The sequence below is a fragment of the Aeromonas lacus genome (assembly GCF_000764665.1).
Taxonomy (GTDB): Bacteria; Pseudomonadota; Gammaproteobacteria; order Enterobacterales; family Aeromonadaceae; genus Aeromonas; species Aeromonas lacus.
The window spans coordinates 1-57,100 of record NZ_JRGM01000154.1 but is presented as its reverse complement, the minus strand read 5'-3'; the positions used below and the strand labels follow the sequence as shown (position 1 = coordinate 57,100).

Genomic DNA, 57,100 nt, shown 5'->3' with positions numbered 1-57,100 from the left:
CTGTTCTGCGAGGCGCAGCGCAAAGAGGCGATCAAGCACTTCGCCGCCCGTCGCGCCATGGACGTGGATGGCCTTGGCGACAAGATTGTCGAACAGCTGGTGGACAAGGGGCTGGTGAAGACTCCCGCCGATCTCTTCAGCCTAAATGCCATTCAGCTGGCCGGTCTTGAGCGGATGGGGCAAAAATCTGCCCTCAATCTGGTGGCGGCCATCGATGCGGCGCGCAGCACCACCCTGCCGCGCTTCCTGTTTGCTCTGGGGATCCGCGAGGTGGGGGAGGCGACTGCGCTCAACCTTGCCAACCACTTCCTCACCCTAGATGCCCTGCGCGCCGCCTCGGTGGAGCAGCTGCTCGAAGTGGCCGACGTGGGCGATGTGGTGGCCAAGCATGTCTACTACTTTCTGCGTCAGCCGCACAACGTGGAGGTGCTGGAGGCCTTGCTGGCTGCCGGCATCAACTGGCCAGCCATCGAGAAGAAAGAGGCCGCGGAGCAACCCTTTGCCGGCAAAACCTTCGTGCTGACCGGTACCCTGACCACCTTGTCGCGCAACGATGCCAAGGTGGCGCTGCAGGCGCTGGGCGCCAAGGTGGCGGGCTCTGTGTCTGCCAAGACCGATGTGCTGGTCGCGGGGGAGGCGGCGGGTTCCAAGCTCGCCAAGGCGCAGGAGCTGGGGATCACCGTCTGGAGCGAAGAGGAGCTGCAACAGGCGTTGCAGGGCTGAGTGGCCCGCAGGTTGAGATACAAAGAGAACCCGGCATGGCCGGGTTCTCTTTTATTGGGGGTTATTCGCGCCAGAGGATCTTGTTGTGCCATTTCTCCGGCACCGTGAGGTGCCAGCGGGCGACTTCGCTCTTGCTGAAGACATACTCGCCACGCAGGGCCGCCCTAGGGGAGAGGGTTTTGGGCAATGCACCTGCCAGTATGCTGTTGATGAGCGCCGCCGCCTGCAGCCCCTGATCCTTGCCGTCAAGTACCAGACCACCGATGGCCATCCCCTTGCCCACGGTGAACTCCCAGAAGCAGAAAACCGGCACCGGGCTGTGCCGGCTGGTCCACTCCAGTACCGTTTTTTCATCCACATGCTTGCCATTTTCATCCAGCAGTGTGTGGTAGAGGCCGAGGAATATGGCGCCATAGCCGTTTTTCTTGCTGTTGAGCACCGCCTCTTGCCAGAGGCTGTAATCGCCCATCAGCTGGCTGTAGACCCGGGTCTGGCCAACCCGCAGCTCGGTCTGGGTTTTGAACTCATCCTCGATGGCGGTGAGGGCCACATTGCTGGAATCAAACAGCACCAGTACTTTGTTAAGACCTCCCATCATCTGACTCATCTCGCTGATATTGCGTTTGAGCAGGGGGCGCTCCAGCACGCCGGTGATCTTGGGGTGGCCGACAAAGCCCTTGAGCCGGGGATTTTCGTTCATGCCAAGAAAGACGACGGGGGTACCCAGGGACGAGATCTCGCTGGCGAGATAGTTGATGGCGTTGTCATCGCCGAGCACCACAATATCCGGTTTGCTCTTGAGGTAGAAAGCAATTGCCTGTTGGGCGACCGTATCGAACTCTTCCCGTGGCCGGCGCTTGGTATCCATGTAGAAGTGGCTGATCTGGTGCGTTTCCTCGAGACCATCCACCAGCCCCTGGTTGTAACTGATGTCCCACAGATAGTCGGGGTGGTAGCTGCTGATCACCAGTATGCGGGCTGCCCACAAAGGCAGGGATAAGGTAGTCAGCAGTAGCAACAAGAGGGATTTACGCATGGGGTGTCCTGTGTCGAACCGTCGTCTCTACCCGCTCAGTATGAGTGGTTTTGCTTGGCACTGTCACCCCGCTATCCAGAGTGTTTATTGCGAATTTTTTTCTTCTTTGGCAGATCGGACGCCAGCCCGCACCACCGCTGAAGATGGCCTTGTTTGAGGCTTTTGTTGGTTGGTCGTGAACTGTCCCACTCGCTGTAAAACCTGTCTTGGATCAATAAATGGCTACCTGCTTTGGTGCCTAATAGACACCACATATAGGGATGCATTCATTATTAACACCTATATGTTGTGTTATTAAGCTGTGTATAAGCTGTTCCCTTCCTATCTTCAGCCCGGGCTTGTCAAGCCTCGGCTGAATTTGTTTGCGTCCAGGACGAGACGTTGGAGGGGAACCAACAAGGGTAAGCCCAGAGCAGATTGCCTGGCCTTTTAACGGGGAAAATTCATGAAACCGGTTGTGATCAAACGTGATGGCTGTCGCGCACCATTCAATGCCCAGTTGATTAGCGAGGCGGTCAGTCGTGCTGCGGAAGCGGTCAATCAGGCCAATCCGGCACTGGCAAAGCGTATCTCAAGTGCGGTGAGTCAGGAGCTGGAGGGGCGTGGTGAGGTTGATATCCACGAGATCCAGCGTCTGGTTGAAAACCACCTGATGGCGTCCGATGACAAGGCCATCGCCCGTGCTTATATCGAATATCGCCACGATCGGGATCAGGCCCGTGAGGCGCGCGGTCGTCTGGCGCAGGAGATCCGTGGTCTGGTCGAGCAGACCAACGCGGCCCTGCTCAACGAGAACGCCAACAAAGACTCCAAGGTGATCCCGACCCAGCGCGACCTGCTGGCCGGTATCGTCGCCAAGCATTATGCCACCAGCCACATGCTGCCCCGTGATGTGGTTCAGGCCCACGAGAGCGGCGATCTGCACTTCCACGATCTCGACTACTCCCCCTTCTTCCCGATGTTCAACTGCATGTTGATCGACCTGCAGGGGATGCTGACTCACGGCTTCAAGATGGGCAATGCGGAGATCGATACCCCGAAATCGATCAGCACCGCCACCGCGGTCACGGCCCAGATCATCGCCCAGGTGGCCAGCCACATCTATGGTGGCACCACCATCAATCGCATCGACGAAGTGCTGGCTCCCTATGTGACCATCAGCTGGCAGAAGCATCGCGAAGTGGCCGAAGAGTGGGGCATTGCCGATGTGGAAGCCTACGCCATGGCTCGCACCGAGAAAGAGTGTTACGACGCCTTCCAGTCGCTGGAGTACGAAGTCAACACCCTGCACACCGCCAACGGTCAGACTCCGTTCGTTACCTTCGGCTTTGGCCTGGGGGACAGTTGGGAGTCGCGACTGATCCAGCGCGCCATCCTCAGCAACCGTATTGCTGGCCTTGGCAAGAACAAGAAGACCGCCGTGTTCCCGAAACTGGTGTTCGCCATCAGGGATGGTCTCAACCACAAGCAGGGCGATCCCAACTACGACATCAAGCAGCTGGCGCTGGAGTGTGCCTCCAAGCGGATGTATCCGGACATCCTCAACTACGACCAGGTAGTGAAGGTAACCGGCTCCTTCAAGACCCCCATGGGCTGCCGCTCCTTCCTCGGTGCGTATGAGGAGAATGGCGAGCTGATCCACGAAGGCCGTAACAATATTGGCGTGGTGAGCCTCAACTTGCCGCGTATCGCTTTGAAATCCCGTGATGAAGCGGACTTCTGGGATCGTCTGGATGCCGCCCTGCGGGTTGCCAAGAAGGCGCTGATGTATCGCATTGAACGTCTCGACGGGGTCAAGGCCCGGGTTGCGCCGATCCTCTATATGGAAGGGGCCTGTGGCGTGCGTCTGAAGGCAGACGACAACGTCAGCGAGATCTTCAAGAACGGCCGCGCCTCCATTTCGCTCGGTTATATCGGGGTTCACGAGACCATCAATGCTCTGTTTGGCGGTGAGACCCATCTGTTCGATAGCGAGATCCTGCGCCAAAAGGCGATCGCCATTATCGAACGTCTCAAGGCCGCTACCGATGAGTGGAAAGAGGAGACCGGCTACGGCTTCAGCCTCTACTCCACCCCGAGCGAGAACCTTTGCACCCGCTTCTGCCGCATCGATGCCAAGGAGTTTGGTGTGGTGGCGGGCGTGACCGACAAGGGTTACTACACCAACAGCTTCCACCTCGACGTGGAGAAGCAGGTCAACCCGTACGACAAGCTGGACTTCGAGGCGCCCTATCCGCCCATCGCCAGCGGTGGCTTCATCTGCTACGGCGAGTACCCCAACATCCAGCACAACCTGGAAGCGCTGGAAAACGTCTGGGATTACAGCTATGACAAGGTGCCTTACTACGGTACCAACACCCCCATCGACGAGTGCTACGACTGCGGCTTTACCGGCGAGTTCGAGTGTACTTCCAAGGGCTTTACCTGCCCGCGCTGCGGCAACCACGACCCGGCCAAGGTGTCGGTGACCCGCCGTGTCTGCGGTTACCTCGGCAGCCCGGATGCACGTCCCTTCAATGCAGGCAAGCAGGAAGAGGTGAAGCGCCGCGTCAAACATATGTAAGCCGAGCCCTCACCCTAGCCCTCTCCCAAGGGGAGAGGGAACCGGCCAATGTACTGTTTGCGCTGCTTTGCTCCCTTCTCCCCCTCGCGGGAGAAGGGTCGGGGATGAGGGGGCCGTAATAGAGAGAGATGATGCACTACCACCAATACTACCCGGTCGATGTGATCAACGGCCCCGGCACCCGTGCCACCCTGTTTGTCTCCGGTTGCGAGCACCAGTGCCCCGGCTGCTACAACCAGAGCACCTGGCGCCTTGACGGCGGCAAGCCGTTTGATGAGGCGATGAGCGATCGCGTCATTGCGGATCTCAATGACACGCGTATCAAACGGCGAGGTCTGTCGCTCTCCGGCGGTGATCCGCTTCACCCCGCCAACGTGCCCCACGTGCTGGCGCTGGTGAAACGGGTGCGTGCCGAGTGTCCGGGCAAGGATATCTGGTGCTGGACTGGTTACCTGCTCGGCGAGCTCTCCGCTGCCCAGCGCGAGCTGGTTGCCTTGCTGGATGTGCTGGTGGATGGCAAGTTCGAGAAGGAGTTGGCAGACCCTGGCCTGCTCTGGCGTGGCAGCAGCAACCAGCAGATCCACAATCTCAACGCCTGGCGTGAGAGTGGGGAGCGCATTCCCTGTCTGTTTGCCTCTTGAGTCCGGCATTCTGCCGGGTTAACTTTCGCCAACTTGATGTTTTCAGGGCCAATCTTCACAGATTGGCCCTTTGTTTATGTCCAGCTCGGGTCTTTTTCGCTAGGATGGGTCACTGACCAGTGGACGGCCAGTCTGCTGACCAAGAGCAGAACAAGAAATAACCAGCATAAGAGACGAAAAGGAGTTTGGCATGGGATGGAAAGCATTGTGGTTGGGGTGTGCCGTGTTGCTGCTGGCAGGATGCAGCTCCCGGCAGGAGGTCGCCGCTAACCGTACACCGATCGCGATTCCCCTCGAGCAGCTCTCCAGTTACTGGATCCAGGAAAACCGCCGTTCATTCTTTGGTGATGACGAGCCTGTCGTTGTGCCTGCCAAACCGGTCAGGGGATATGTGGATGTACGGTATCAGATCGATGCCGATGGTAACCCGATAAAACCACAGATCGTCGCCGCCGAGCCGCCCGGAGAGCTGGAGCAGAGCGCGTTGGCAACCCTCTCACGGCTGCGCTACAGTCCGGCGGACAGCAATCCGGATGCTATTCCCGTGGTGGTGACCAACCGCTTCGAAATAGAGCTCAACTGATGCCCGAACAACCAAAAGAGAGACCCCGGCCTGGCCGGGGTCTCTTCTATTACTGCTGTTTGCAGTTGTTGTAGACGATCTGCCAGTCGTCATCCTGACCGCGCATCTCGACAAATCCTTCATCCCCCTTGTTCCACCAGACGGCTTCACGCTCATCCGTATAGCGGGCGCCGGAGGCCGAGATGGCCTGCGGCAGGGTGTAATCCTTGCCGTCCGGTAGAGACAACTTGATAAAGCTGAGGCTCTCGTCGGAGAGGGAGAAGTAGCGCACCTGCACCTTCTTGCCCTGTTCGCACTGATAGCTGACGGGGTCACCGCCGGTAACGGTGAGGGTATTGCCCTGATTGCAGCCGGCAAGCAGCGAGAGAGCCAGTGCCCCCGCGCTCATCATATGAACCTTGTTCATGGTTACAGCTCCCCTGATGTTATACGGTGGTGTCATACGGGCGTGAGCCTAACAGCTCAATGCACAGCTGTAATCACTTTGTGCGAGGGTTGCGTCGATTGATGTCTGACGGGGTGCGGAATGTGGCTGGAGCGCCTTTCAGCGTGCTCCGAGCCGGGTTTCAAACTGCTGCATAAGGGCATCGTAGGTGCCGTTCATTTTGATCTTCTGCAGCCCCTTCTCGAACCGTTTGGCCATCTCTTCCCCCAGAGGGTGCTGGCGAGAGAAGGCGACCCAGAAGCCATCGGTAGAGAGCTTGCCGACCTTGACCACCTGACCTGTCAGCGCTTTCTCCCGGATCTTGAGATAGCCCGGCATGCCGTTCATCAGGATGTAGTCGACTCGGCCCCGTGCCAGCATATCGAGGATCTGGGCGTCGGATTTGGCCTGAAAGCGGGCGATCTGCGGATCTGCCATAAAGTTGGTGGGGTAGGTGTAACCCAGGGTGATGCCGACCCGTTTGCCCTTGAGAGAGGCGAGGTCGAGATCCCGGCGTGGCTCGCTGGCAAGGGCAAAGATGGCGAGATCTTCGCTGAACATGGGGGTCTCGTGCCAAAAGTACTGGTCGCGATTCTCATCCGTGATGGTGGCATCGAAGCAGCCTGCCAGCTGGTCGCTCTTGGCATCGTGCATGCAACGGGCAAAGGGGAGGGTTCGAAAGGCGACCTCGATGCCTTCGGCGGCTAATACCGCCCGAACCAGTTCGGGTGCCAGCCCTTGCGGCTGGCCCGTCTCCCTGTTCAGCACGCTGTAGGGGGCCCAGTCATCTTCGGCGCCAATCAGCAACGGCGCTGCGCCGGTATGGCTTGCTGCCAGCCAGAGCCCCCCTGCCAACCATTTTCCCCACCCAGCGACCATAGCGCGTCTCCTCACCCATGCATTGCAGCTCTACAAGCATAGCTAGTGTCCTTGCCCCGCCTGGTCAAGGTGCTTTGTTGCGTTCGAGTACGCCAGCCGTCAGCAGCCGAAGCGGGTTGCCTCGAAGCGGTTGAGCAATTGGTGCACCAGATAGCAGATCAGCAGGGTGGCCACGATGGCAAAGAGGATGCTGCTGACCCGGTAGAGCGCACTGAATACCAGATCGTTGCCCGGCGTCAGATATTGACCGAACAGGATGCCAAGGGTGGTCAGGGCACCAAAACCGACGCCGGAACCGCTCGCCTCCTTCACATGGGCATGGCTGAACAGCATGGCGCCGAGCCAGAGCAGCGGAGCCACCAGCAGCAGTTGACCCGACCAGTCATAGAGCAGCAGCTGGCCAAGCAGACCGAAGGTGACACCGAGCAAGGTGCCCATGGCCCGTTTGCGGGCGTAGTTCAGCGCCCCGTTCCAGTGCATGGGAAAGAGCACCAGCAGGGTGGTGGCTTGCGCCGACATGGAGTCACGCAGATCAAACACCTGAAACACCAGAAACGAGAGGGTGGCGACCGTTGCGCCCAGCAGAGCCTCATGGCGCATCCGGTGCGGTGCCTTGGGGGCAGGGGTTGGTTTGGGGCGCGCCTCCACATCCGGTATCAGGGCCGTCATCAGGTAGGCGATCAACACCGACAACACGCTGGCCAAGAGGTTATTGAAGATGAGGTCGTTGAGGTCGGTCTGCGGATAGCTGGCAAAGTGGAGCATGATGCTGAGGCTCAGCACTCCGTTGGCACCAAACAGGAACAGGCTGCCCCGCGACATGGCGGCAAAGCGGTATAGAAACAGCAGGAAGGCGATGGGGGTCATCAGCCCGGGATGGCTGCCGAACAGCCCACCCAGTAAACCCACCTCCACCCCGCAGATGGCAGCCGCGGCGATCAGCTGGCGCGCGGCATGACCATTCATCACCGGCACCATGCCAAGCAGCAACACGGGGGTAACCGTGTAGAAGACCCCGTAATTCCAGCCACACAGCTTGCAGAGCAGAAAGCCGGTGGTGCAGCCAAAGGCGATGCGCAGACACTGGCGCAGTTCGTTGCCGGTCAGGGGCCGATGCCACAGATGGGGTGTGGCTGGACTGGGAGACGCAGCTTGATTAGTAGACATAGTGCAGCAGGCTGAGCAGATGGATCTGGGCACGAGCCAGCATGGCGGTCAGCGGGTTGTCCGGCAGCAGTTGTACCGTGGCCCGGGCACCGGCGGGGAGGTGGGACGGGAGATCATCCAGTTCCAGATGCAGGCGCATCCGCTGGGCATCCCGTACCCAGCGATCCGATTCGACCGGGGCGGCCAGACGGCCGTTGGCATCAAACTGACCGGCGCTCACACCCGCATCGAGACTGCTGACGCGAGCAGGATAGAGCTGGCCCGGTTCGCTATCAAAGGCGACCAGCGCCCTGGTCTGGTTGCCAACGTGGCGCAGGCTCTTTTCACGAAAATCGGCGATCACGTCTACTTGTTCCGACACCAGCGCCAGCAGCGGATTGCCTGCACTGGCGATGCTGCCCGGCTTGAGTTGTAGGTTGGTGATGGTGCCGTCCTGATCCGCATGTACCTGGCTGTAAGCCAGTGCCAGCTCGGCTTGGGCCAGCTTGTTGCGCGCCTGGCGCAGCAGTAGGTTGTCATCCCCGGTCAAGCCACGGCTGGCCTCAAGCTGGGTCAGCTTCGCCTTGCTGGCGCGCAGACTGGCCTGGGCACTGCGCAGGGCACTGTCTGCCTCATCTTTTTGCTGCAGCGAGACCATACGACGCTGGAACAGAGCATTGATCCGCTCAGCCTCACGCCACTTCTGGCTGGCCAGCGTCTCCTTGGCATAGAGTTCGGCATCGGCGGCGGTGAGAGCTGCATCCAGCTCGCTGTTCTGTTGTTCTGCCTGCGCCAGGGCAAGACGTGCCTGCTCGACCGCCAGTTCGAAGGGAACCGGGTCCAGCCTGAAGAGCAGGTCGCCTTTTTTGACCTGCTGGTTGTTGTGTACCGCTACTTCGATCACCTTGCCGCTCACTTGCGGGGCCAGCTTGGTGACAACCCGGGTGGCCATGGCCTGCGGGGTGAGGGGCATCAGCAGGTCTGCCATCAGAAAGTAGGCAAAGAGGGCGGTAAAGCCGGCCATGGACCATTTGATCCAGCGGCTGAATTGTTGATCCGGGGTCATCTTATTCCTCTGCGGGTTGTGCATCGGGCGGGGTGCTCTGCCCACCGCTCTCGTTGTCGTGGTGTGTTTCAATCTTGCTCAGGGCATTGGCCGAGATGCGCTGCACCGTCGCCTCAAACAGACTCAGGGTCTCTTCGTCGATACCGGCCAGCAGCTCTCTGCGAATATTCATGATGCGGTTGGCAATCTGGTCGAGCAGGGTCTGGCCGGTGGGAGTGACCGAGACGATGCGGGCCCGTTTGTCCTGACTGCAGCAGTGGCGTTCTATCAGCCCCTGCTCCTCTAGCTGGCCGAGGGTGCGCATCAGGGAGGGGAGCTCGATTTCGAGGGCGTCGGCCAGGGTCTTCTGGCTGACATGGTTGCCCATGCGGGAGAGTTTCCACAGCGCCGTCCAGCGCGGGTGGGTCAGGCCAAGGGGGGCCAGCTCCAGATCGGCGGCGGTACGCCACAACCGGTGCATGCGTGCTATTTGCTCGGCGAGCGACAGCTCGCGCAACCTCTCCAGATCCTTCATCCCTTGCTCCTCACATAAATTTGTTAGCCTGCTAACCATTATTGTTTGTTTAGCATGCTAAGTAAATAGTGTGATGCAGATCTCTTTTTCAGCGGATGGCAGCAAATCGTGAATTGGTGGGCCTTAATCGGCTCTCTTTGGCTGTGGCGTGACCGGATCCGGGGGAAAAGGGGAGATGCGGGAATATGTGACGAAATAGCGTGATAATTTCGAGGCTATTTTCAGAAAATATCTGTAGCGCTCGCGCAGCTTATTTTTTATCCGCTAATATTGATGAGGTTATAAAACAGGGAGAGACGGGTTGTGGATGGCTATGACAGTGGATGTGTATATCTGGCAATAGAAGCTCTGCTGAGTGATGGAGAATATGGTGCAGAGTCCCATTATGGTGTGAGTCGGGAGGGGCCCCATAAGGGCGCCAGCAAGCATGCCGATATCTGCCATGATTTTGACCCTGCCAATATTCCATTGCTGCTGATGGAATAGATCTGACCACGTGTAGTCCTTGTGAGTTCAAGCCGGTGCCGATGTATGCACTGGCTTGGCTCATCGCTCTATATCGATATTCCCCTTTCCTGATGTTGGCCAAACCGCCAGTTTTTTGCGATGCCTTGCTCTTGCTGCATCTCTGCGGCCATAGCCATGCATGACCGCGCCGTGGCAGGTCGACAGGCTCAGGCTCCGACCATATGTTTCACTGCCTGCGTAGATTATTTGCCCACAGGGTTTGTCATCCGGTTCTGTTATTTTCACCGACTCCTCTGCTTATCCCGATCCACAATCCGGGATTGGCTGGAAAATAATTGTCCGGTTTGTTCGCTTGAGCTTCATATAACGCCCGCTTTCCAGACAGGATGTATGACATTTGTTCGAGGCGTGACGTTTAAGTTTTTAATGTTTTTATATGGCTTTGCAGTCTGGCTAACCGACAGGGGAGAGAGGGATCAATAAAGTAGCGGCCACAATCACACGCAGAGTCCATAACAATGAAAAACCTCTCTACCCTACAAACCACACAAGAAAAGGCCGCTTTTATGGGCGGCCACCAAATTGCCGGTATGCCGCTCTTTATATTTCTCGGGTTGGCGACCTGCGTTCTCTTTTCCGGCTGGAACGGCTCGCTGCCGCTCGGCATGGTCGGTGCGCTGGCACTGATGTTCGTGCTGGGCACCCTGCTGACCGAGCTGGGGGAGCGGATCATGCCGATCCGCGAATATCTGGGGGGCGGTACCATCCTCGCCATCTTCGGCGGTGCTGCCCTGTTTGAATATCAGCTGCTTCCGGTGCAGGCCGGACAGGTCATCACCAACTTCATGAAGGAGGGTGGTTTTCTCAACTTCTTTATCGCCAGTCTGGTGACCGGCTCCGTGTTCGGCATGAGCGGTGCTTTGCTGAAAAATGCCGCCATGCGCTACCTGCCGGTCATTCTCGGCGGCGTGGCGCTGGCGCTGCTGAGCGTGGGGCTGGTCGGCTCTCTGATGGGGTATGGCTTCAAGAATGCGGTGCTGCTGATCGGTCTGCCCATCATGGGCGGTGGCATGGGGGCAGGGGCTGTGCCTTTGGTGGAGATCCTCTCCGGCCCGATGCAGATGTCCAGTGCGGATCTATTGTCACGCATGGTACCGGCGGTCGTGATCGCCAATACCCTGGCGATTCTGGTGGGCTCCCTGCTGGCGCGCCTTGGTCGCCGTTACCCCTCCCTGACCGGCAACGGCAAGCTGATGGTCAAAGAAAGTAGCCAGAGCATTGCTGACGAGCAGGCCGAAGCGCCGACCCTGCAGAGTCTGGGCATGGGACTTTTCATCAGCTCCAGCATGTTTGTGCTGGGCTCCCTGCTTGGCAACTTTATCCCCATGCACCCCTTCGCCCTGATGATTCTGGCAGTCGCCTTTATCAAGGTGAGCGGCCTGCTGCCGCGCCGTTATGAGCAGGCGGCTGCCGACTGGTATCAGTTTGTAGTGAGCAACCTCACTCCCTCACTGCTGGTGGGGATCGGCGTCGCTTATACCAGTATTCCCGAGCTGATCAGCGCTTTTTCCATCAGCTACTTCGTGCTGGTCATGGTCACAGTGATTGGCGGAGCCCTCGGCGCAGCGCTGGTCGGCAAGCTGATCGGCTTCTATCCCATCGAGGCGGCCATCACCGGCGGACTCTGCATGGCCAACATGGGTGGCACCGGCGATGTGGCCGTGCTCTCGGCGGCCCAGCGCATGAAGCTGATGCCCTTTGCCCAGATCTCCTCCCGTCTCGGCGGTGCCGTGATGCTGATTTTGGCTACTGCTCTTATCTCCCTGCTCGCCTGATACCGGATTGAGGAACAAACAAGATGAACGACATCATGATGGGCACCAGCCTGCCTTATGCAGAACGCAAGCGTCAGGGTGTACGCGGCCGCATGCCACATAAGGAGGAGTCCCTCTCCCAGCAGCGGCGCCGGATCTACCGATTGGTCAGCGCCATGCAGAGTCCGTTTGACCAGCATCTGCTGCTGCGCCAGCTGCAGGAGGATAACCCGGTGCTCTTCTACGATCTGGTGCGCCATCACCTGCCGGAGCTGTTGCCGATCATCTACACCCCGGTGGTGGGGGAGGCGTGCCAGCGTCACAGCGATCTCTATCTGCGCAGCCACGGGCTCTACCTCTCCTGGCACGACCGGGATGATCTCGACGACATCCTCGAGTCAGTGGAGCAGGAGGTCGACGTGATCGTCATCTCCGACGGCGAGCGGGTGCTGGGGCTGGGCGATCTCGGTATCGGTGGTATGGGGATCTGTATCGGCAAGCTGGCGCTCTACTCCGCCGCGGGTGGCATCAACCCGGCACGGACCCTGCCGCTCTGCGTTGATGTGGGCACCAACAACCCCGAGCTGCTGGAGGATGATTCCTACCTCGGCTGGCAATCCCCGCGCATTGACGGCGAGAGCTACTACCACTTCATGGACAAGGTGGTGGCCGCCATTCGCAAGCGCTGGCCGCAGGTGGTACTGCAGTTTGAAGATTTTGCCGGCAAGCACGCGGCCAACCTGCTGGCCCGCTATCGCGACGAGCTTTGCATGTTCAACGACGACATTCAGGGTACGGCTGCAGTGGCCTCCGCCTGCGTGCTGGCCGGGTTGCAGCAGGCGGGGACCGCCCTCAGTGATGCCCCGGTGCTGATCGTCGGCGCAGGCTCGGCCGGTTGCGGCATTGCCGCCATGTTGGCCCAGCTGGCAGGGAGTCACGACGGCGTCTGGCTGTTTGATCAGGATGGGGTGGTCTGCTGCGATCGTCCCAATCTGACCCGCGCCCAACAGCCGTTTGCTCGATCCGTGGAGGAGGGGAACTGTTCGCTGCTGGAGACCATCCGCCAGGTGCGCCCAGCGGTGCTGATCGGGGTGAGCGGCCAAGGTGGCCTCTTTACTCAAGAGGTGCTGCAGGCGATGGGGGAGGTGTGCGAGCAGCCGGTGATCCTGCCGCTCTCCAACCCGACCCGCAGCGCCGAGGCGACGCCCGAGCAGGTGTGGGCGGTCACAGGTGGCCGCGCCCTGCTGGCCACCGGTAGCCCCTTTGCGCCGGTGACGGTGGCTGGCGAGCGGCGAGTGGTCTCCCAGTGCAACAACGTCTATGTCTTCCCGGGGATTGGTCTCGGAGCCTGCGCCGTCAAGGCGCGCCGTATCAGCGATGGCATGTTGCTGGCCGCGGTACGGGCGGTCGGTGCCTATCCGCTGCTGGCTGGGCGATTGTTACCTCCCATCGAGCAGGTGGGGGAGGTGGCTCGCGCCGTCGCCAGAGCGGTGGCGCTGTGCGCTCGTGAAGAGGGGTTGGCCGATTTTGCCGGTGATCCGGCACCTTTGATTGACCAGACCTGGTGGCATCCGCACTATTGGGTGGCTTCCTGACGTTGCAAGGTCCGTGCATGAAACTTCGCCACCAGCTGGTTACCCTCTCCCTTGGGCTCTCCCTGCTGCTCATCATCATTCTGGGCAGCCTGCTCGCGCTCTTTATCCGCCACCTGCTGGAGAGCAATCTGGAGGAGAAGGGGGGCGATCTGGCCCGCATCATGGCGGCTGACAGCCGGGTGGTGGCGGCGCTGCATCAGGGGAGCGAGCCTGCGCTGCGCGATTACATGGAGGAGGTGTGCCGCCGTACTGATGCCGCCTATATGGTGGTGACCGACGAGCATGGCCGTCGCCTCAGCCACCCCAACTCCGCTCTGGTGGGGGGGCAGTTTCGCGGCGAGGATCTCTGGCCCGCGATCCACGAGCGGCGCAGCTACTGCTCGCGCGACATGGGGACCATGGGGCCGGCGATCCGCTGCTTCTCTCCGGTCGTGGGGGCTGACGGGCGCGCCATGGGGGCCGTGGTGGTGGGCTACCTGATGCAGCAGGTGGAGGGCATCTACATGGAGCGGATCGCCCTGCTCATCAGCGCCATCGGCGCCGTCTTTGGTTGCGGCCTGCTGCTGGCGCTCTGGGTGCAATATCTGCTGCGCAAGACCCTGCTCGATCTGGAACCGGAGGCGATCGTCCGCCGCTTCACCCTGCAGGATCTGGTGCTGGAGCAGATTGCCGAAGGGGTGATCGCGCTGGATGGCCGCGGCCACATCGCCATGATCAACAGCACCGCCATCTATCAGCTGCGGCTGCCTGCTACCGGTCGTCACGCCCTGCAGGGGCAGGCGCTGGCCGAGATGGTGCCACCGCTCGCGCCCGTACTCGAGCAGGAGGGCGAGGTTGCTTTCACCATTCAGGGGGAATCGTTCGTCGGTCGCTGGCAGGTGGTACATGGCAAGGAGCCCGGGCGCCTCCTGATCTTCAGTCGTCCCGAAGTGGCGACCAGTCTGGGGGTACAGGTTACCCACTTGCGCCAGTACGCCGAGATGCTGCGGATGCAGAGCCACGAGTTTGCCAACAAGCTGAGCAGTCTCTCCGGCTTGTTGCAACTGGGCCATGTGGATCAGGCGGTGGAGCTTATCCAGCAGGAGAACGAGGCGTGCCAGACCCTGCTGCAGGAGCTGCTGGAACTTATCGACAACAAGCCGGTGGCCGGCCTTATCCTCGGCAAGTTCAGCCGGGCCCGCGAACTGGGGGTCACTCTTGAGCTCGATCCCGATTCGGCGCTCGGCGAGTATCCGGCCGCTGTCTCGGCCGATCTCATCACTCTCATCGGCAACCTGCTGGACAACGGTCTGCAGGCGGCCTGGCGCAATCGTCAGCAGTGTCCGCCGCGGGTGCTGCTCTCGCTCTGCGATGTGGGGCGCCGGCTGGTGATCGAGGTGGAGGATAGTGGCGAGGGGGTGGACGAGGATCTGGCCGATCACCTGTTCGATTACGGGGTGAGCCGCCAGAGCGGCGATCATGGCGTAGGACTCTTTCTGGTCAAGGAAACCGTGGGGCGCTACGAGGGTGTGATAGAATGGCGCCGAACTGTCGAGCAGACCACCCTGTTTGGCATCTACCTGAATAAAAACAAATTAATGTGAGCCATGGATCCAATACTCACCCTTGTTATTGAAGATGACGATCGGATTGGTGCCATCTTGTCCGAGCTGGTGGCCTCCACCTCCGGTTTCTCCCTGCTGGGGCGGGCCGGTACGCTGGCCCAGGCCGATGCCATGATGGCCGGCGTGGTGCCGCAGCTGCTGCTGGTGGATATCTCCCTGCCCGACGGCTCCGGCCTTGAGTGGGTGAGCCGCCTGCGCAGCCACAACCGCGAGGCTTATGTCATCATGGTGACCGCCTCGCGCGATGTGGAGACCATCCAGCAGGCGCTCAATCTCGGGGTGCATGACTACATCATCAAGCCGCTGCGGTTGTTTCGCATTCAGCAGAGCCTCGACGAAATCCTGCAACTTCATCAGAAGCTCTCCGAGCCGGGACGGCTGGAGCAGGAGGATCTCGATCGCCTGCTTGGCAAAGGGCGAACCCAGCCGAAAGAGGTGCGTACCACCCCCAAGGGGATCGACAGCATTACCCTGCGTCAGGTGCTCGACCTGCTTGCCGCTGAGCCCGAGAGCGTCTTCTCGACCGATACGGTGGCGCAGCGGTTGTCCCTCAGTCGCACCACGGCACGCCGCTATCTGGAGTATCTGGAGTCGGAAGATCGGGTGGATGTGGATCTCAACTATGGCCAGCGCGGGCGACCGGAGCGGCGCTACCGCTGGCGCCGGGCGGGGTGAGCAGGTTCACAGTCGCTAGAACACGATAGAAATGAACAAGGGAGCCAGCGGCTCCCTTGTTGTTTTTGGCATGTTGCCCGTCAGGCCGCATTGCGCTCCGGCAGTGGGACACGCTTTTTCAGCTGGGAGATCATCACGCCTCCCAGAATGAGGCCACCCCCCAGCAGGTGGTAGCCGTGGATCGGCTCGCCCAGACCGACGACGGCGATAAGCGCCGTACAGAGTGGCATCAGGTTCATGAACACCGATGTGCGCTCGGCGCCCATGCAGGCGAGGCCGCGCATCCAGCAGTAGGCCGCCAGCAGGGAGGAGGCGAGCCCGGCGAAGAGCACCAGCCCCCATCCTTCGGCCGGCACTGCCATCGAGTCGGCACTGAGAGCGAGCGGCACCAGCAGCAGTACAGCCAGCAGGATCTGCATGTAGAGGTTGAGCCAGGGGCCGAAGGGGGGCTGCCAGCGGCGGATCAAGAGGCCGTAAAGGGCATAGCTGGCGGAGCCCAGCAGCATCATGCCATCCCCCGGGTTGATGCCGTTGTGCAGCAGGGCCAGCGGCTCGCCCTTGCCAAGCAGCCAGAGCACCCCGAACAGGGAGAGGCTCATGCCGAGCAGCGCCTGTTTGCCGGGACGCTGGCCGAAGAAGAGCGCCCCTTGCAGCAGGGTGAGCAGCGGAATGAGGGAGCCGATCACCCCCATGTTGGTGGCGGAGGTGCTGTGAGCGGCGTAGTAGGCCAGACACTGGTAGAGCACCATACCGAGCGCTGCCAGCACCAGGAGCTTGCCGAGCCAGGGACGAACTTCGCTGCGTCGCCGCCAGAGGGTGGGCAGGCAGAAGGGGGTCAGCGCCAGGGCGGCGATCACCCAGCGATAGAAGGAGATGGCCGCGGGGTCGAGCACGCTGGCCGCAGCTTTGGAGACCACGGTATTGGTGGCCCAGATCAGCACCGCCATCAGCGGAAACAGGAGGGGGGAGAAGAGTCGCATCAAAGGCTCCTTGGAGTAGATGTGACAAGTTTAACCTTGTCTTTATATTGTCAAGTAGCGTAAAACTGACAAACTATCCCGCAGAAAAGACAACTCCCCGTGATCTATTGCAAGGCAACCGTCACCGGTTAGGGTATGGCGCCTGCATGGTACGGGCCTAGGTTGAACATCAGGTGGGTATAGACGCGGGCATCGAGAGGAGAGCGAAGAGACCATGACAACCCGGCACTACCACCCGGCAGACAGCGAGCTGCCAGCGCCCAATCCCCTCTACTTTCGCTACCAGCAGCTGCAGGCGGAGAACGTCATGGCGATGCACTCCCACCCCTGGGGGCAGCTCAGCATGATCAGTCTGGGGGTGATGGAGATGGGGCTGGCCAACCAGCGCTTGCAGGTACCCGCCGACTACCTGATCTGGGTGCCGGCGGATCTGGAGCACGCCGCCTACAACGAGCAGGCCCTCGACTACACCTCCATCTATGTCAGTCACGAGTTGGCCGCCCGCTTGCCGGCCGAGCCTCGCCTGCTGCTGATGACGCCGCTCATCCGCGCCCTGCTCGCCGATTTTTGCGAGCGCAAGGTGGGCCATATGGTGGATGAGTGGGATCAGCGTCAGGCCGAACTGCTGGTGGCCAAGCTGACCCGTACCCGCTGTCAGGAGAGCTACCTGCCGATGAGTCAGGACAAGCTGCTGGCCCCCATGCTGGCCGTGCTGCACAACGATCCGGCCGATCCCCGTACCCTGGCCCAGTGGGCGCAGCAGCTGCACACCACAGAGCGCACTCTGGCACGCCGTTGTCTGCGCGAGCTCGGGATGAACTTCGGTCAGTGGCGGGCGCGGTTGCGGCTTATCAAGGCGCTGGCCTGGCTCAAGGGGGAGTTGCCCATTCAGGAGATCAGCTGGCGGCTCGGCTATGGCTCCACCTCAGCGTTCATTGCCATGTTCAACCGGGAACTGGGCTGCTCGCCCCAGCGCTATCGTCAGCAATCGCGAGGCAGTTCGCTGGCGGGACTGCCGGGCAAAGAGTCGCGAACATCTTGATAAGCCGCATGTTTATTGTCGTTATCGAGGGTATCATAGTGGCTTGTTTCGAGATTCCACGATGAGGCCGGGGCTATGCTGCCCGGCTTGATCCTGAGGTTTGTGCATCCATCCTGATGCCATGGGGTAAGCATGCTCGCTTCCGGTTCCCGTTTTGCCGAGTCCGTTTTCTGGTATCTACTGGCATTGACAGGCTGTTCCATTCTGCTGTTCGAGTTCGGTCCCGAGCGGGTGCTGGATATCAAAAACTGGCCCCACACCGTCGAGGTGACGCGGGCTTCCGGCGCGAGTGAGGCATCGGCCCGCTATGCCCCCTCGCTGGAAGGGGAGCCCGGCGTGAGCTGTACCCGTTCCGACGAGCCCAGCACCTATCCCGGCTGCGGTTTGATCCTGACGCTTTCGGCCCCCGAGCAGGGGCTCAACCTTGGGCGTTTCAAGACGCTCCATGTGCGCCTGCGCGTGACCGGCAATGGTCAGCAGGATTGGCGCTTCTATCTACGCAACTACAACCGGGCATTCAATATCCCCGGGGATCCCATGTCGCCCAAGTTCAACGAGATCATCTTCCGCCCCGCCGACTACGGCAGAAGCCACGAGGTGCCGCTTGACGTGTTTACCCCGGCCACCTGGTGGATCAAGCGCTACAAGGTGCCCTTGCAGTTGCAGGGGCCAGATTTGAGCCGGGTCTACGCCATCGAGATTGCGGCGGGATCGGACATGTCGCCGGGTGAGCACGGCGTGGTGATCGAAGAGCTGCGGTTTCATGGCGATTGGCTGGATGCCACCCTCTTCTATCGCCTGATCCTGCTGGTCTGGTTTCTCTATGGCTGCGCCACCTTTATGGTCAACCACCTGCATATGAAGCAGCGGTTGCGCCACGCCAATCGCGCGAAAGAGGAGGTGGAGGCGCTCAACCGCAGTCTGAGCGAGGAGAGCCGCCGCTCCCGCGAGCTGGCCTGTTACGATCCGCTCACCGGCGCCCTCAACCGTCTGGGCGGGGAGCGGTTGCTGGCCGATATCGGCGATCTGCCGTTTGCCTTCATCTATATCGATGTGGACCACTTCAAGCAGATCAACGACACCCATGGCCATCCGGTGGGTGACGAGGTGCTCAAGCATCTGGTCAGCGAAATCCAGCTAAACAGCGATGCGCTCTGCCATCTTGTGCGCTGGGGGGGCGAGGAGTTCGTGCTGCTCTGCCTTCATTACGACCTGCTGCGAGCCTGTGCATTGGCCGAACGGTTGCGCGCCAGGCTGGAAGAGTATCCCCACTGGCCCTCCTCCCTGCAGGTGACCGCCTCGTTCGGGGTGGCCGAACGGGGGGGAGACAGCCCGGAGCGGGTGCTCAAGCGGGCCGATGAGGCGCTCTATCAGGCCAAGCAGCGTGGCCGCAACCGAGTGGAAGCGCAGTGAGGGGGGCAGAACGCCGTTTCTTACCACTATTCGACAACATCTTTTAAAACGGGCAGAACGATATGAGAGGACAAACCATCGGGGCCTTGACCCTGCTGGTGGCCGATTACGACGAGGCCATCGCCTTTTTTACCGAGGGGCTGGGGTTTGCGCTGCTGGAAGATACCCGGCTCGATGAGCCGGGCAAACCTGGCAAGCGCTGGGTGCGGGTCGCTCCGGCGGGTAGCCCCGGTTCTGCGCTGCTGCTGGCCCGCGCCGTCAGTGAAGAGCAGCGTGCCGCCATCGGCAAGCAGGGCGGCGGGCGGGTATTTCTGTTCCTTGAGACCGATGACTTCTGGCGGGATTACCGGCGGATGCAGCAGTACGGTGTTCATTTTTGTGAACAGCCCCGTGACGAGTCTTACGGCACCGTAGTGGTATTTGAAGATATCAGTGGCAACCGCTGGGATTTGCTGCAACGGATATCTGCCAGTGGCATTTGAAAACGTTTATCATCCCGTCTGTCACAAAGTCATAAAAGTGTCACAGAAAATTCTAATAATTGGCGCACCCATCTTCACAGAGGAGAGAGAAGGGAATGGCTAAGCGAATTCTGGTGGTCGAGGACGAAGCACCGATCCGCGAAATGCTCTGTTTCGTGCTGGAACAGAAGGGATATGAGACGATTGAAGCGGAAGATTTTGCCGATGGACTGGCGAAGGTGCGCGAACCCTACCCGGAACTCATCGTGCTCGACTGGATGATGCCTGGCGGCAGCGGCATCCAGTTCATCAAGCAGCTCAAGCAGGATGAAGTGACCCGCCAGATCCCGGTGGTGATGCTGACCGCGCGCGGCGAGGAGGAGGACAAGGTCCGCGGCCTCGAAGCGGGGGCCGATGACTACATCACCAAGCCTTTCTCTCCCAAGGAGCTGACTGCCCGCCTTCATGCGGTGATGCGCCGCGTCTCTCCCACCTCGGTGGACGAGGTGATCGAGGTGCAGGGTCTCAAACTGGATCCCGTTTCGCACCGGGTCAGCGCCGAAGAGAGGGCGCTCGACATGGGGCCAACCGAATTCAAGCTGCTGCACTTCTTCATGACCCACCCCGAGCGGGTCTACAGCCGAGAGCAGCTGCTCAACAATGTCTGGGGTACCAATGTGTACGTCGAGGACAGAACCGTGGATGTCCATATTCGCCGCCTGCGCAAGGCGATCGAAGAGACAGGACACGATAGATTGATTCAGACGGTGCGTGGAGCCGGATACCGCTTCTCAACCCGTCTCTAGAGGCTGTTATGTTGCAACCCTACGCCTGGCGGCGACAGTTGTGGCGAATGGCATTTTTTTACGCGCCCTTCGCATTGGTTGGCTGGCTGATTGATCACCTTTCGCTCACTCTGCTGGTCGCTGCGTTGCTCCATCTTGGCTGGCACTACCGCTTCCAGAAGCGGTTGTCGGACTGGCTGTGGCACGATCGCAGCCTGGTTCCTCCCAACGGCAAAGGCAGTTGGGAGCACATCTTCAACGGCATCTACAAGTTGCAGCAGCGCCACCGCGCCCGACGCCGCGAGCTGGCGGGTCTTATCCGCCGCTTTCGGGAAGGGGCCGAGGCATTGCCCGACGCGGCCGTAGTATTGCGCGATGATGGCAGCATCCTCTGGTGCAACCGGCTGGCGGAGCAGTTGCTCGGTTTTCGCTGGCCGGAAGATGCCGGTCAGCATATCGGCAACCTGATCCGCAATCCGGCCTTCACCGCCTATCTGGCGAAACAGGCTTTTGACGAGCCATTGGAGATGCACTCCCCGGTCAACGAGGAGAAGTTTCTCGAGTTTCGCATCATGCCCTACGCCTCCGATCAGGCGATGCTGGTGGTGCGCGATGTCACCCGCTTGCGCAGTCTGGAGAAGACCCGCAAACACTTTGTCTCCAACGTTTCTCATGAGCTACGCACCCCGCTTACCGTGCTCAAGGGCTATCTGGAGATGACCGAGGAGCCGCCGCCGCCCGCCATGTGGGCCAAGGCGCACCGGGTGATGATGGAGCAGACCATCCGGATGGACAATCTGGTCAATCAGCTGCTCACCCTGTCACGCATCGAGGCGGCTCCGAGCGTGGATCTCTCCCATCTGGTAGACATGCCCGCCATGCTGGGGCTGCTGGAGCAGGAGGCGCGGGCGCTTTCGGGCGAGCGGGCCCATCAGATCGAGTTCGTAGTGCAGCCCAACCTCTTGGTGCGCGGCGATCAGGAACAGCTGCGCAGCGCCGTCTCCAATCTGGTCTACAACGCCATTCACTACACACCGCCGGGGCGCAAGGTGACGGTGGAGTGGCGCAAGCAGGGGGCGATGGCGCTGTTTGCGGTGCAGGATGAGGGGGAGGGGATCCCGCCCGAGCATCTGGCACGGCTCACCGAGCGTTTTTATCGGGTGGACAAGGCGCGCTCGCGCCACACCGGTGGCTCCGGCCTCGGCCTTGCCATCGTCAAGCATGCCTTGAGCCACCACGACTGCCAGCTCGATATCGAGAGCCGGGTCGGCTTTGGCAGCCGCTTCAGCTTTCTTATCCCCGGCCGGATGGTGGTGATAAAATAGTCTTTTATGACAAGGTGTTAGATATAGGGGAAGGGCTGCGTTAGCAGCCCTTTGCCATTTAGATAAAAGCGCCGCCATGTCATTAAAGTGTCACATTAAATCCATAAATTTGTCACTGCCAGGTCAGATACTGGCGCCGTTTTAAGAACGGACCTTCTGTAACTTTGGAGAGATTGGATGAAACTCAACAAACTGGCTGGTGTAATCGGATTCACCGCAGCAACCCTCTTTTCTGCCAGCACCCTGGCCTATGGTGTCGATAAAAACCTGCCGGAATACACCCCGACCAGCGGCATCTCGGGCAACCTGTCCTCTGTCGGCTCGGATACCCTGGCCAACATGATGACCCTGTGGGCTGAAGAATTTAAGCGCATGTATCCCAACGTCAACGTGCAGATCCAGGCTGCCGGCTCCTCTACCGCGCCGACTGCCCTGACCGAGGGTGTTGCCCAGTTTGGCCCGATGAGCCGCGCCATGAAGGCCGGTGAAGAGGAAGCATTCGAGAAGCGTTACGGCTACAAGCCGACAGCTATCCGCGTCGCAGTCGATGCTCTGGCCGTGTTCGTCAACAAAGATAACCCCATCAAGGGGCTGACCATGCCGCAGATCGACGCCATCTTCTCCAGCACCCTCAAGTGCGGCGAAGCCAAGGCGGCCACCAAGTGGTCTGATCTGGGTCTGACCGGGAACTGGTCCGGCAAGGATCTGCAACTGTTCGGTCGCAACTCCGTATCCGGTACTTACGGTTACTTCAAGGAGCACGCCCTGTGTAACGGCGACTTCAAGAGCGGTGTGAACGAGCAGCCGGGTTCCGCCTCCGTGGTGCAGTCCGTCTCCGCCTCCCTGAACGGCATCGGTTACTCCGGCATCGGCTACGTCACCTCCGGCGTGCGTGCGGTTCCGCTCTCCAAGGATGGCAAGACCTTTATCGAAGCGAACGCTGACAACGCCATCACCGGCAAGTATCCGCTCTCCCGCTTCCTCTACGTTTACGTGAACAAGCACCCGAACAAGCCGCTCTCCCCGATGGAGCAACAGTTCCTCAAGATGATCCTCTCCAAGGCGGGTCAGAATATCGTTGCCAAAGATGGCTATGTACCGGTTCCGGCCAAGGTCGCGTTAGCTGACCTGAAGAAACTGGGCATCAACTGATAGTTCGATATCCAGAGAGTGTAAAAACGAGCCCTGCGGGGCTCGTTTTGTTTTTGGTGACTGTCAATGTTGTTAATAGTGGACGCATGATCTTTTTGCACCGGCATGGCCCCGGCTCCCTTGCAGAGCTGGGCGGCATTTCCGAGAATAGGGCAACGTTATGGCAAAGGACCCCTTCATGATTGCGTCTCTCTCCAAGTTTGGCCTGGTAGCCCTCTGCAGTTCCCTGCTGGTCGCTTGTGCCCAGTCGCCGACCGGCCGCAGCCAGATGCTGCTCTACTCTCCCCAGCAGATGAACCAGCTGGGTGCCGACTCGTTTGCCCAGATGAAGCAGCAGGAGAAGGTGAGCACGGATGCCAAAATGAACGCCTATGTCTCCTGCGTCGCCAAGGCTGTCGCAGCCCAGGTGCCCGCCAGCTACGGCATTACCAACTGGGAAGTTGTGGTGTTTGACTCCAAGCAGGTCAACGCCTTTGCGCTGCCCGGCGGCAAGATCGGGGTCTACAGCGGCCTGCTCAAGGTGGCCAAGAATCAGGATCAGCTGGCGACCGTTATCGGTCACGAGCTGACCCACGTGCTGGCCCAGCACTCCAATGAACGTCTCTCCCGCAGCCAGCTGGCCGGTATTGGTATGGCGGCCGCCGATGTTGCCTTGGGCAGCAGCGAGTATCGTGGCGCCACCATGGCGGCCCTTGGCCTCGGCATGCAGGTAGGGGTGATGCTCCCCTATGGCCGCACCCAGGAGAGCGAAGCGGACCGGCTGGGTCTGGAGCTGATGGCGCGTGCCGGTTTCAACCCGGCCGAAGCGATTCCGCTGTGGCAAAACATGAGCGCCGCCTCCGGTGGCAACAATCCGCCCCAGCTGCTCTCCACCCACCCGAGCAACGAGAGCCGGATCGCCGATCTGCAGGCACAGCAGGTTGAAGTCGAGCCGCTCTATCAACAGGCTCGCGCGTCGGGTCTGGTGCCCCAATGCAAGGCATAAGCCTGCGCATGGCGCGGCCCGAGGATGCTGCCGCCATGACGGTAATGCAGCGGGCCAGCTGGCTCGCTGCCTATGGTCAGGTGCTGGGCCCGGATCTGCTGGAGCAGCTGGCGGTGACCTCCCATCTGCAGATCTGGCAGCAGCGGTTGGCTGACGCTGGGCCAAGGCCCATGCTGCTCTGTCTCGATGAGGTGGTCATCGGCCTGCTCTACTGGCAACCGGTGCAGGAGGGGGATGAGACCATCGCCTGGATCCGCGCCTTCTATCTTCACCCCGACCACTGGCGGCAGGGCTATGGCAAGCGGCTGTGGCAGGCGGTGGCGATGCAGATGCGCCGAAGCCGCTGCTCCTGCGTCAAGTTGTGGCTGCTTGATGGCAATCACATCGGCGAGGGCTTCTACCTGCGCCGCGGTTTCATGTTTGATGGTCAGGAGCGCACCCTGATGAGCCTTGGCCACCCCTGTCTGCAGCGGGAAATGTCCCGTTTGCTCTGATCTCTCTCCCGTTTTTCGCCCCCGGTCACTTTATTTTTTTAGCGAATTAATACAATGTCACCCGAAACAGATGGGATGAGAACTCGCTGACAGGGAGTGCGGCATGTATTACGGCTTTGATATCGGTGGTACCAAGATTGCGTTCGCTGTCTACGACGGCGCGCTGAACCTCTGCCATGAAGAGCGTATGAGTACGCCCGGTGATGACTATCAGGGGCTGTTGCAGCTGGTTCGCTCAAGGGTCGAGCAGGCCGATACCCGCTTTGGTGTCAAAGGGGCGGTTGGCATCGGTTTGCCCGGCATTCTCAACCGTCACGACCAGAGCATAGTGGCGGCGAACCTCCCCTCCATCAATGGTCGCCATCTGGGGGCTGATGTGGCCGAGCTGTTGGCGCGGCCGGTCAAGGTGGACAACGATGCCAACTGTTTCCTCTGGTCGGAAGTACACAAAGGAGCGGCCGATGGGGCTGGCAGTGCGCTGGGCATGACCATCGGCACCGGCATCGGTGGTGCCATCTATCTGGCAGACACCCTGATCCAGGGGCGTAACTGGCTGGCTGGCGAAATCGGTCACTATCCGCTGCCGGCGACCATCCTGATGAAGTATCCCGACTTGCCTCGTCCCCGCTGCGGCTGTGGCCGTCTGGTCTGTTTTGAAACCTATGCATCCGGTACAGGCCTTGAGCGCCTCTACTACCATTTTCACGGCCACCGGGCCACCGGCCATCAGATTGTGGCGCGCTTCGAGGCTCATGAGCCCCATGCCGTCGCCACCATCGACTGCTGGCTGGAGATCCTGGCGGCCGGACTTGCTACCGCCATTTCGGTGATGGATCCCGAGGTGGTTGTGTTGGGGGGCGGCCTGAGCGGCCTGCCTGCCCTTTACGAACAGTTGCCGCTGCGCCTGCCCGGCCATCTGCTGCCTGGGGTGGCTCTGCCCGAGATCCGCGAGGCCCGTTTTGGCGGTGCTGGTGGAGTGCGGGGCGCAGCCTTGCTCAATCTATGAGATCAGATGCAGGTCTGATCTCCCCGATAAAAGGAGTCCTCATGACCTCTCTTGAAATCTGCATCGACAATCTGGAATCCCTTTTCACTGCCCAGGAGGCCGGTGCCGATCGCATCGAGCTCTGCTCTGCACTGGGGCTTGGGGGGCTGACCCCCTCCTATGGTTTTATGCAGTTGGCCGCGCGTCACGCCACCGTCCCTGTCTATGCCATGATCCGTCCACGCGCCGGAGATTTTTGTTTCAACGACGGTGAGTTCGAGATGATGCTGCAAGATATCTCGGCGGCACGCTCTGCCGGTCTGCAAGGGGTCGTGGTCGGTCTGCTGGATGAGGAGGGGCGGGTGCCTGCCGCCAAGCTCAAGCCGCTGGTGGATGCCGCCGGATCGTTGGGTGTCACCTTCCACCGCGCCATCGATCTCTCTTCTGACTGGCGGCTCGATCTGGAGACCATAGTCGCTGCCGGCTGCGAGCGCATTCTCAGCTCCGGCCATGCACCGACCGCGCTGGCCGGACTGGAAAATCTGCAGGCGATGCAACAGGCGCTGGCGGGGCGAGCCAGCCTGATGCCGGGGGCGGGGGTCAATGCCGACAACGTGCGTACCATCATCGAATTTACCGGGGTGAGCGAAGTGCATATGTCCGGCATGGGCTGGCGTGGCGGTATGGTGCCTCATGGCGTCAATATGGGCACCTCGGATGATGGCCGGGTCAATATCACCGATGGCGCCAAGGTCGCAGCGGTGCGGGCTCTGCTGGACAAGACCTGATACGGGCCGCGTGGCGGTAGTTCGCGTACTGCTGGACGATAACCTTTCGGACAAAAGAGGGGCGCCACTTGCTGGCGCTCCTCTTTTTGCTTGTGTGAACTCTCTCCCACGCTCGGGGAAATCAGGCACGAGGCTGGCAGCACCTCGCGAAAAAGTCTGATATCATCCCGTCTCTTTTATCATCTGGACCCGGAGCACATCTCAATGTCCCAATACGACTCTATCGAACAGAAAGCCAGTTATGGCATCGGCCGCAACATGGGTGATCAGCTGGCGCAGCAAGCCTTCGCCGGTCTGGATATCCCGGCCCTGCAGCAAGGTCTGGCAGATGCCCTGAACGGTCTGGAGTTCGCGGTCAGCCGTGACGATATCAACGATGCCTTCCAGGTCATCACCGCTCGCATGCAGGAAGAGCAGGAAGCCGTTGCCAAGGCCGCTGCCGCCGCTGGCGAAGCTTTCCTGGCCGACAACGCCAAGCGCGACGAAGTGACTGTGACCGATTCCGGCCTGCAGTACGAAGTGCTGGTTGAGGGCAATGGCGCTGTGCCGGTAGCGGGTCAGTCCGTACGCGTGCACTACCACGGTACCTTCACCCACGGTGGCGTCTTCGACAGCTCCGTTGCTCGCGGTCAGCCGGCCGAGTTCCCGGTGACCGGCGTTATCGCTGGCTGGGTTGAAGCGCTGCAATTGATGCCGGTTGGCTCCAAGTGGAAGCTCTACATCCCGCACGATCTGGCCTACGGTGCCCGTGGTGCCGGTTCTATCCCGCCCTACTCCGCGCTGGTATTCGAAGTAGAGCTGCTGGATATCCTGTAATCCGGCTGGCTTGATCTTGATGCAGACGGCGACCCTCGGGTCGCCGTCTGTTTTTTGGGCCCCTCAATAGACACCGGTTGTCGCGATCAGATGAAATCGGAGAGTCTGCCAGCCAGCTTTTCCGACTCTTGATTGATTTTTTCACTCTGGCTGCAGCCATACTGCAAACCGTCTGACCAAATCGAGGAACCCCGGATGAACAGATACATGAACAACGCCGTGCTGACCGCCTTGCTGCTGCTCAGCATTCCGGCCAGTGCCGACGCCATGCGCTGCAAGAATGCGCTCATTACCGAAGGGGACAGCACTGCCGAGATGCTGCTAAAGTGCGGCGAGCCCATGTTGCGGGAAGACATTATCCGTAACGAGGAGAATCAGTACGGCAACGTGGTCGAGGTCAAATATGGCGAACGCTGGACTTACAACTTCGGCAAGAACGAGTTCATGCGCTTTGTCACCGTGCGCAACGGCAAGGTGATAGATATAGAAAATGGCCCGCGCGGCGAGTAACCGGCGGGCGAAAGGCATGAATGCACAACAGACAGAAGGGCAAGTCCCTTGACTCACATGTCCGGCAAGGGATCGCGGTGACCAAGTTGTCTGACCGCCAGATTGATCTGGCGGGCCAGCCTCAGTCGCTGGCGACAGGTCAGGCCGTGAAGACTGATCCTGCCGGCGTTGAATTCAAATGTCCCCAATGCCTCGATGGCAAAGTAACCTCGGTGAAAGCTCTTGATGTAGCGAGCGATCTGGCGTGGGGATAACTGCTTGAACACCTTCATCACAACAAACCCTGATTGAACCGGACGGGGGAGATGATGGGACTCGTATATGACATGCTAATGACGGTTTTGTACGCTTTCAATTAATCCGGTCACGGTCACGCGCGACTACGCGGCCATGAAAAAGTTGTGCGGTGCAAAGGGTTAGCCCCGATATACTGCGAGCACTCTGACTGGATGGAAAAAGGGCCTGCGCGTGGAATGGGTTGATGTAGTGGATGCGGATAACCGGGTGATTGGCGTGGCCGAGCGTGCCAGGGTGCGGCGCGAGAATCTCTGCCATCGTGCCAGCTACATTCTGGTACTCGACGAGGCGAACCGCATCCTGGTGCAGCGGCGCACCCTCAGCAAGGATTTTTGCCCCGGCATGCTGGATGCCTGTGCCGGCGGCGTGGTCACCACCGGGGAGGAGATGGAGCCCTCGGCGCGGCGCGAATTGGCCGAGGAGCTGGGGATCCGCGATGTGCCGCTCGAGGCATTCGGTGACTTCTATGCCGAAGGTGAAGGGTATCGGGTCTGGGGTGGCCTCTTCAGTTGCCGCTATCAGGGGCCGCTGCAGCTGCAGGTCGAAGAGGTGAGCGAGGTGCAGTGGATGAGCCTGGCCGAGATAGCGGCCCGCGCTGCCGAGTTTACCCCCGATTCCCTGCTGGCCATCGCCACCTGGCAGGCCCGGCGTTAAGAGCGCAGCCACAAAAAACGGGCAGCCTTTGGGCTGCCCGTTTTTGTTGCGCGGCTAGACAAGTTTGAGCTGGCGGTTGGTGCGCCCGCAGCGGCTGGGTCTGGCCAGCCAGTAGCCCTGCCAGTCGGTGGCAAGGCGCAGCAGCGGATACTCCAGATCGAGCCTGGTCACCACCAGTTGTCCCGGATCTTCCCCCGTCACCGGCTTGCCACTGGCCGGGTCGATGATCTCGACGATGCTGCTCTCGTTGACGATAAAGCCCTGACCGGGGCGGCTCTCGTAGGCCACCACCCCGACATCCTGCCACACCAGACAGTTGAAGGCGGCAATGCCGTGGATAGCCTCGAGCGGTGCCGTCTCTGGGTGGGTCACTTCGCATAGCAGGGCGTGGCGCAGACATTCGGTGGGGGTCTCGGCCAGCTCGGCTGCTTCCAGCAGATCGAGCAGGGTGACCAGCGGGCCGACGAAACCGGTGGGCTGATAGCGCCGCAGTGCTTCGAGCTGGCGCTGGGTGTCGTCGGGGCCGCAGGGCACCACGGGGCAGCCAAGCTGGCGCGCCCCGTTGTCAAAGATAAAGGCGGTGGGGCCGGCGTGATAGTCGTGGCAGTTGAGCAGCACCTCTCCTGCCTTGAAGCCGGCGGCAAAGAGCGCCCGTGCAGCCCCCCACCAGTCGGCCCCGGCATATTCGGGAATGGCCAGCTGCCCGGGGCAGGAGAAGACCCGCAACGCCTGACTGGCTGGTCGACCGGTGAGTCCGGCAAAGGGGGGATAGGCTTGCTGGGCGGCAAAGAGATCCGTGCTGTCGAGCAGCGGCAGGGAGGCAAGCTGCTCCAGATCATCGAGACGGCAGTGGCGATAGGCGCTGGAGTAGCCGGAGCAATACTGGCTGACGTGGGCGAGTTGATGATTGAGCTGATCCAGCTGTTGCTGTGCGCGCAGGGCTGGGGGGCGAATTTCCAGCCCGTCGTAATGGTTATGCATGAAGGCCTCCTGAGTCGACAGATCCTGCTCAAGGTTAGTTCAAATGGCCCCGGCAGAGAGGGGCCTGTGTCACATGGCAGGTGTGGGGTAGACTGGGGCTCTTTTCATCCAGAAATCCCCATCAACTACCCATCAACTACCCATTAACTAAAGGACGAGCACGATGATCGCGATTGGTCAGACCCTGCCTGCGGGCGAATTCACCTTCATCACCGCCGAGGGAAAGCAGCAGCGAGACACCCGAAGCCTGTTTGGCTGCAAGCGGGTGGTGTTGTTTGCGGTGCCCGGCGCCTTTACCCCTACCTGCTCCAACGCCCATCTGCCGGGTTACGTGGTGCTGGCCGACCAGCTGATGGCCAAAGGGGTGGATGCCATCTGTTGTCTGTCGGTCAACGACGCCTTCGTGATGAAAGCGTGGCAGGATGCCCAGAACGCCGGGGCCATCACCATGCTGGCGGATGGTGATGGCAGTTGGACCCGGGCGCTGGGGCTTGCCAAAGAGACCGGTGCCTTTGGCGGCGTGCGTGCCCAGCGCTTTGCCCTCATCGCCAATGATGGAGTGGTGGAGCAGCTGTTTGTGGAGGAGCCCGGCAAGTTCGAGGTCTCCGATGCGGCGAATCTGCTGAGCAGACTGTAGCGATTAATCGTTGTTTGATTTCCCCTTGAATTGACTGGCGGCGCCGTTACACTGGGCGCCACTTTCCAATGGCGCCAGCAGCTTTGCTGGCGCTCCTGTTTACTGGCGATGGGATAGAGACCTTATGACCCTGGCTTTTGTTGCCCTGATTGCCGGACTGGCGCTGCTGGTCTGGAGTGCAGACAAGTTTGTGGACGGGGCGGCGGCAACCGCCCGTTATGCCGGCATGCCGCCGCTGCTGATCGGCATGGTGATCATCGGTTTTGGCACTTCGGCCCCGGAGATGGTGGTGTCGGCACTGGCGGCAACCCAGGGCAACCCGGGTCTGGCCCTTGGCAACGCCTATGGCTCCAACATCACCAATATCGCGCTAATCCTGGGTCTGACGGCGCTGATCAGCCCCATCGCGGTCGCCTCTCAGGTGGTACGCAAGGAGATCCCGATCCTGCTCGGCATTACCCTGCTCTCCGGTGCCTTGCTGCTGGATGGCCATCTTGGCCGGATGGATGCCGCCATTCTGGGGGTCGTCTTTGTTGGCCTGATGGGTTGGTCCATCTGGGCTGGCATGAATGGCAAGGGAGATGCGCTGGATGTGGAGACCGAAGAGGATATCGCGAGCGAGGGGATGTCCCTCAAGAGCGCCATCTTCTGGTTGATCGTCGGGCTGGTGCTGCTGATCGGCGCCTCCCGTCTGCTGGTGTGGGGGGCGGTGACCATCGCCCAGACCCTTGGCATCAGCGATCTGGTGATTGGCCTCACCATCGTCGCTATCGGCACCTCGCTGCCGGAGCTGGCATCCTCGCTGATCGCCATTCGCAAGAACGAGCATGACCTAGCCCTTGGCAACGTGCTTGGCTCCAACCTGTTCAACACCCTTGCTGTGGTGGGAATTGCATCCGGTATTCACCCGCTCGATGTGGCGCCCGAGGTGCTCAGCCGCGACTGGAGCATCATGATTGGGCTGACCCTGTTACTGCTGGTGATGTGTCTGGGCCGCAAGGGGCAAGGCCGCATCAACCGGTTAGAGGGAGGCGTGCTGCTCACCTGCTTCGTCGCCTATACCGGCTGGTTGCTGGGCAGCCAGTTCGTCTAGCCATATCGGGCAAGATGCAACGAAAGAGGGGAAGCCATGGCTTCCCCTCTTTGCATTCTGTTGGCGGCGCTTAAGCGACGGCCACCAGTTTCTGGCCCTTCTGACTGCTATCAAGAATGAGGATGCTCGCCTTGGGGAAGAAGTTGAAGGTGGAGGCGGAGGCCCAGGTGTAGGCGCCCATCACCTTGCCTACTACCAGTTCGCCAAGCTCGAGATCCGGCAGCATGATGCCCTCGCGGATCACATCCACGCTGTCGCAGGTGGGGCCGGAGAGCACCGAGTTGTGCAGCTCGCCGCTGGCATAGGGCGTACTCACCGGATAGGTGACGTGGTCGTAGAGCTGGCCGTTGTAGCTGCCATAGAGGCCGTCATCCAGGTAGTACCAGATCTTGTCACCGCGGTGGGCCTTGCCCATCACGCTGGCGACCGAGGTCATGGCCGGTGCGCTGATAAAGCGGCCCGGCTCGGCAATCTTCTGCACCGTAGCCGGCAGCTTGGCCAGTGCCTCGCGGATCGGGGCGCAGAAGCCGTCGATATCGAACTCGCCGCCATCATAGTCGACCGGGAAACCACCGCCGATATCGAGCACCCAGGGTTTGAGCCCGAGCGCCCAAGCCTGCTCCATGATCTCGCGGCAGGCATCGATGGCTTGCACATGGCGACGGGCGTGAGGCACCTGGGAGCCGACGTGGAACGACAGCCCCATCACCTTGATCCCCTTGGCGTGCGCCAGTTGCAGCAGCGGCAGCGCCTGCTCGGGGGTACAGCCGAACTTCTTGGAGAGATCAACCTTGGTCTCCGGGTTCGGGAAGCTGACCCGCAGCAGCAGTTTCACTTCGTCCTTGTAGGGAATGAACTTCTCCAGCTCCAGCGGGTTGTCGTAGACAAACACGGTGCAGCCGAACTCCAGCGCATAACGGATATCGCTGTCGCGCTTGATGGGATGGGTATGAATGCAACGTCCCGGGCGAACCCCCTGACTGCGCACCAGATCCACTTCGCCATTGGTGGCCAGATCGAAACAGGCCCCCTCTTCCTTCAAGACAGAGACCACCGCCTCGTGGGGCAGGGGTTTGAGTGCATAGTGCAATCGTACATCGGGCAGGGCCGCGGCCAGCGCCCGATACTGTTTGCGGACGGCTGCCTTGTCGAGCAGCAGCAGGGGGGAGCCGAATTGTTCAACCAGCTGACGGTAATCTTGTGCGACCACATCTTTTGCAACCAGGGTCTCGTTCATTCTCTTTTGGTCATCCTTAGGGGGCGTGATATGCCCAAGCCATATGCGATTGAACCGGCGACGGCCGGGTCAGGCGAGCGGTCCGGTGGGACCAACCGAACACAGTGCATAAATTGATGGCAAAGTGCTTGGTTATGCGTCGGATTATCTGCTTATTGACTCTGTGTGCAAGCTATTTGATTGGATATGTTGGCAAGTTTTTCTGGCCGAAACGATTGAGAGGATTGCTATCAATTCAGCCACTTTCCTTATCGAACCGTTTCGCTGCCGTTCGGGCTTAACTTGTTGATAGTTAACTAACATTTAACATCTTGGTGAGGGTTTGAGCGCAGGGCAAAAAAGTGCGACTGCGGGGTTTCAAGTGCGAGACAGCTCACATTTTTTGGATTAACATGCCCGCTTCCTAATCCAAACTAGTTCGGATGAAGGTAGCAGGAGAGCGATGGGCAACCATCCACCGAAGAAGTGAATCTTTCAGGTACCGGGCAACCGGTGTGGACTGCTACTGGACGATACTCTGGAGAGACCCGTTTAATCGGGCGCCGAAGGAGCAAGGCACCATGATTGCATCGCAATCTGGCGCCGGAAACTCTCAGGCAAAAGGACAGAGGGGATGGGATGGTTGTACCTGGGCTTGGCCCACATCCGATCGCCTCTGGCCGATCGCGACACCTATGGGAAGATCATCCTTCTCCTCCTTAATTTTTGTTTCTTAAGGAGGATGCATGTCATCAATTCAATCGGCGTTAACCGCCATCGATAGCTTTATCTGGGGTCCGCCCCTGCTGATCCTGCTGGTCGGGACCGGTATCTATCTCACCCTGCGTCTGGGTCTGCTTCAGGTGGTGCGCTTGCCGCTCGCTCTGCGACTGGTCTTTGGCCGTGATCAGGGGCAGGGCAAGCAGGGGGATGTCTCCAGCTTCGGCGCCCTCTGTACCGCCCTCTCTGCCACCATCGGCACCGGCAACATCGTCGGGGTGGCCACCGCCATCAAGCTGGGTGGCCCCGGCGCCCTGTTCTGGATGTGGATGGCAGCGTTGTTTGGTATGGCTACCAAGTACGCCGAGTGCCTGCTGGCGGTCAAATATCGCGAGCAGGATGCCAACGGCCAGATGGCTGGCGGCCCCATGTACTATCTGGAGAAGGGGCTGGGTTCCAAGCCGCTCGCCAAGCTGTTTGCCCTGTTTGGCATCGGCGTGGCCTTCTTCGGCATTGGTACCTTCCCGCAGGTCAACGCCATCTCCGACGCCATGAGCCTCTCCTTCTCGGTACCCCGTGAAGCGACTGCTGTAGTGCTGACCCTAATCGTGGCGCTGGTGACCCTGGGGGGCATCCAGTCCATCTCCAGCGTGTCGAGCAAGGTGGTGCCTTTCATGGCCATCTTCTACATCGTCGCCTGTCTGGGCGTGCTGGTGAACAATGCCAGTGCCCTGCCGGAGGCGATCGCGCTGGTGATCGGGAGTGCCTTCACCGGCCATGCGGCGACCGGTGGCTTCGTCGGTGCCGGTATCATGCTGGCCATTCAGTCCGGGGTGGCGCGCGGGGTCTTCTCCAACGAGTCGGGACTGGGCTCGGCGCCCATCGCGGCGGCGGCGGCCAAGACCGACTCTTGTGTGGAGCAGGGGCTGGTCTCCATGACCGGTACCTTTATAGACACCATCATTATCTGCACCATGACCGGTCTGACTCTGGTGGTGACCGGGGTATGGAGCGGCGATGTGAGCGGGGCGGCCATGACCAGTCTGGCCTTTGCCCAGGGGCTCGATGCCCATGTCGGCCAGTATCTGGTGAGCATTGGCCTGTTGTTCTTCGCCTTTACCACCATCCTTGGCTGGAACTACTACGGCGAGCGCTGCACCGAGTACCTGTTCGGGGTGAAGGCGATCAAGCCCTACCGCCTCATCTATCTGGTGTTGGTGGCGAGTGGTGCTTTCCTGCATCTGGATATGATTTGGCTGCTGGCCGATATCGTCAACGGCCTGATGGCGGTGCCCAACCTGATCGGCCTGATTGGCCTGCGCCATGTGGTGATTGCCGAGACCCGTGCCTACTTCGGCCGGGATCTGGATAGCGAAGCTGAGCCGGAACCGCAGACCGCCTGATCCCGCAATAATCTATCCAAACGAAAAAAGCCACGACCCGGGTCGTGGCTTTTTTATTGCGCTCTGTTCGTCGCGGGATCAGAGAGGCTATTTGCTGCGCTTGGGCAGCAGCAGGTTCATCACGATGGCGGTGAGGCCGCCGGTGGCGACGCCGTATGAGAGCACGCTTCTGGCCAGCTCCGGCAGGTGTTGCAGCACTTCCGGCACCTGCGCCACCCCGAGGCCCATGGCCAGCGACACCGCCAGGATCATCAGGGCACGGCGATCCAGCTCCTCGCGGGAGATGATGCGCACGCCAGCGGCGGCAATGGTGCCGAACATGACGATGGTGGCGCCACCCAGCACGGGCTCGGGGATCTGCTGCACCAGACTCGCGACCGCCGGGAACAGGCCGAGCAGGGCCAGCATGGCGGCGATGAAGAGGCCGACGTGACGGCTGGCGACGCCGGTCAGCTGGATGACGCCGTTGTTCTGGGCGAAGGTGGACATGGGGAAGGTGGAGAAGAGTGCCGCCAGCATGGAGTTGGCGCCATCGGCCAGCACACCGCCCTTGATCCGTTCCATATAGACAGGCCCTTCCAGCGGCTCGCCGGAGATGTCGGAGGTGGCGGTCATGTCGCCGATCGCTTCGAGCGCCGTCACCACGAAGATGATGGCGAGCGGTACGAACAGCTGCCAGTCAAAGCTGAGACCGTAGTGGAGCGGAATGGGCACCATTACCAGCGGGCCATCGAAGGTGGGGGCGCTCACTTTGCCCAGCAGCAGTGCCACTGCATAACCTGCCAGCATGGCGATCATGATGGCGGAGAGGCGCAGCCAGGGGTTGCGACTGCGCTGCAGCAACACGATAAGGCCGAGCACCAGCAGGGAGAGGAAGAGGTTTGTATGGCTGGCGAAGCTGCCGTCCGCAAGGGCGCCGTAGCCGCCACCCATGCTGATGAGCCCCACCTTGATGAGGGTCAGGCCGATGAGCAGCACGACGATGCCGGTCACCAGCGGGGTGATGATCCGTTTGACCAGATGAAGGAAGCGGCTCATCACCACGATAGTGAGGGCGGCCGCCAGCATGGTGCCGAACAAGGTGCCCAGCAGATCGTCGGTGGGCATGGCCGCCTGCTTGAGGGCGAGACCGGAGGCGATGATGGGGCCGAGGAAGTTGAAGCTGGTGCCCTGTACCGAGAGGAGGCCGGAACCGATGGGACCGAAGCGGCGGGTCTGGATGAAGGATGCGATGCCGGACATGACCAGCGACATGGAGACGATATAGCGAGTGTCGGCGGCAGGGAGGCCGAGGGCATTGGCGATGATGAGAGGGGGAGTGATGATGGCGACAAACATGGCGAGCATATGCTGCAGGGCGGCGAACAGCGTCTGGGGCAGAGGCGGAACATCCTCTATGCCATAGACCAGTTCGCTATGGGCTCGCCTGGGTGGATGTGCCTCTCGATTGGCGCGTGTGACAGCTGCCTGTTCCATATGTACCTCGATTGTGTGGGGGGAGGGGGAAAAATTGGGCGCTATTGTAGTGATCGAGAGGGGGATGACCAGCGTTAATGAAGAGAAAAAAGGTTTATTTTTCTGTGTATTGAAACGTTTGCGCGATGTCGTTATCATCTATCTGTTTGTGTGATCGTCCTCTCCTTTTTATTCCCCTCGCTAATGATATTTTTACCACTTTGTAGGTGTAGAATGAGCCCTCAGTAATTAATCGTGGAGACTCTGGATGCTTAAGTTGTCAGAGTTCTGGAGTGCGAGGGTTCACTCCGAAGACTTTACCCGTACCCGTATGGGCTTTATGACGGTGCGGTTGCGCCTGCTCACCTGCCTGCTGATGGCCGGGTTGCCGGCCTGGGCCGTGGTGGACTGGATTACTCTGCCGGCCCCCCATTTCGAGCTGCTGTTTCAGGCCCGCATCTTCTGTACTCTGGCGCTTTCACCGCTGATCCCCCTCTCTTACCTGATTCATTTTCGTCGCGAGCGGATGAAGCTGGCGCTCGGCTATCTGATGATGGTGATGATGATCTTCTCCCTTTTCTGTTTGCACAGTTTTGGCAGCGAGCAGGAGTTGCAGGCCGGTTATGCCGTCTTCCCCTATCTGCTCATCACTCTGTTTGCCATCTTCCCCATTCCGCTCTCCCTCGGGTTGCAGCTGGCTGGCGTGGTGCTGGTGACCATGCTGCTGGGGTACTGGCTGTTGGTGGGGCAGAGCCTCTGGAGCCAGGCCACCCTGAACCAGATCTGGGTGCTCGGCATGTTTACCCTGGCCAGCTGCTGGGTGCAGTGTGGTCAGCTCAATATGCTGCTGCGACTCTATCGGGAGTCCACCACCGACGAGCTGACCGGCATGATGAACCGCCGCCTGCTGATGAAGCAGTTGGAGCAGGCGAGAGCCCGACTGCAGACCAAGAAGAAGCCCTTTGCGGTAATGCTGCTGGATCTCGATCGCTTCAAGCGGATCAACGATATCTACGGCCATCTGGCAGGGGATGCGGTGCTCAAGGAGGTGGCCACCACTCTGGGCGAGCAGTTGGAACCGGATATGGTGTTGGGGCGCTACGGCGGCGAGGAGTTTGCCATCCTGATGCACAACCACGCCGATCCGGTGCAGGCGACCAAAATGGCCGAGCGGCTGCGTATTGCGGTCGAGGCGCGGCTGGTAAAGAGTCCCACCTCGGACGAGTTGCTGGAGGTGACGGTGAGTATCGGGATTGCCATGGCTCGTGCCGACGACACCATCGATATTCTGATCAATCGTGCTGACGAGTGCCTCTATCAGGCCAAGATGGCAGGACGCAACTGCGTGGTGGTCGAGGGGCAGAACAGTGGAAAAACAGATGCCGCCTGAGGGCGGCATCTTGTTGGCAAGGTGCTGACGAAATCAGCTCAGCTTGTACTTGCCGGAGAGTTGCTGGGCCAGCAGCTTGAACATGTTGAACACTGCCATGGTCTTGCCGGTCGGAGTACCATCTTCGGCGAGGAAGAACTCCCCCTTGAACACCAGAATATCTCCCTTCTGCTCCACCGAGTCGGCGCGCATGCCGTGAATGAAATCCTCGTGTTCCTTGATGATCTTGTTGGCCATCTCCAGCAGGGCAGTCTCGGTGATCAGCTCTTTCTGTGGTTGCATGCTCGTCTCCTTAAACGACTACTGGGCAGGGGCATTGAGCCATTGCATGTGGCGGCGCCCTGCCTCTGATTGAAGAGGGGGCTAGCATACTGCAAACGGGGATTTTCTGTCATTGATATGACCCCGCTTTGTGGCGTTTTAGCCCATCACCAGATTCTTCAGCCAGCGGCGCTGGCGAATGCGACGCTGCACCAGCACCATCTTGCTGATCTCCTCCAGCAGCACCACCGCCACCACCCAGGAAAGGGGCCAACCGAGCAGGGAGACAGCTACCCAGGCGAGCGGCAGGCCGATACACCACATGCCGACAATATCGATGAAGATGCTGTAGTTCACATCGCCGCCAGAGCGCAGCACCCCGATGATCCCCACCATGTTGAACACCTTGAGCAGCATCCCGAGGCACATGATGCCGAGCACCTGTCCCGCCTCGGCCATCAGCTCGGGAGGCAGGTTGCCGACCCACTGCAGCAGGTTGGCTTGCAGCAGCCAGACGATGATCCCCACCAGTAGCGCGCCAATCGGTGCCAGCAGCAGGAAGAGCTGGGAGTGCTGCCAGGCGATCTCGTACTCCTCGGCGCCAAGCCGGTGGCCGAGCAGGGTGGAGCAGGCTACCGCCAGCCCGAAGAAAAGGGAGATAAGGATGCTCTCCAGCGTGCCCAAGGTCGTCATGATGGCCAGCGAATCGGTGCCAAGATGGGCGTAGAGAAAGCCGTAGAGCAGCATGCCGAATGCCCAGAGCCCGTCATGAAACAGCAGCGGCAGGGCGATCAGGGTAAAGCGCACTACCTCCTTGCGCCGGAATGCTGCCAGCCAGTCAGCCTTGTGCGGCACGAGGCGAGCCTCATTGCGCTGCACATAGATGAGCAGCAGCACCGTCTGCAGCAGACGGGAAAGGGTGGTGCCCCATGCCGAGCCGGCCACCCCCATCGCCTCGAAGCCGAAATGACCGAAGATGAGGGCGTAGTTGAGGATGACGTTGGCAATGATGGCGATGATGCCGATCCGGGTGGGGGCGGCGGCATTGCCGACCGAGCGCAGCGCCGACTCCAGCGGCACCACCACGGCGGTGCAGAGGATGGTGGCGCCGGTGATCATCAGAAACTGGTCGGCCAGCGCGCGCAGCTCGGGATCCTGGCTGGCAAATCCGAGCACGTCGCCCGGAGCGAGCACATAGACGAGGGCAAACGGCAGCGCCACCAGCAGGGCGCCGACCAGTGCCAGAGCCAGTGACCGGCGTACCCCGGCCATCTCGCCACGGCCGTAATATTGTGCTGCCAACACCGAGACCCCACCAGCGAGGCCCGCTGTCACCAGCAGATTGAAGAAGAAGACCCGGTTACCCAAGCCGACCGCCGCCACAGCCGTGGTGCCAAGCTGGCTCACCATCATGATGTCGATGAGACCAAGCAGGGAGAACATCATGGATTGCAGCGAAACCGGCAGTGCCAGCCGCCACAGTCGAGTCATGAACTCGCGATCGGTGGTTTGTTTTAAAATCGCTTGCCAATAATTCATTAGTGTTAACCGGGTATGAGAAAAGCAAGGTTTGTCATGGGTATGATAGGGGGAGTGGCGAGCGGCTTCACTGTGAGTCTCTCTCGGGTTTATTGTGTGAAACTATCCTGTTGAGGTGTTATGCCCTTTGTCAGCGAGTGTCTGGAGATAGCGCCCGCCTGCGATGAGCGGATGCTGGGGCGCGAAGGGCTGCCGCTGCTCGGTGAGGCCGGTATCTTTCTGACCGGCCTTTCGACCATTCGGGAGCACTACCTCATTCGCCGCAATCGGCCCGAGTTTCACATTCTGATGGCGAGCCACAGCGAGGGGGGAGCGCTGCTCACCGACCGTGGCGAGCAGCCCATCCCGAACGGTTCGCTCATCTTTTTGCCCGCCGCCGTGCCCGGTGGTCTCAAGCTGGTGGGGGAGCAGTGGCAGATGAGCTGGATTTTGCTCGATGACGTGCCGCGCTGGCAGCATCTGCACCGGCTTGGTCATCGTATCTGGCAGGGGGATGGCGGTGATCAGCTTCATCATCTGCTCAGCCTGATCCAGCTCGAAGGGGTTCGTTCCCCACTCCAGCCCCAGTTGCTCACTCTGCTGCTGGCACTGCTGGAGCGCACCCTGCAGGGAGAAGTGCGTGGCACACCGGAGCTGCGCCTGCAGGCGCTGTTTCGCCGGGTGGAGGCGCGCCTCGACGAGCCCTGGAGCGTGGCCCTGCTCGCTGATCAGATGGCCTGTTCGGTGCCCCATCTGCACCGCCTCTGTCAGCAGCACTTTGGTATGGGACCGATGGCGAGGGTGACCGAGCTCAGAATGAACAAGGCGCGCCAGCTGCTGCTCTATACCAACTGGCCACTCAGCGAGCTGGCCACCCGGGTCGGTTATAGCGATGGCGCCAACTTTGCCAACTCGTTTCGGCGTCAGACTGGTCAGACCCCGGGGGCATTTCGTCGACTCGGTCGCAAACCTTTTGCAACGGATATGCAAACTCTTTGAAATTAATGACACAAGCCCCTAGGATCGGCGGGTTCCTGCGTCTAGCTAACCGTTTAGGTATCAAGATCCATGTTTGAAGATAATAACCAGAAACGTCCTCTCTACATTCCCTACGCCGGCCCCGCCCTGCTGGAGACCCCACTGCTCAACAAGGGGAGCGCCTTCACCAGCGAAGAGCGCAGCAACTTCAACCTCGAAGGGCTGTTGCCCCAGAATATCGAGACCATCGAGGAGCAGGCCGAGCGCGCCTATCGCCAGTTCATGGCGTTTGGCAACGACATGGACAAGCACATCTATCTGCGCAACATCCAGGATACCAACGAGACACTGTTCTACCGGCTGCTACACAACCACCTGACCGAGATGTTGCCCATCATCTACACCCCGACCGTCGGCAAGGCGTGCGAGGAGTTCTCCAACATCTACCGCCGCGCCCGTGGCCTCTTCATCTCCTATCCGGACAAGGACAGGATCGATGACATGCTGCAAAACGCCACCAAGCAGAACGTCAAGGTGATCGTGGTGACCGATGGCGAGCGGATCCTGGGTCTGGGTGACCAAGGGATCGGCGGCATGGGCATTCCCATCGGCAAGCTGTCGCTCTACACCGCCTGTGGCGGCATCTCGCCCGCCTACTGCCTGCCGGTGGTGCTGGATGTTGGCACCAACAACCAGCAGTTGCTGAACGACCCCTTCTACATGGGCTGGCGCAATCCGCGCATCTCCGGTGAAGAGTATGCCGAGTTTGTCGATGCCTTCATTCAGGCGGTCAAGCGCCGCTGGCCCGATATCCTGCTGCAGTTCGAGGACTTCGCTCAGAACAACGCCATGCCGCTGCTCAACCGTTACAAGAACGAGCTCTGCTGCTTCAACGACGACATTCAGGGCACCGCTGCCGTGACCCTGGGCAGCCTGATCGCCGCCTGCAAGGCCTCTGGCGCCAAGCTCTCCGAGAAGCGGGTTGCCTTCCTCGGCGCGGGCAGCGCCGGTTGCGGCATTGCCGAGCAGATCGTGGCGCAGATGAAGGCTGAAGGGCTGACCGATGCGCAGGCGCGCAGCCGGGTCTTTATGGTGGACCGTTTCGGTCTTATCACCGACAAGATCCCCAACCAGCTCGACTTCCAGCGCCGTCTCTCCCAACCGGTGGAGCGCATTGCCGACTGGCCGGTGGGGGATAACATCTCCCTGCTGGAGGTGATGGAGCACGGTCGCCCGGACATTCTGATCGGGGTCTCCGGTCAGCCTGGGCTGTTTACCGAAGAGGTGGTCAAGACCATGCACAAGCATTGTGCCCGTCCCATCATCTTCCCGCTCTCCAACCCCACCTCCCGGGTCGAGGCGACGCCGGCCGATCTCATCCGCTGGACCGATGGTCAGGCGCTGGTGGCAACCGGCAGCCCGTTTGCACCGGTGGAGTACAAGGGCAAGCGCTACGTGATCGCCCAGTGCAATAACTCCTTCATCTTCCCGGGGATCGGCCTTGGCGTCATCGCCTCCGGTGCCAAACGGGTGACCGATGCCATGCTGATGTCGGCCAGTCGCGCGCTGGCGGAGTGTTCACCGCTGGTGAAAGGGGAGGAGGGCTCGCTGCTGCCGGATCTGGCGGATATCCATCAGGTCTCCCGCTACATCGCCAAGATGGTGGCCAAGACCGCCATGCTGCAGGGCAAGGCGGTGCAGACCCCGGACGAGGTGATCGAGCAGGCCATCGAAGCCAACTTCTGGCATCCGGAATATCGCCGCTACCGCCGTACCTCCTTCTGATACAGCTCAGCGCTAAATCGCCGTAAAAACAAAGGGATGCCATGGCATCCCTTTTTGCATCCAGAGGGGATGCAGTTTCATCCCCTTGGGTGTTATCAGACGTGGTTACTGGGTCACTTGCTGGACGCCGGTGACGCGTACTTCGACACGGCGATCCGGGGCCAGACAGGCGATCAGCTTGGCCTTGGCCTTGATGCCGTCGCACTGGGTGCCGGTAACCGGGTTAGCCTCGCCACGACCCTCGATGGAGACCTTGCCAGCCGGCAGACCCTTGCCTACCAGGAAGTCGGCCACGGTGCGGGCACGGGCTTCGGAGAGCTTCAGGTTGTAGGCATCGGAGCCGATGCGGTCGGTGTAACCGACCACCACGGCGCTGCCATCTTTCGGCTGCACGTCGACGATCTGTTGATACAGGGTATTGAGCGCTGCGACACCTTCTGGCTTGAGGCTGGATTTGCCAAAGGCAAACAGCACGTCAGAGCTCAGGGCAAAGTTCTTGTCGACGACCACAGGCTCGGGGACGGGCTCGGGGGCCGGAGCGGCAACTGGTGCGACATAGGATGTCCGGTTGGGGTGCAGCACCAGCTCCAGGGTGGCAACGCTCATGTCGCTCTCCCAGGTTTTCTGCTCGTCACCGAGATTCCACAGGTAGCGGTAGCGAGCCTGCACATCGATGAGGTCGGAGAGCTTGGCTGTCAGCCCCAGGCCCGCCAGCGGTGCAGTGCCGTTGGCGTCGCTGCCGTTGCCGTTGACGTGGTTGAAGTAGGCGCCACCTTCAGCAAATACGGAGAAGATATCGCCCAGCGGCAGGCGAGCGATGCCTGAGAGGGTGCCTCCCTGGGTCTTGAAGTCGGTACCGTCTACGCCAGCTTTGCCAGCGTAGAGATAGCCCAGCTCGGCGGCGAAGTTCTGGTTGAAGTTGTAGCCACCGAACAGGTTCAGCGCGGTGGCGTCTTTATCGGTATCCTGACCATGCACATCATCAAGATTGTGGGCATACGCCCAGCCTGCGCCCATACCGCCGTACCAGTCATCGGCGGCCTGTGCCGTGGTAGCTGCGGCGGCAAGCGCCAGTGCGATCAGAGTTGGTGCCATGTTGATTTTCATCGAATTATCCTCGTTGCATCTGCCCTTGCGGGCATTCTAAACAGTCGTTTTTATTAGCTGCGAAAAATTCGCCAGCAAAGTGGATAGCGGATGGCTTCGGGACACTCATGAGGCATTGGCATCATGGACAACAGGCCGGAAGGGAAGCGTTATCTCGCGCTTATCCAATCCCTTACAGGCGCAACTACTGTATGCCTTTGACTCTGAGCAGGCAAGTTCACGGGAAAAGGTGACAGGATTGTCAGGAGTAGAACAGGGAAGTATGAAGCGGGGAAAAACGACAGAGGATAAACAAAAGGGGGAGCCTTGGCTCCCCCTTTCTGCACACAAGAGTCAGATTACTTCTGAACTTCTTGTACGCCAGATACGCGAACTTCTACGCGACGGTCCGGAGCCAGGCAGGAGATCAGCTGAGCTTTAGCTTTCACGCCATTGCACTTGGTGCCGGTAACCGGGTTGGCTTCGCCACGACCTTCGATGGCAACCTTGCTGGCAGCCATTCCTTTGCTGACCAGGAAGTTGGCAACGGTGCGGGCACGCGCTTCAGACAGCTTCTGGTTGTAAGCGTCGGAACCGATACGGTCGGTGTAACCAACAACAACAGCGTTGCCATCTTTCGGCTGGAACTCAACGATCTGCTGGTACAGAGCGTTCAGGGCAGCAACACCTTCCGGCTTCAGGCTGTCTTTGCCGAAGGCGAACAGGACGTCGGAGTTCAGAGCGAAGTTTTTCTCAACGATCTGCGGAGCAACCGGAGCCGGAGCTTCTTCAACAACCGGAGCCGGAGCCGGAGCTACGTAGGAAGAACGGAACGGGTGGTATACGGCTTCCAGGGTAGCAACGCTCTGGTTGGACTTGTAACGGTCACCGTTGTCAGCGTGCAGGTCAGCCACGTCCCACATGTAGCGGTAGCGAGCTTGCAGATCCAGAGCGTCGTTAACCTTGTAGGTCACGCCCAAGCCAGCCAGCGGGGAAACCTTGGTGTCGCTTACGCCCAGACCATCGGTGTGAGCCCAGTAGGCGCCGCCTTCAGCAAAGGCAGAGAAGTCGCCGCCCAGCGGCAGACGAGCGATACCGGACAGGGTGGCACCCTGGTTCTCGTAACGGTTGCCGTCGGTGTTGCCACGACCAGCGTACTGGTAGCCGAACTCGGTACCGAAGTTTTCGTTGAAGTTGTAACCTACGAATGCGTTGGCTGCAGCAGCATCTTCTTCACCAACGTTGGTGCTTTCGATCTTGTTCAGACCGTTGAAGTGAGCAGCACCAACACCGGCACCGAAGTAGATGTCGTCAGCGGCGTGAGCAGCGGTGGCACCCAGAGCAGCCATGGTGATGGCAATCAGGGAAGGAGCCATTTTCATCATAAAAAAATCCTCGTTGAGATCGCACGTTGTTCACATGCTTCGCACTATTGAATTTATGTAAGCTGCAGGCTCCGCCGTACTGCTGGCGTCGAGTCTGGCAGTGACCCGGTGTCGGGTCGCACACTCTCCTGGTGTGTCAGATGCGCTGGCAGGGCACGCTGAGCGTGAAAAACCGCAGCCAAGCAACGATGTCATTCCGATGACGAGGCGCACTCTATGCCGATTTTGAAACATGATCAAGCTCACAAATGAACCTGATGGCAAATTGTGTCGTGTCGATAACTGGCTGTTTATCCAGATTAATTAGTGATCCAGATAGGCCCTGTGCAGGCGCTTTTCGAGCTTCATATAGGCCTGAACCCAGTCTGGCTGCGGGTTGGCCGGATTCACCCTGGCGCCAAAGACGGCGAGATAATCCTGCTCGGTCACGTTTTGCAGCAGCGGAGTGAGACTGGTCAGAAAATGGCGGGCCAGATAGGGGTCCAGTGGCCAGATATTGAGAATGGCCCGGGCGACCGGCTGGATGGCAGCTGGGCAGACAAAGTGCAGGTGGCCGGCTTCCAGCCATTTGGCCATGTCAGCCAATTCTGATTCCGGTACTACACCTTTATCTCCCGGCGTGACGGCCAGCATCACCTCCTGACCATTGCCGGTGAGCAGCAGACCATTTTGCTGCAACACACCGTCATGACTGCGCAGTTGAAGAGTCGGTTCATCCTGCTCCAGAAAGAGTGAACATTTCTCTGACAGGGTTGTCAGAACGGTGCTGCACTGATCGCTCAGCGAGGCGGGAAGCCAGAATGCTTCGGCGCGATATTGCGCTCCTTGCTGGAGCTGCAGTTGCAATTCTATGTCGCTGGAAACCGTGTGCAGGCGAGAGATAATGCCAGGAAACGCCATACTTATTCCTCTTAATGGGTAGCTGGCGAATTATACGGTTTATTGGGATGGCAACAATAAAGGTTTCTTTTCGAGACTGTTTACCTGAGGCGGCTGAGCGATTACCATCCCCCTTTGAAGGCAAGGGTTGTCGCCGAAAGGCGCTCATAAAGATAGAGGCTCGACCATAACGAGTCCGTACAAAACTGATACACTTGACTACGAGTCGTCGCGAAAAATAAAAGGCGGATTAAATCCGCCAAACGGAGTATGGAACAATATGAATTCAAATATCGTCACTGTTGGCAAGAAGATCCGTCAGATCCGTGAAGCGGTTGGTTTGAGCCGTCCGAAGTTTGCTGATTTGCTGGGTGTTCCCCCCACAACCCTGAAGAACTATGAACTGGGTTATCGTGAAGTCGGTGGTGCCTTCCTGGTTGCCCTGGCTCACCACCCGGAACTGCACAAGTTCACTCTCTGGCTGCTGGCTGACAAAAAAGTCGCCGAAATCGGCCAGATTGGTCCGGACGATCTCGCCAAGGCGTAATCGTCACTGTGACAGATAGAAAAATGCCGCCCTTGGGCGGCATTTTTTTGTCCCTGAAACAGTGCTCGGCCAGACGTTTCCCGTATCTGTGCACTGCATAGAGCTTTTACGCAAAACATCTTGGCAAACCACATCAAACCTCAGAAAATTCCGAGCCTCAAAAACCGGTTCATCTCGCATGATGCGAAAGAAAGTGAGACAAGCATGAGTCAAACCACCCCCAAGGCCAGAGACGGCTTTACCAGCAAATTCGGCGTACTCGCCGCCACCCTAGGTTCTGCCGTCGGTCTTGGCAACATCTGGAAATTTCCCTATCTGACGGGTGAGAACGGCGGTGCCGGCTTTCTGCTTGTCTATGTGATCGCAACCCTGCTGGTCGGTTTGCCGGTGATGATCTCCGAGATCATGCTGGGCCGTAAAAGCAAAACCGATGCGGTAACCACCCTGAGCAAGCTGGCGCCCAAAGGGCAACCCTGGTGGCTGATCGCCGTCATGGGCGTGCTGGCCGCTTTCCTTATCATGTCCTTCTACTCGGAAGTGGCAGCCTGGGTTTTCGCCTACATCTTCAAGGCGGTTGATGGCTCCATCCTCTCGACCGATCCCAAGGTCACCGGCGATGCTTTCAACGCGCTGATCAGCAACCCGTTGCAGAGTCTGCTCTGGCAGTGGCTGGTGCTGGCCCTGATGGGTGGCATCCTGCTGATGGGGGTCTCCAAGGGGATCGAAGCGGTCACCAAGAAGCTGATGCCGGTGCTCTTCATTCTGCTGCTGGTGATCGGCGTGCGCAGCCTGACCCTGCCGGGGGCGAGCCGGGGGCTCTCCTTCCTCTTCTCACCGGATTTTTCCAAGATCACCGGCGCAGTGGTGTTGACCGCCATGGGGCTCGCCTTCTTCAAGCTCTCCATCGGGATGGGCTGCATGATGACTTACGGCAGCTACTTCCGTGATGACCAGAACATCCCGGTCACCGCGTTCCGGGTGATGTGTGCCGACCTGTTCGTCTCCATGCTGGCCGGTATCGCCATCTTCCCGGCGGTGTTCGCCTTTGGTTTCGAACCGACTGCCGGCCCGTCGCTGCTGTTCATCACCATTCCGGCGGTCTTTGCCAGCATCCCGTTTGGCCACCTCTTTATGGTGCTCTTCTTCGTGCTGTCGGCCATTGCCGCCACCGGTGCCATGCTCTCCATTCTGGAGGTGCCGGTATCCGTGCTCTCCGAGCGCTTCAAGATGAGCCGCCCCAAGGCGACCCTGATCAACCTGCTGGTGCTGGGCGCCGTCGGCTCCACTTGCGCGCTCTCCAACAGCGCCATGGCGGATGTCCATATTGCCGGCAAGACCTTCTTCGATCTGTTCGACTACCTCTCCTCCAACATCCTGATGCCGCTGGGCGGTATTTTCCTCTGCCTGTTTGTGGGCTGGGTATGGGGCGAGGAGAAGCTGCGCGATGCCCTGACCAATGGTGGCGAGCTGGAGCTGCCGATCCTCAAACCGCTCTTCTTCATCATCCGTTACGTATCGCCGTTGCTGATCCTGATCGTGATGCTCAAGGGGCTGGGACTCTTCTAAGCCAACCGTTCCCCCATAGCAAAAGAGCGCCGCAAGGCGCTCTTTTTGTTTTGGTTGTTTTGGCGATGGGTGCTGCGGGTTAGATCACCCCGAGCCGGCCCAGTTCATCCTTGAGCTGGTCAAGGTTGCGCTCGACGCAGGCCTCCCCCTCCTCGATGGCATCGCTGGCGCGATGAAAGTCCATGATGGAGAAGCTGCCAAGGCGCGGACAGAGCTGGATTTCCGGGGGATCCCCTGCCATCCGCGCCCGGGTGATCCGTTCCTGCATGATGTTGATGGAGCCGCTCATCACGCTCCACATGCCGGGCGTGGCCGGGGTCGCCTCACCGCGATTGAGCCACTGGCTGAGCAGACCGCCGCCGGATTGATCCGGCTCGTCGGTCCAGGGTTGGTGCATGTCGGTGTTGAGGTTGATGGCGATCACCACCTCGGCCCCCATGGCGCGCGCCAGCGAGATGGGCACCGGATTGACCACGGCACCATCGACCAGCCAGCGGTCGTTGACCCGGGTCGGAGTGAGGATCCCCGGCATGCCGCAGGAGGCGCGCACCGACTGGCGCAGTGGCCCCCGTTGCAGCCAGATTTCACGGCCGGTATCGAGTTCGGTCGCCACGCAGGCGAAGGGGATGGGCAGGCTCTCCAGCTCGGGATCCCCCAGATGGTTGGCGGCAATGCCAAACACCTTTTCGCCGCGAAAGAGGCCGCCGGAGAGGGCGGGATCGAGCAGGCTCACCACCTGCAGGCGGGTAAAGCCGCGTACCCAGCTCTCCAGTCTGTCCAGTTCGCCAGCGGCATAGGCGGCGCCGACAAAACTGCCGATGGAGCAGCCGGCGATGAGATCGGGCTTGATGCCGAGTCGTTCAAGAGCGCGGATGACGCCGATATGGGCCCATCCTCTGGCGGCGCCGCTCCCCAGAGCGAGCCCTACGCGGGGTTTTCGTGGCACGAATTGACTCCTGAAAAGTGTGGAGGGCCCAGCTTACTCTGTGAGCTGGGCCTCGTCACCCTGCCATCTTTCCGAGCGATTGCGGCCATTGCCTTTGGCCTGATAGAGGGCGACATCGGCGCGGCGGATCGCCTCGTGCAGCGGGATGGAGTCTGCATGGGGGTGGTAACCGAGGCTGATGGTGACGGCCAGCTCGGGCACTATGCTGCGCCAGTCATAATGTTCGACCGCGATGCGGATCTGCTCGGCCAGCGCGGCGAGACGAGCGTCGTCACAGCGGGCGACCAGCAGCAAAAACTCCTCGCCCCCCCAGCGGATCAGACAATCCGATGGGCTGAGTTGCTGCTGGCAGATCTGCACCAGCCGGATCAGCACGATATCACCCACTCCGTGGCCGAAGCGGTCGTTGACCCGTTTGAAGTGATCCGCATCGAACAGGATCACCCCGACAGGCATCTGTTTTGCCAGCTGGCCACTCTGCTCCTGTTGGGTCAGATAGTGACGATTGAAGGCGCCGGTGAGCGCATCATGGCAGGAGAGATAGTTGAGCTGCAGGTTGAGACGGTGAGATCTCAGACTGGAGAGGGCGGCCAGCAGCATGAAGGCGATGGCGAGCAGGGTCGGTGCCGACTGGCAGATCAGCGCAACGAGCAGCTCAAGCAGGGGGATGCGGTGCACCAGCCGCAGCGGGGTATCGCTCAGCGCCTGGGTGAGTTGAAAGCCCCCCTGATTCCAGCGGTACTGATCGTCCGGCGCCAGATGTCGCTGGGGATGGGGATCCGAGTTGCTGCAGGCCAGCACCTGATCGTACTGATTGATGAGCAGGTAACCACCGAGCCTTGGGGTGAGCGCCTGCAACTGCTGATGGAGCCGCGAGAGCAGCACATCCATGCTGATGACCCCCACCAGAGTCGAGCCTTTGTAGAGGGGTTGCGACATGGTGATCATGGTGCCAAGGCCAGCAAAGTCCTCATAGGGGCGCGAGAGAATGGTGGTGCGGCCCGGATTGGGGGTTGCCTGCGCATCCTGCCAGTAGGATTTCTCATAGATGGCATTGGTAAAGCGGTACTGGCTGGAGGGGCGCCAGGGGTAGAGGTAGACAAAGTTGTCTGCGCCGGTGAAGTAGACCCAGGCGATCTCCTTGCCAAGGCGCTGGCTGGCGGTAGAGAGCAGGGGCGAGAGACTCAGGGCCAGATGAATGCGAGCCTCCCGCTCGCTGCCACGGGGGGGCAGGGGCCCAAACCCGGTCAGGTTGCCGACCAGCCCGGCGGGCAGGTCGGCAGGGGGATGGTCGAGTGCCAGTCCCTCCGGCAGCTGCTCGAGATGGCGATAGAGCTGGCGGGTCAGTACCGACTGGGGATCGCTGCGCAGTCGCTCTTCGGCCTGCCCGCGCATCGCCTCGAGAAAGGTCTCGGTCTGCTTGAACTGATCGCGCAGGCGAATTGCGCTATTGGCCGTATCGCTAAGATAGAGATCCTCTATCTGTTTCAGACTTTGCCGCAGGGTCAGACCAACCAGCAGGATGACGGAGGCGAACAGCAGCCAGGTCAGGCGTGAGAGGAAACGTCGGTCAGACACATTTGGCATAGGCGATTTGGCTATATTGCGAAGAAAACTGTCGCTAGTGTATGCGACTCTGCTGAAAAAGGGATCGAAAAGGCTTGATTGCAGTGATCTGGCGCCACTCCTGTTACGTTTTGTCACATTTATACATAGTCACGGCATAGTCTGGGGCTAAAATGGCCCCAATCAGATTTCCCTCTCTCAACTCTTCATGGATTGCTCGATGAAAATGCGTATCTGGCTGGGCCTCGGCCTGCTCTCTCTGGTGGCTGCCATCTGGTGGGCGGTTGGTCACTTTCAACCGGCAGCCAAGGCCCCGACTCGCGAGATCAATATTCGCACCCAGACCGTCAAGCAGAGTCTGGCCGAGCCGACCCTCAAGCTGGTGGGCAAGCTGGAGGCCAACCGCTCCGTCGTTATCAGTCCCGAGGTGACCGGCCGCATCGTCAACATCGCCGTGAAGTCCGGGCAGGGCGTCGCCAAAGGGGAGACCCTTATCGCCCTCGACAATGGCAAGCAGCGCGCCGAGCTGGCGGAGCAGAGCGCCAGCCTGCGCGACGAGCACCGCAAGCTTAACGAGATGCGCAAGCTGGTCGCCCGTGGCGCCGTCACCCAGTCGGTGCTGGAGGGGCAGGAGGCTACCGTCGATCAGGTGCAGGCGCGGGTCGATGCCGCCCGCTACGAGCTCTCCCTGCGTAACTTGCAGGCGCCGTTTGCTGGCACCGTCAGCCTGATTGATCTCAGCGAAGGGGCGCTGGTCAATAGCGGCGATACCCTGCTGCACCTCGACGATATCGACACACTGCGCCTCGATCTGGCAGTGCCGGAGCGCTACCTTTCCCTGCTGCGCCCCGGCATGGCAGTGACGGCGACCAGCTCTGCCTGGCCGGATCAGCACTTCAACGGCACCCTCACCACCCTCGACAGCCGCATCTCCAACGAAACCCAGAACATCAAGGCGCGGGTCGAGCTGCCCAATCAAAACGGCCAGCTGCGTCCGGGCATGCTGCTCAACGTCGAGCTCTCGCTCCCCTCCCGCCAGCTCACTATTATTCCTGCCCAGTCGGTGGAGTACGCTGGCGAGCAGCGCTTCGTCTATCGCCTCGAGGCCGATGGCCGGGTCAAGCGGGTGCCGGTGGTACTCGGCGAGACCGAAGGGGAGACCGTCTGGGTCACCGAGGGGCTCAAGGTCGGTGATCGCATCGTGGTCGAAGGGCTGGTCAATCTGCGTGATGGCGCCAAGGTCCACGATCTGGCGGAGGTAAACGGCTGATGTGGCTCTCCGATATCTCAGTGCGCCGCCCGCTGGTGGCGGTGGTGCTCAGCGCCCTGCTCACCGTGTTTGGTCTGGTCGCTTTCAGCAAGTTGACGGTACGGGAGATGCCCGATGTGCAGACCCCGTCGGTCACCATCACCACCACCTATGAGGGGGCAGCCCCGGCGGTGATGGAGAGTCAGGTCACCAAACCCATCGAGGATCAGCTCTCCGGCATCAGCGGCATCAAGAACATCAACTCGGTGACCCGCAAGGGGCGCTCGATGATCACGGTGGAGTTCAAGCTCGGCTGGAATATGGTGGAGGGGGTCTCCGATGTGCGCGATGCCCTGACCCGCGCCAAGAGCAAGCTGCCGGAGGATGCCGACGATCCGCTGGTGACCAAGGATAGCGGCAGCGGCGATGTGGCGGTCTGGCTCAACTTCAGCAGCAGCCAGATGGATCGCACCGCCATGACCGACTACGCCAACCGGGTGCTGGTCGACCCCCTGAGTCTGGTGGACGGGGTGAGCGAAGTGGAGCTCTCCGGCGATCTCACCCAGGTGATGTATGTGCGGTTGCGCCCGGCCGACATGGCGGCGCGCGGCGTCACGGTGGCGGATGTGCAGGATGCCCTCAAGCGCGAGAACATCGAGCTGCCGGGCGGCGAGATCCGCAACAACTCCATGACTATGTCGGTGCAGATTGCCCGGCTCTACCACACGGCTGAAGATTTCCAGCAGTTGCAGGTGCGCACCGCCGCCAACGGCCAGAGCGTCTATCTCTCCGACATCGCCGATGTGGAGGTGGGGGCCAAGAACGAAGACAGTGCCTACCAGCGCAACGGCCGCGAGAGTCTGGGTATCGGCATCGTCGCCCAGTCCACCGCCAACCCGCTGGCGGTGGCGCAGGGGGTGGAGAAGAAGCTGGTGGAGATGCAGCGCTTCCTGCCGGAGGGGGCCAAGCTGGAGGTCGATTACGACTCCACCATCTTTATCAAGCAGGCCATCGACGAGGTATATGAAACCCTGGCCATCTGCGCCGTGCTGGTAGTGGCGGTGCTCTATCTGTTCCTCGGCCAGGGACGCACCACCCTGATCCCGGCCATCACGGTACCGGTCTCCCTTATCTCCGCCTTTATCGGCGCCTGGTATCTCGGTTTTTCCATCAACCTCATCACCTTGCTGGCGCTTATTCTCGCCATCGGTCTGGTGGTGGATGACGCCATCGTGGTGGTGGAGAACATTCACCACCATCTGCAGCGGGGTGAACCACCCCTGCTGGCGGCCTGGCACGGCACCCGCGAGGTGGGCTTTGCAGTCATCGCCACCACCGCGGTGCTGGTGATGGTCTTTATCCCCATCGCCTTTATGGATGGCATGGTGGGACGGCTCTTTACCGAGTTTGCCATTCTGCTTTCGCTGGCGGTGCTCTGCTCCTCGCTGGTGGCGCTGACCCTCACGCCGGCCATGGGCTCCTGGCTGATGCGCCCGCTCGACAAGCCGAACCGGCTGACGGCGGCCCTCGATCGTGGCCTTGGCTGGGTGGAGGGGCTCTATCGCCGCCTGTTGCAGGGGCTGCTGCGCCGCTCGCGCTGGATGCCGCTGGCGCTGCTGCTTTGTCTCGCCGGTATCGGCGCCCTCTTCACCCAGCTGCCGAGCAGCCTCACCCCGACCGAGGATCGCGGCGTGGTCTTCGTCTTCGTCAAGGGGGCGGAGGGGACCAGTATCGAGCGAATGAAGCGCAATATGCAGCAGGTGGAGTCCGCCATCATGCCGATGCTGGGCAAGGGGGTGGTCAAGGCGATGAGCTTCAGCACCCCCGCCTTTGGCCGTGGCGGCGATCAGACCGGCATGGTGATCATCCAGCTCACCGACTGGGCCGAGCGCGACATCACCGCCACCCAGTTCTCCCGCTCGCTCGGGGCCAAGCTCGCCGGTATTCCCGACGTGATGATCCGCACCTTCCAGCCGGGCTTCCGGGGTGGTTCCACCGCCGCGGTGCAGTTCGTGCTGCAGGGCAACGACTATGCCGAGCTCTACCAGCAGGGGCTGGAGCTGCAAAAAGCGGCGCAGGCGAGCGGCCTGATGATAAGCCCGGATCTCGACTACGCCGAGAAGACCCCGGAGCTGCAGGTGACCGTCTCGCGCGACAGCGCCAGCCAGCTCGGCATTCCGGTCTCCACCGTCGCCAGCACCTTGCAGGCGATGCTGGGCGGGGTGAGCAAGACCACCTATGTGGACAGGGGCGAGGAGTATGACGTCTACCTGCGCGCCAACCAGAAGGAGTTCAACGGCATCTCGGATCTTGGCCGCATCTACCTGAAGGCAGCCAATGGCGAGATGGTGAGTCTCTCGACGCTGGCGACGGTCAAGCAAGTGGCGACCGCCAACCGCCTCAATCACTACCAGCGCCAGAAGGCGGTGACCCTGACCGCCGACGTGGCACCGGATCACACTCTGGGCGAGGCGCTCGACTTCCTCGACGGCTGGGCCAACGAGCATCTGCCGAGCGGCATGACGGTCGATTACGCCGGTGACTCCAAGGATTACCGCGACAATCAGGGGGAGATGGCGATGGTCTTTGGCCTCGCCCTGCTGGTGGTCTATCTGGTGCTGGTGGCCCAGTTCGAGAGCACCCTCACCCCGACCGTGGTGATGATGACGGTGCCGCTCGGCATCTTCGGCGGCCTGCTCGGCCTCTGGCTGACGGGGCAGGAGATGAGCATCTACAGCCAGATCGGCATGATCATGCTGATCGGCATGGTGACCAAGAACGGCATCCTTATCGTCGAGTTCATCAACCAGCTGCGCCAGCGCGGGGAAGGGTTCGAGGAGGCGATCATCGCAGGTTCGGTGCGCCGCCTGCGGCCAATCCTGATGACCTCGCTCACCGCCATTATCGGTGCGGTGCCGCTGATGCTCTCCATGGGGGCGGGCTACGAGAGCCGGATGGCGGTGGGTACTGTGGTCTTCTTCGGGCTGTCGCTGGCGACCCTGGTCACCCTGCTGGTGGTGCCTGCCACCTACCACCTGATTGCCCGCCACGCCGGTATGACCGGGCAGCGGGATCAGCAGGTGAACGAGGCGCTGGCCGCCACACAGGCCGCCAAAGGGGAGGGGGACGAACAGACCCCAGCCCACTGACGCGCCGCCGTCAGAGTGAACGTTGCCAACAAGGGCGCCTGTAGGCGCCCTTGCTTTTGGCCGATTGCAGGCAGAGTTGCTGGCTGAATTGAGGAACAAGCCCTTATCCCGTGCGAACTCTGGGGGCAAAAAGCCATCGCTCCCCTTGGCCGCAACCGGTATAATGCGCGACCCGAATTGTTCCAGGTGGTTAAAATGCAGCCGGTTACCAACCTTTTCTCCTATCCCCGCTATTGGGCCGAGTGCTACGGCACGGCGCCCTTCCTGCCCATGTCCCGCAAAGAGATGGACAAGCTGGGTTGGGACAGCTGCGACGTCATTCTGGTGACGGGGGATGCCTATGTGGATCACCCGAGCTTCGGCATGGCGGTGATTGGCCGCATGCTGGAATCCCAAGGTTTTCGGGTCGGCATCATCGCCCAGCCGGACTGGTCATCGAAGGATGACTTTATGCGTCTGGGCAAACCGAACCTCTTCTTCGGGGTGACCGCGGGCAACATGGACTCCATGATCAACCGCTACACCTCCGACAAAAAGCTGCGCCACGATGACGCCTACACCCCGGGGGATGTGGGCGGCAAGCGGCCGGATCGCGCCACTCTGGTCTATACCCAGCGCTGCAAGGAGGCCTTCAAGGAGGTCCCCGTCGTTATCGGCGGCATCGAGGCTTCCTTACGCCGTATCGCCCACTACGACTACTGGTCCGAGACCATCCGCCGCTCCATCCTGCTCGATGCCAAGGCCGATATCCTCATCTACGGCAACGCCGAGCGGCCGCTGGTGGAAGTGGCTCACCGCATCGCAGCGGGGGAGACCATCGAGACCATGCAGGATATTCGCGGCACCGCCGTCATCCGCAAGGAGCCGCTGCCGGGCTGGAAAGGGGTGGATTCGAGCAAGCTCGACCAGATTGGCCGTATCGACCCCATCATGAACCCCTATATGGAAGGGGCTCCTTGTTCTGACGATGCGACCGAATCGGCACCTGCCGCTCAAGAGGCTCAACCCGTGCTGGTGCAGCCAGCCAAGCCCAAGCCGTGGGAAAAAACCTATGTGAAGCTGCCGGCGTTCGAGCGGGTGAAAGAGGACAAGGTGCTCTATGCCCACGCCTCGCGCATTCTGCACCATGAGACCAACCCCGGCTGTGCCCGCGCCCTGTCGCAGGCTCACGGCGATCGCATCGTCTGGGTCAACCCGCCTGCCTTCCCGCTGGAAACCGAGGAGATGGACGGCGTATTCGGCCTGCCCTACCAGCGGGTGCCACACCCCGCCTATGGCAACGAGAAGATCCCGGCCTTCGAGATGATCAAGACCTCGGTCAACATCATGCGCGGCTGCTTTGGCGGTTGCTCCTTCTGCTCCATCACCGAGCACGAAGGGCGCATCATCCAGAGCCGCTCGGAAGAGTCGATCCTCAAAGAAATCGAAGATATCCGCGACAAGGTGCCGGGCTTTACCGGCGTTATCTCGGATCTCGGCGGCCCCACCGCCAACATGTACAAGCTGCGCTGCAAGAGCCCCAAAGCCGAGCAGACCTGCCGTCGCGCCTCCTGTGTCTGGCCCACCATCTGCCCGCACATGGACACCGATCACAGCCCGACCATCAACCTCTATCGCAAGGCGCGCGACCTCAAGGGGATCAAGAAGATCCTCATCGCCTCCGGCGTGCGTTACGACATCGCGGTCGAAGATCCCCGCTATATCAAGGAGCTGGCCAAGTATCACGTCGGCGGCTACCTCAAGATCGCGCCGGAACACACCGAGGAGGGGCCGCTCTCCAAGATGATGAAGCCGGGCATGGGCAGCTACTACCAGTTCAAGGAGCTGTTCGACAAATACTCCAAAGAGGCGGGCAAGCAGCAGTACCTGATCCCCTACTTCATCTCCGCCCACCCGGGCACCACAGATGAAGACATGGTCAATCTGGCGCTCTGGGTCAAAGAGAACCGCTTCAAGCTCGATCAGGTGCAGAACTTCTACCCGTCGCCGCTCGCCAACGCCACCACCATGTATTACACGGAGAAAAACCCGTTAAACAAGGTGAGCCGCGAGGGGGGTGATGTGTTTGTCGCCAAGGGCGAGCGCCGTCGTCGTCTGCACAAGGCGCTGCTGCGCTACCACGACCCCGCTGGCTGGCCGATGATCCGCGAAGCCCTGCTCGCCATGGGCAAGGGCCACCTGATTGGCAACGGCCCCGGTTGTCTGGTGCCAGCAGAAGGTCGCAACGAACGCGCCGCCAGCGGCAAGGGCATGAAACCGGCCCTGACTCGCCACAGTCCAATGTCTCAACAAAGAGGCGAACATCAGCGCGGCAACGGCGCAGGCAACAAGGCTGCGGGCCAGAGCAACGGCCAGCACGCCAACCCCAACGCCAACAAGAGCGGCAAAGGCAATGGCAAGCCGCTGGGCTCCGAGCTCAAGCTGGGGAACGGCAAGCCCGCCGGACAAGGCGCAGGCCAGAGTGCTGGTAAGAGTGCAGGCAAGGGCAAACCGACCGGCAAACCCGCCCACAAGGGCAAGGCGCCGACCCGTGCCGGTTCTGCCAAACCTGCCGCTCAAGGCGGCAAGCCTGCGGCCAAAGGAAATGGTGCCAAGCGACCGGCTCGGTGATATTTTCTGATTGGAAAGTGATGGAAAATTGAAGAGGTGACAGGGATAGTCGCCATTCTTTCGTTTAAGGATTAGTTTCAGTAGCGTTAATAGTGTTCAGTCCGATATCATGCTGGCTCAATACATGCTATTTTCTATTTGTGAATTAATGATTTATTTATGAATCGCGTATGAATATATATAAAATGAAGTTTTTAGAGGGTGACATTAAGGCCTTAATAATTCAATCCTTATTAGATGGTAACTATAGCAATGATGAGCC

The 57,100-nt window shown here is 60.4% G+C and carries 50 protein-coding genes and 1 riboswitch (1 of these 51 cut by a window edge); of the genes, 32 read left to right on the top strand and 18 right to left on the bottom strand.

Annotated elements, in window-relative coordinates:
• Positions 1-723 carry the 3' end of an NAD-dependent DNA ligase LigA gene (ligA, locus tag LG31_RS0117900; RefSeq protein ID WP_033115773.1) on the top strand. It extends 1,284 nt beyond the left edge of the window, so the window shows 723 of its 2,007 coding nt (coding positions 1,285-2,007); the start codon falls outside the window, past its left edge; its stop codon occupies positions 721-723.
• 61 nt (positions 724-784) lie between these two features.
• Here the strand turns inward: ligA and LG31_RS0117895 are convergent, their stop codons facing one another.
• Entirely contained in the window at positions 785-1,759 is a 975-nt protein-coding gene (locus LG31_RS0117895; protein WP_033115772.1) for an ABC transporter substrate-binding protein, read from the bottom strand.
• 445 nt (positions 1,760-2,204) lie between these two features.
• Here LG31_RS0117895 and nrdD point away from each other — a divergent pair, with 445 nt between their 5' ends.
• The 3 genes from nrdD to LG31_RS0117880 all read left to right on the top strand — a co-directional run bounded on the left by nrdD (position 2,205) and on the right by LG31_RS0117880 (position 5,546).
• On the top strand, positions 2,205-4,322 hold the full coding sequence (nrdD, locus tag LG31_RS0117890; RefSeq protein WP_033115771.1) for an anaerobic ribonucleoside-triphosphate reductase: 2,118 nt from the start codon (positions 2,205-2,207) through the stop codon (positions 4,320-4,322).
• 131 nt (positions 4,323-4,453) lie between these two features.
• On the top strand, positions 4,454-4,963 hold the full coding sequence (gene nrdG, locus LG31_RS0117885; RefSeq protein WP_033115770.1) for an anaerobic ribonucleoside-triphosphate reductase-activating protein: 510 nt from the start codon (positions 4,454-4,456) through the stop codon (positions 4,961-4,963).
• Positions 4,964-5,153: 190 nt separating this feature from the next.
• Complete coding sequence (locus LG31_RS0117880) at positions 5,154-5,546, top strand: energy transducer TonB (protein WP_033115769.1); 393 nt, start codon at positions 5,154-5,156, stop codon at positions 5,544-5,546.
• A 49-nt stretch (positions 5,547-5,595) separates the two neighbouring features.
• Here the strand turns inward: LG31_RS0117880 and LG31_RS0117875 are convergent, their stop codons facing one another.
• From LG31_RS0117875 to slyA, 5 genes are all read right to left on the bottom strand, one after another.
• Entirely contained in the window at positions 5,596-5,952 is a 357-nt protein-coding gene (locus LG31_RS0117875) for an MliC family protein (protein WP_033115768.1), read from the bottom strand.
• Between the two features lie 138 nt (positions 5,953-6,090).
• Positions 6,091-6,849, bottom strand: a complete 759-nt coding sequence (locus LG31_RS0117870; protein WP_033115767.1) for a substrate-binding periplasmic protein — start codon at positions 6,847-6,849, stop codon at positions 6,091-6,093.
• Between the two features lie 99 nt (positions 6,850-6,948).
• Positions 6,949-8,016 carry a DUF2955 domain-containing protein gene (locus tag LG31_RS0117865; protein WP_050513485.1) on the bottom strand — a complete coding sequence of 356 codons (1,068 nt, stop codon included), beginning with the start codon at positions 8,014-8,016 and terminating at the stop codon, positions 6,949-6,951.
• Entirely contained in the window at positions 8,006-9,061 is a 1,056-nt protein-coding gene (locus LG31_RS0117860; RefSeq protein ID WP_033115766.1) for an HlyD family secretion protein, read from the bottom strand. Before LG31_RS0117860 ends, LG31_RS0117865 begins: the two co-directional genes overlap by 11 nt.
• A 1-nt stretch (position 9,062) precedes the next feature.
• The gene (gene slyA, locus LG31_RS0117855; RefSeq protein WP_033115765.1) at positions 9,063-9,575 is read right to left on the bottom strand and encodes a transcriptional regulator SlyA; all 513 of its coding nucleotides are present in this window, start codon (positions 9,573-9,575) and stop codon (positions 9,063-9,065) included.
• A 986-nt stretch (positions 9,576-10,561) separates the two neighbouring features.
• Between slyA and LG31_RS0117850 the strand changes: the two genes are divergently transcribed.
• Genes LG31_RS0117850 through LG31_RS0117835 form a run of 4 tightly spaced genes read left to right on the top strand, consistent with a single transcriptional unit; the run spans position 10,562 to position 15,731 of the window.
• A complete protein-coding gene (locus LG31_RS0117850; protein WP_033115764.1) occupies positions 10,562-11,878 on the top strand; it encodes a 2-hydroxycarboxylate transporter family protein in 1,317 nt (438 codons plus the stop codon).
• Between the two features lie 23 nt (positions 11,879-11,901).
• A complete protein-coding gene (locus LG31_RS0117845; protein ID WP_033115763.1) occupies positions 11,902-13,452 on the top strand; it encodes an NAD-dependent malic enzyme in 1,551 nt (516 codons plus the stop codon).
• Positions 13,453-13,469: 17 nt separating this feature from the next.
• The gene (locus tag LG31_RS0117840; RefSeq protein ID WP_033115762.1) at positions 13,470-15,035 is read left to right on the top strand and encodes an ATP-binding protein; all 1,566 of its coding nucleotides are present in this window, start codon (positions 13,470-13,472) and stop codon (positions 15,033-15,035) included.
• Positions 15,036-15,038: 3 nt separating this feature from the next.
• Positions 15,039-15,731: a response regulator gene (locus LG31_RS0117835; protein WP_033115761.1), complete on the top strand. Its 693-nt coding sequence runs from the start codon at positions 15,039-15,041 to the stop codon at positions 15,729-15,731.
• A gap of 80 nt (positions 15,732-15,811) precedes the next feature.
• Here the strand turns inward: LG31_RS0117835 and LG31_RS0117830 are convergent, their stop codons facing one another.
• Positions 15,812-16,711 carry a DMT family transporter gene (locus LG31_RS0117830; RefSeq protein WP_033115760.1) on the bottom strand — a complete coding sequence of 300 codons (900 nt, stop codon included), beginning with the start codon at positions 16,709-16,711 and terminating at the stop codon, positions 15,812-15,814.
• Between the two features lie 214 nt (positions 16,712-16,925).
• Between LG31_RS0117830 and LG31_RS0117825 the strand changes: the two genes are divergently transcribed.
• The 12 genes from LG31_RS0117825 (at position 16,926) to LG31_RS0117770 (ending at position 27,467) form a co-directional block, all read left to right on the top strand.
• The gene (locus LG31_RS0117825; RefSeq protein ID WP_033115759.1) at positions 16,926-17,753 is read left to right on the top strand and encodes an AraC family transcriptional regulator; all 828 of its coding nucleotides are present in this window, start codon (positions 16,926-16,928) and stop codon (positions 17,751-17,753) included.
• Between the two features lie 132 nt (positions 17,754-17,885).
• A complete protein-coding gene (locus tag LG31_RS0117820) occupies positions 17,886-19,166 on the top strand; it encodes a GGDEF domain-containing protein (RefSeq protein ID WP_033115758.1) in 1,281 nt (426 codons plus the stop codon).
• Positions 19,167-19,228: 62 nt separating this feature from the next.
• The gene (locus LG31_RS0117815) at positions 19,229-19,648 is read left to right on the top strand and encodes a VOC family protein (RefSeq protein WP_033115757.1); all 420 of its coding nucleotides are present in this window, start codon (positions 19,229-19,231) and stop codon (positions 19,646-19,648) included.
• A 95-nt stretch (positions 19,649-19,743) separates the two neighbouring features.
• The gene (phoB, locus tag LG31_RS0117810) at positions 19,744-20,433 is read left to right on the top strand and encodes a phosphate regulon transcriptional regulator PhoB (RefSeq protein WP_033115756.1); all 690 of its coding nucleotides are present in this window, start codon (positions 19,744-19,746) and stop codon (positions 20,431-20,433) included.
• Positions 20,434-20,441: 8 nt separating this feature from the next.
• On the top strand, positions 20,442-21,737 hold the full coding sequence (gene phoR / locus LG31_RS0117805; RefSeq protein ID WP_033115755.1) for a phosphate regulon sensor histidine kinase PhoR: 1,296 nt from the start codon (positions 20,442-20,444) through the stop codon (positions 21,735-21,737).
• A gap of 177 nt (positions 21,738-21,914) precedes the next feature.
• Positions 21,915-22,889 (top strand): PstS family phosphate ABC transporter substrate-binding protein, encoded by a 975-nt coding sequence (locus tag LG31_RS0117800; protein WP_033115754.1) that lies wholly within the window; start codon positions 21,915-21,917, stop codon positions 22,887-22,889.
• 178 nt (positions 22,890-23,067) lie between these two features.
• The gene (locus LG31_RS0117795; RefSeq protein ID WP_033115753.1) at positions 23,068-23,874 is read left to right on the top strand and encodes a M48 family metallopeptidase; all 807 of its coding nucleotides are present in this window, start codon (positions 23,068-23,070) and stop codon (positions 23,872-23,874) included.
• Positions 23,862-24,368, top strand: a complete 507-nt coding sequence (locus LG31_RS0117790; RefSeq protein ID WP_033115752.1) for a GNAT family N-acetyltransferase — start codon at positions 23,862-23,864, stop codon at positions 24,366-24,368. The genes LG31_RS0117795 and LG31_RS0117790 overlap by 13 nt, the downstream gene beginning before the upstream one ends.
• A gap of 103 nt (positions 24,369-24,471) precedes the next feature.
• Positions 24,472-25,374, top strand: coding sequence for an ROK family protein (locus LG31_RS0117785; RefSeq protein ID WP_033115751.1), 903 nt, complete (start codon positions 24,472-24,474; stop codon positions 25,372-25,374).
• Between the two features lie 41 nt (positions 25,375-25,415).
• Positions 25,416-26,141, top strand: coding sequence for a copper homeostasis protein CutC (locus tag LG31_RS0117780; protein ID WP_033115750.1), 726 nt, complete (start codon positions 25,416-25,418; stop codon positions 26,139-26,141).
• A gap of 204 nt (positions 26,142-26,345) precedes the next feature.
• The gene (locus tag LG31_RS0117775; protein WP_033115749.1) at positions 26,346-26,957 is read left to right on the top strand and encodes a BamJ family beta-barrel-assembly machinery protein; all 612 of its coding nucleotides are present in this window, start codon (positions 26,346-26,348) and stop codon (positions 26,955-26,957) included.
• Positions 26,958-27,152: 195 nt separating this feature from the next.
• A complete protein-coding gene (locus tag LG31_RS0117770; protein ID WP_033115748.1) occupies positions 27,153-27,467 on the top strand; it encodes a DUF2845 domain-containing protein in 315 nt (104 codons plus the stop codon).
• Between the two features lie 53 nt (positions 27,468-27,520).
• Here LG31_RS0117770 and LG31_RS0117765 read toward each other — a convergent pair whose 3' ends face one another.
• A complete protein-coding gene (locus LG31_RS0117765; protein WP_033115747.1) occupies positions 27,521-27,739 on the bottom strand; it encodes a DUF1107 family protein in 219 nt (72 codons plus the stop codon).
• Between the two features lie 196 nt (positions 27,740-27,935).
• Here LG31_RS0117765 and yfcD point away from each other — a divergent pair, with 196 nt between their 5' ends.
• Positions 27,936-28,418, top strand: coding sequence for an NUDIX hydrolase YfcD (gene yfcD, locus LG31_RS0117760; protein WP_033115746.1), 483 nt, complete (start codon positions 27,936-27,938; stop codon positions 28,416-28,418).
• A 54-nt stretch (positions 28,419-28,472) separates the two neighbouring features.
• Here yfcD and LG31_RS0117755 read toward each other — a convergent pair whose 3' ends face one another.
• Positions 28,473-29,399: a phenylacetate--CoA ligase family protein gene (locus tag LG31_RS0117755; protein ID WP_033115745.1), complete on the bottom strand. Its 927-nt coding sequence runs from the start codon at positions 29,397-29,399 to the stop codon at positions 28,473-28,475.
• Between the two features lie 163 nt (positions 29,400-29,562).
• Here LG31_RS0117755 and LG31_RS0117750 point away from each other — a divergent pair, with 163 nt between their 5' ends.
• Together LG31_RS0117750 and LG31_RS0117745 are read left to right on the top strand one after the other, a co-directional pair.
• Positions 29,563-30,036 carry a peroxiredoxin gene (locus tag LG31_RS0117750; RefSeq protein ID WP_033115744.1) on the top strand — a complete coding sequence of 158 codons (474 nt, stop codon included), beginning with the start codon at positions 29,563-29,565 and terminating at the stop codon, positions 30,034-30,036.
• 124 nt (positions 30,037-30,160) lie between these two features.
• On the top strand, positions 30,161-31,129 hold the full coding sequence (locus LG31_RS0117745) for a calcium/sodium antiporter (RefSeq protein WP_033115743.1): 969 nt from the start codon (positions 30,161-30,163) through the stop codon (positions 31,127-31,129).
• 70 nt (positions 31,130-31,199) lie between these two features.
• Here the strand turns inward: LG31_RS0117745 and LG31_RS0117740 are convergent, their stop codons facing one another.
• Positions 31,200-32,366, bottom strand: coding sequence for a type III PLP-dependent enzyme (locus tag LG31_RS0117740; protein WP_033115742.1), 1,167 nt, complete (start codon positions 32,364-32,366; stop codon positions 31,200-31,202).
• Between the two features lie 507 nt (positions 32,367-32,873).
• Positions 32,874-32,984: riboswitch (glycine riboswitch) on the top strand.
• A 107-nt stretch (positions 32,985-33,091) separates the two neighbouring features.
• On the opposite strand from LG31_RS0117740, the gene LG31_RS0117735 reads away from it, so the two are divergent.
• Positions 33,092-34,468: an alanine/glycine:cation symporter family protein gene (locus LG31_RS0117735; protein ID WP_033115741.1), complete on the top strand. Its 1,377-nt coding sequence runs from the start codon at positions 33,092-33,094 to the stop codon at positions 34,466-34,468.
• 87 nt (positions 34,469-34,555) lie between these two features.
• Here LG31_RS0117735 and LG31_RS0117730 read toward each other — a convergent pair whose 3' ends face one another.
• Entirely contained in the window at positions 34,556-35,944 is a 1,389-nt protein-coding gene (locus tag LG31_RS0117730; protein WP_033115740.1) for a nucleobase:cation symporter-2 family protein, read from the bottom strand.
• Between the two features lie 247 nt (positions 35,945-36,191).
• On the opposite strand from LG31_RS0117730, the gene LG31_RS0117725 reads away from it, so the two are divergent.
• Complete coding sequence (locus LG31_RS0117725) at positions 36,192-37,313, top strand: GGDEF domain-containing protein (RefSeq protein WP_033115739.1); 1,122 nt, start codon at positions 36,192-36,194, stop codon at positions 37,311-37,313.
• A gap of 33 nt (positions 37,314-37,346) precedes the next feature.
• Here the strand turns inward: LG31_RS0117725 and LG31_RS0117720 are convergent, their stop codons facing one another.
• Together LG31_RS0117720 and LG31_RS0117715 are read right to left on the bottom strand one after the other, a co-directional pair.
• Positions 37,347-37,595 (bottom strand): YciN family protein, encoded by a 249-nt coding sequence (locus LG31_RS0117720; protein ID WP_033115738.1) that lies wholly within the window; start codon positions 37,593-37,595, stop codon positions 37,347-37,349.
• 138 nt (positions 37,596-37,733) lie between these two features.
• The gene (locus tag LG31_RS0117715; RefSeq protein WP_033115737.1) at positions 37,734-39,113 is read right to left on the bottom strand and encodes an MATE family efflux transporter; all 1,380 of its coding nucleotides are present in this window, start codon (positions 39,111-39,113) and stop codon (positions 37,734-37,736) included.
• Between the two features lie 120 nt (positions 39,114-39,233).
• On the opposite strand from LG31_RS0117715, the gene LG31_RS0117710 reads away from it, so the two are divergent.
• Entirely contained in the window at positions 39,234-40,091 is an 858-nt protein-coding gene (locus LG31_RS0117710) for a helix-turn-helix transcriptional regulator (RefSeq protein WP_033115736.1), read from the top strand.
• Positions 40,092-40,160: 69 nt separating this feature from the next.
• Positions 40,161-41,855 carry an NAD-dependent malic enzyme gene (locus LG31_RS0117705; protein ID WP_033115735.1) on the top strand — a complete coding sequence of 565 codons (1,695 nt, stop codon included), beginning with the start codon at positions 40,161-40,163 and terminating at the stop codon, positions 41,853-41,855.
• 105 nt (positions 41,856-41,960) lie between these two features.
• On the opposite strand, the gene ompA is transcribed toward LG31_RS0117705, so the two are convergent.
• The 3 genes from ompA to LG31_RS0117690 all read right to left on the bottom strand — a co-directional run bounded on the left by ompA (position 41,961) and on the right by LG31_RS0117690 (position 45,226).
• Positions 41,961-42,962: a porin OmpA gene (ompA, locus tag LG31_RS0117700; protein ID WP_033115734.1), complete on the bottom strand. Its 1,002-nt coding sequence runs from the start codon at positions 42,960-42,962 to the stop codon at positions 41,961-41,963.
• A gap of 338 nt (positions 42,963-43,300) precedes the next feature.
• Positions 43,301-44,326, bottom strand: a complete 1,026-nt coding sequence (locus LG31_RS0117695) for an OmpA family protein (protein ID WP_033115733.1) — start codon at positions 44,324-44,326, stop codon at positions 43,301-43,303.
• A gap of 303 nt (positions 44,327-44,629) precedes the next feature.
• A complete protein-coding gene (locus tag LG31_RS0117690) occupies positions 44,630-45,226 on the bottom strand; it encodes a hypothetical protein (RefSeq protein ID WP_033115732.1) in 597 nt (198 codons plus the stop codon).
• A 259-nt stretch (positions 45,227-45,485) separates the two neighbouring features.
• Between LG31_RS0117690 and LG31_RS0117685 the strand changes: the two genes are divergently transcribed.
• Complete coding sequence (locus tag LG31_RS0117685) at positions 45,486-45,752, top strand: helix-turn-helix domain-containing protein (RefSeq protein ID WP_026456659.1); 267 nt, start codon at positions 45,486-45,488, stop codon at positions 45,750-45,752.
• A 204-nt stretch (positions 45,753-45,956) separates the two neighbouring features.
• Positions 45,957-47,318: a sodium-dependent transporter gene (locus tag LG31_RS0117680; RefSeq protein WP_033115731.1), complete on the top strand. Its 1,362-nt coding sequence runs from the start codon at positions 45,957-45,959 to the stop codon at positions 47,316-47,318.
• Positions 47,319-47,397: 79 nt separating this feature from the next.
• On the opposite strand, the gene LG31_RS0117675 is transcribed toward LG31_RS0117680, so the two are convergent.
• Positions 47,398-48,264 (bottom strand): patatin-like phospholipase family protein, encoded by an 867-nt coding sequence (locus LG31_RS0117675; protein WP_033115730.1) that lies wholly within the window; start codon positions 48,262-48,264, stop codon positions 47,398-47,400.
• 33 nt (positions 48,265-48,297) lie between these two features.
• On the bottom strand, positions 48,298-49,851 hold the full coding sequence (locus LG31_RS0117670) for a sensor domain-containing diguanylate cyclase (RefSeq protein WP_033115729.1): 1,554 nt from the start codon (positions 49,849-49,851) through the stop codon (positions 48,298-48,300).
• A gap of 199 nt (positions 49,852-50,050) precedes the next feature.
• Here LG31_RS0117670 and LG31_RS0117665 point away from each other — a divergent pair, with 199 nt between their 5' ends.
• The 3 genes from LG31_RS0117665 (at position 50,051) to LG31_RS0117655 (ending at position 56,838) form a co-directional block, all read left to right on the top strand.
• The gene (locus LG31_RS0117665; RefSeq protein ID WP_033115728.1) at positions 50,051-51,100 is read left to right on the top strand and encodes an efflux RND transporter periplasmic adaptor subunit; all 1,050 of its coding nucleotides are present in this window, start codon (positions 50,051-50,053) and stop codon (positions 51,098-51,100) included.
• Positions 51,100-54,228 (top strand): efflux RND transporter permease subunit, encoded by a 3,129-nt coding sequence (locus LG31_RS0117660; protein WP_033115727.1) that lies wholly within the window; start codon positions 51,100-51,102, stop codon positions 54,226-54,228. Before LG31_RS0117665 ends, LG31_RS0117660 begins: the two co-directional genes overlap by 1 nt.
• Positions 54,229-54,423: 195 nt before the next feature.
• Positions 54,424-56,838, top strand: coding sequence for a YgiQ family radical SAM protein (locus LG31_RS0117655; protein WP_033115726.1), 2,415 nt, complete (start codon positions 54,424-54,426; stop codon positions 56,836-56,838).
• Positions 56,839-57,100: the final 262 nt, after the last annotated feature.

Bases quoted from the DNA above. Each gene is read 5' to 3' on its own strand.
- nrdD (WP_033115771.1), top strand. From the start codon at position 2,205: ATGAAACCGGTTGTGATCAAACGTGATGGCTGTCGCGCACCATTCAAT.
- LG31_RS0117850 (WP_033115764.1), top strand. From the start codon at position 10,562: ATGAAAAACCTCTCTACCCTACAAACCACACAAGAAAAGGCCGCTTTT.
- LG31_RS0117895 (WP_033115772.1), bottom strand. From the start codon at position 1,759: ATGCGTAAATCCCTCTTGTTGCTACTGCTGACTACCTTATCCCTGCCT.
- LG31_RS0117735 (WP_033115741.1), top strand. From the start codon at position 33,092: ATGTCATCAATTCAATCGGCGTTAACCGCCATCGATAGCTTTATCTGG.
- LG31_RS0117800 (WP_033115754.1), top strand. From the start codon at position 21,915: ATGAAACTCAACAAACTGGCTGGTGTAATCGGATTCACCGCAGCAACC.
- LG31_RS0117870 (WP_033115767.1), bottom strand. From the start codon at position 6,849: ATGGTCGCTGGGTGGGGAAAATGGTTGGCAGGGGGGCTCTGGCTGGCA.
- phoR (WP_033115755.1), top strand. From the start codon at position 20,442: ATGTTGCAACCCTACGCCTGGCGGCGACAGTTGTGGCGAATGGCATTT.
- LG31_RS0117745 (WP_033115743.1), top strand. From the start codon at position 30,161: ATGACCCTGGCTTTTGTTGCCCTGATTGCCGGACTGGCGCTGCTGGTC.
- ompA (WP_033115734.1), bottom strand. From the start codon at position 42,962: ATGAAAATCAACATGGCACCAACTCTGATCGCACTGGCGCTTGCCGCC.
- phoB (WP_033115756.1), top strand. From the start codon at position 19,744: ATGGCTAAGCGAATTCTGGTGGTCGAGGACGAAGCACCGATCCGCGAA.
- LG31_RS0117660 (WP_033115727.1), top strand. From the start codon at position 51,100: ATGTGGCTCTCCGATATCTCAGTGCGCCGCCCGCTGGTGGCGGTGGTG.
- LG31_RS0117695 (WP_033115733.1), bottom strand. From the start codon at position 44,326: ATGATGAAAATGGCTCCTTCCCTGATTGCCATCACCATGGCTGCTCTG.
- LG31_RS0117785 (WP_033115751.1), top strand. From the start codon at position 24,472: ATGTATTACGGCTTTGATATCGGTGGTACCAAGATTGCGTTCGCTGTC.
- LG31_RS0117780 (WP_033115750.1), top strand. From the start codon at position 25,416: ATGACCTCTCTTGAAATCTGCATCGACAATCTGGAATCCCTTTTCACT.
- LG31_RS0117750 (WP_033115744.1), top strand. From the start codon at position 29,563: ATGATCGCGATTGGTCAGACCCTGCCTGCGGGCGAATTCACCTTCATC.
- nrdG (WP_033115770.1), top strand. From the start codon at position 4,454: ATGCACTACCACCAATACTACCCGGTCGATGTGATCAACGGCCCCGGC.
- LG31_RS0117720 (WP_033115738.1), bottom strand. From the start codon at position 37,595: ATGCAACCACAGAAAGAGCTGATCACCGAGACTGCCCTGCTGGAGATG.
- LG31_RS0117705 (WP_033115735.1), top strand. From the start codon at position 40,161: ATGTTTGAAGATAATAACCAGAAACGTCCTCTCTACATTCCCTACGCC.
- LG31_RS0117835 (WP_033115761.1), top strand. From the start codon at position 15,039: ATGGATCCAATACTCACCCTTGTTATTGAAGATGACGATCGGATTGGT.
- LG31_RS0117765 (WP_033115747.1), bottom strand. From the start codon at position 27,739: ATGAAGGTGTTCAAGCAGTTATCCCCACGCCAGATCGCTCGCTACATC.
- LG31_RS0117665 (WP_033115728.1), top strand. From the start codon at position 50,051: ATGAAAATGCGTATCTGGCTGGGCCTCGGCCTGCTCTCTCTGGTGGCT.
- LG31_RS0117740 (WP_033115742.1), bottom strand. From the start codon at position 32,366: ATGAACGAGACCCTGGTTGCAAAAGATGTGGTCGCACAAGATTACCGT.
- LG31_RS0117690 (WP_033115732.1), bottom strand. From the start codon at position 45,226: ATGGCGTTTCCTGGCATTATCTCTCGCCTGCACACGGTTTCCAGCGAC.
- LG31_RS0117730 (WP_033115740.1), bottom strand. From the start codon at position 35,944: ATGGAACAGGCAGCTGTCACACGCGCCAATCGAGAGGCACATCCACCC.
- LG31_RS0117715 (WP_033115737.1), bottom strand. From the start codon at position 39,113: ATGAATTATTGGCAAGCGATTTTAAAACAAACCACCGATCGCGAGTTC.
- LG31_RS0117775 (WP_033115749.1), top strand. From the start codon at position 26,346: ATGTCCCAATACGACTCTATCGAACAGAAAGCCAGTTATGGCATCGGC.
- LG31_RS0117825 (WP_033115759.1), top strand. From the start codon at position 16,926: ATGACAACCCGGCACTACCACCCGGCAGACAGCGAGCTGCCAGCGCCC.
- LG31_RS0117790 (WP_033115752.1), top strand. From the start codon at position 23,862: ATGCAAGGCATAAGCCTGCGCATGGCGCGGCCCGAGGATGCTGCCGCC.
- LG31_RS0117670 (WP_033115729.1), bottom strand. From the start codon at position 49,851: ATGCCAAATGTGTCTGACCGACGTTTCCTCTCACGCCTGACCTGGCTG.
- LG31_RS0117725 (WP_033115739.1), top strand. From the start codon at position 36,192: ATGCTTAAGTTGTCAGAGTTCTGGAGTGCGAGGGTTCACTCCGAAGAC.
- LG31_RS0117685 (WP_026456659.1), top strand. From the start codon at position 45,486: ATGAATTCAAATATCGTCACTGTTGGCAAGAAGATCCGTCAGATCCGT.
- LG31_RS0117820 (WP_033115758.1), top strand. From the start codon at position 17,886: ATGCTCGCTTCCGGTTCCCGTTTTGCCGAGTCCGTTTTCTGGTATCTA.
- slyA (WP_033115765.1), bottom strand. From the start codon at position 9,575: ATGAAGGATCTGGAGAGGTTGCGCGAGCTGTCGCTCGCCGAGCAAATA.
- LG31_RS0117795 (WP_033115753.1), top strand. From the start codon at position 23,068: ATGATTGCGTCTCTCTCCAAGTTTGGCCTGGTAGCCCTCTGCAGTTCC.
- LG31_RS0117710 (WP_033115736.1), top strand. From the start codon at position 39,234: ATGCCCTTTGTCAGCGAGTGTCTGGAGATAGCGCCCGCCTGCGATGAG.
- LG31_RS0117655 (WP_033115726.1), top strand. From the start codon at position 54,424: ATGCAGCCGGTTACCAACCTTTTCTCCTATCCCCGCTATTGGGCCGAG.
- LG31_RS0117865 (WP_050513485.1), bottom strand. From the start codon at position 8,016: ATGTCTACTAATCAAGCTGCGTCTCCCAGTCCAGCCACACCCCATCTG.
- LG31_RS0117875 (WP_033115768.1), bottom strand. From the start codon at position 5,952: ATGAACAAGGTTCATATGATGAGCGCGGGGGCACTGGCTCTCTCGCTG.
- LG31_RS0117770 (WP_033115748.1), top strand. From the start codon at position 27,153: ATGAACAGATACATGAACAACGCCGTGCTGACCGCCTTGCTGCTGCTC.
- LG31_RS0117830 (WP_033115760.1), bottom strand. From the start codon at position 16,711: ATGCGACTCTTCTCCCCCCTCCTGTTTCCGCTGATGGCGGTGCTGATC.
- LG31_RS0117880 (WP_033115769.1), top strand. From the start codon at position 5,154: ATGGGATGGAAAGCATTGTGGTTGGGGTGTGCCGTGTTGCTGCTGGCA.
- LG31_RS0117860 (WP_033115766.1), bottom strand. From the start codon at position 9,061: ATGACCCCGGATCAACAATTCAGCCGCTGGATCAAATGGTCCATGGCC.
- LG31_RS0117680 (WP_033115731.1), top strand. From the start codon at position 45,957: ATGAGTCAAACCACCCCCAAGGCCAGAGACGGCTTTACCAGCAAATTC.
- LG31_RS0117815 (WP_033115757.1), top strand. From the start codon at position 19,229: ATGAGAGGACAAACCATCGGGGCCTTGACCCTGCTGGTGGCCGATTAC.
- LG31_RS0117755 (WP_033115745.1), bottom strand. From the start codon at position 29,399: ATGCATAACCATTACGACGGGCTGGAAATTCGCCCCCCAGCCCTGCGC.
- LG31_RS0117845 (WP_033115763.1), top strand. From the start codon at position 11,902: ATGAACGACATCATGATGGGCACCAGCCTGCCTTATGCAGAACGCAAG.
- LG31_RS0117840 (WP_033115762.1), top strand. From the start codon at position 13,470: ATGAAACTTCGCCACCAGCTGGTTACCCTCTCCCTTGGGCTCTCCCTG.